Origin of the sequence: Nocardia abscessus, from assembly GCF_015477775.1 — a bacterium.
Taxonomy (GTDB): domain Bacteria; phylum Actinomycetota; class Actinomycetes; order Mycobacteriales; family Mycobacteriaceae; genus Nocardia; species Nocardia abscessus_A.
In genome coordinates, this window is sequence record NZ_JADLQO010000009.1 from 284153 (window position 1) to 325355 (window position 41203).

27 protein-coding genes (1 of these 27 only partly in view) are annotated in these 41203 nt (G+C 65.7%); 16 read left to right on the plus strand and 11 right to left on the minus strand.

The annotated features are described in order from the left end of the window. From IU450_RS23455 to IU450_RS23475, 5 genes are all read left to right on the plus strand, one after another. Positions 1 to 11608: the 3' portion of a helix-turn-helix domain-containing protein gene (locus IU450_RS23455; protein ID WP_195151886.1), read on the plus strand. 9521 nt of this gene lie to the left of the window's left edge; 11608 of the gene's 21129 nt are visible here — the last part of the coding sequence; its start codon lies beyond the left edge, outside the window; its stop codon occupies positions 11606 to 11608. 538 nt (positions 11609 to 12146) lie between these two features. Beyond that, positions 12147 to 13391 (plus strand): cytochrome P450, encoded by a 1245-nt coding sequence (locus IU450_RS23460; protein WP_195151887.1) that lies wholly within the window; start codon positions 12147 to 12149, stop codon positions 13389 to 13391. A gap of 51 nt (positions 13392 to 13442) precedes the next feature. Continuing rightward, positions 13443 to 14303: a haloalkane dehalogenase gene (locus tag IU450_RS23465; RefSeq protein ID WP_195151888.1), complete on the plus strand. Its 861-nt coding sequence runs from the start codon at positions 13443 to 13445 to the stop codon at positions 14301 to 14303. 185 nt (positions 14304 to 14488) lie between these two features. Beyond that, positions 14489 to 15469: a helix-turn-helix domain-containing protein gene (locus IU450_RS23470; protein ID WP_195151889.1), complete on the plus strand. Its 981-nt coding sequence runs from the start codon at positions 14489 to 14491 to the stop codon at positions 15467 to 15469. 204 nt (positions 15470 to 15673) lie between these two features. Next, complete coding sequence (locus tag IU450_RS23475; RefSeq protein ID WP_195151890.1) at positions 15674 to 16288, plus strand: hypothetical protein; 615 nt, start codon at positions 15674 to 15676, stop codon at positions 16286 to 16288. A 117-nt stretch (positions 16289 to 16405) separates the two neighbouring features. On the opposite strand, the gene IU450_RS23480 is transcribed toward IU450_RS23475, so the two are convergent. Then, positions 16406 to 16819: a DUF7144 family membrane protein gene (locus IU450_RS23480; protein WP_195151891.1), complete on the minus strand. Its 414-nt coding sequence runs from the start codon at positions 16817 to 16819 to the stop codon at positions 16406 to 16408. Positions 16820 to 17632: 813 nt separating this feature from the next. Here IU450_RS23480 and IU450_RS23485 point away from each other — a divergent pair. From IU450_RS23485 to IU450_RS23500, 4 genes are all read left to right on the plus strand, one after another. After that, positions 17633 to 19477: a glycoside hydrolase family 15 protein gene (locus IU450_RS23485; protein ID WP_195151892.1), complete on the plus strand. Its 1845-nt coding sequence runs from the start codon at positions 17633 to 17635 to the stop codon at positions 19475 to 19477. A gap of 13 nt (positions 19478 to 19490) precedes the next feature. Beyond that, entirely contained in the window at positions 19491 to 20900 is a 1410-nt protein-coding gene (locus tag IU450_RS23490) for an MFS transporter (RefSeq protein ID WP_195151893.1), read from the plus strand. A 132-nt stretch (positions 20901 to 21032) separates the two neighbouring features. Then, a complete protein-coding gene (locus IU450_RS23495; RefSeq protein WP_195151894.1) occupies positions 21033 to 21569 on the plus strand; it encodes a hypothetical protein in 537 nt (178 codons plus the stop codon). Positions 21570 to 21707: 138 nt separating this feature from the next. Continuing rightward, a complete protein-coding gene (locus tag IU450_RS23500) occupies positions 21708 to 23423 on the plus strand; it encodes an alpha/beta hydrolase (RefSeq protein ID WP_195151895.1) in 1716 nt (571 codons plus the stop codon). 21 nt (positions 23424 to 23444) lie between these two features. On the opposite strand, the gene IU450_RS23505 is transcribed toward IU450_RS23500, so the two are convergent. The 5 genes from IU450_RS23505 to IU450_RS23525 form a co-directional block, all read right to left on the minus strand. Further along, positions 23445 to 24884 carry a DUF2252 domain-containing protein gene (locus IU450_RS23505; RefSeq protein WP_195151896.1) on the minus strand — a complete coding sequence of 480 codons (1440 nt, stop codon included), beginning with the start codon at positions 24882 to 24884 and terminating at the stop codon, positions 23445 to 23447. 97 nt (positions 24885 to 24981) lie between these two features. Continuing rightward, positions 24982 to 26001 (minus strand): hypothetical protein, encoded by a 1020-nt coding sequence (locus IU450_RS23510; protein WP_195151897.1) that lies wholly within the window; start codon positions 25999 to 26001, stop codon positions 24982 to 24984. After that, positions 25998 to 27332, minus strand: a complete 1335-nt coding sequence (locus tag IU450_RS23515; RefSeq protein ID WP_195151898.1) for a Dyp-type peroxidase — start codon at positions 27330 to 27332, stop codon at positions 25998 to 26000. Before IU450_RS23515 ends, IU450_RS23510 begins: the two co-directional genes overlap by 4 nt. Positions 27333 to 27349: 17 nt before the next feature. Then, entirely contained in the window at positions 27350 to 27910 is a 561-nt protein-coding gene (locus IU450_RS23520) for a hypothetical protein (RefSeq protein WP_195151899.1), read from the minus strand. Between the two features lie 93 nt (positions 27911 to 28003). Beyond that, on the minus strand, positions 28004 to 28222 hold the full coding sequence (locus IU450_RS23525) for a hypothetical protein (RefSeq protein WP_195151900.1): 219 nt from the start codon (positions 28220 to 28222) through the stop codon (positions 28004 to 28006). A 318-nt stretch (positions 28223 to 28540) separates the two neighbouring features. Here IU450_RS23525 and IU450_RS23530 point away from each other — a divergent pair, with 318 nt between their 5' ends. Continuing rightward, positions 28541 to 28954: an SHOCT domain-containing protein gene (locus IU450_RS23530; RefSeq protein WP_195151901.1), complete on the plus strand. Its 414-nt coding sequence runs from the start codon at positions 28541 to 28543 to the stop codon at positions 28952 to 28954. A gap of 311 nt (positions 28955 to 29265) precedes the next feature. Here IU450_RS23530 and IU450_RS23535 read toward each other — a convergent pair whose 3' ends face one another. Continuing rightward, entirely contained in the window at positions 29266 to 30231 is a 966-nt protein-coding gene (locus IU450_RS23535; protein ID WP_228834974.1) for a glycosyl hydrolase family 18 protein, read from the minus strand. A gap of 1756 nt (positions 30232 to 31987) precedes the next feature. Between IU450_RS23535 and IU450_RS23540 the strand changes: the two genes are divergently transcribed. The 6 genes from IU450_RS23540 (at position 31988) to IU450_RS23565 (ending at position 37355) form a co-directional block, all read left to right on the plus strand. Beyond that, complete coding sequence (locus IU450_RS23540) at positions 31988 to 32965, plus strand: glycosyltransferase (RefSeq protein WP_228834975.1); 978 nt, start codon at positions 31988 to 31990, stop codon at positions 32963 to 32965. Positions 32966 to 33059: 94 nt separating this feature from the next. Continuing rightward, positions 33060 to 34064 (plus strand): phytoene/squalene synthase family protein, encoded by a 1005-nt coding sequence (locus IU450_RS23545; protein ID WP_195151904.1) that lies wholly within the window; start codon positions 33060 to 33062, stop codon positions 34062 to 34064. A 9-nt stretch (positions 34065 to 34073) separates the two neighbouring features. Next, the gene (locus IU450_RS23550) at positions 34074 to 34427 is read left to right on the plus strand and encodes a lycopene cyclase domain-containing protein (RefSeq protein ID WP_195151905.1); all 354 of its coding nucleotides are present in this window, start codon (positions 34074 to 34076) and stop codon (positions 34425 to 34427) included. Continuing rightward, positions 34424 to 34756 carry a lycopene cyclase domain-containing protein gene (locus IU450_RS23555; RefSeq protein ID WP_195151906.1) on the plus strand — a complete coding sequence of 111 codons (333 nt, stop codon included), beginning with the start codon at positions 34424 to 34426 and terminating at the stop codon, positions 34754 to 34756. Before IU450_RS23550 ends, IU450_RS23555 begins: the two co-directional genes overlap by 4 nt. Next, the gene (locus IU450_RS23560) at positions 34753 to 36348 is read left to right on the plus strand and encodes an FAD-dependent oxidoreductase (RefSeq protein WP_195151907.1); all 1596 of its coding nucleotides are present in this window, start codon (positions 34753 to 34755) and stop codon (positions 36346 to 36348) included. Before IU450_RS23555 ends, IU450_RS23560 begins: the two co-directional genes overlap by 4 nt. Further along, complete coding sequence (locus tag IU450_RS23565) at positions 36345 to 37355, plus strand: DUF5914 domain-containing protein (protein ID WP_195151930.1); 1011 nt, start codon at positions 36345 to 36347, stop codon at positions 37353 to 37355. The genes IU450_RS23560 and IU450_RS23565 overlap by 4 nt, the downstream gene beginning before the upstream one ends. Positions 37356 to 37539: 184 nt before the next feature. Here the strand turns inward: IU450_RS23565 and IU450_RS23570 are convergent, their stop codons facing one another. The 4 genes from IU450_RS23570 to IU450_RS23585 all read right to left on the minus strand — a co-directional run bounded on the left by IU450_RS23570 (position 37540) and on the right by IU450_RS23585 (position 41013). Further along, positions 37540 to 38430 carry an alpha/beta fold hydrolase gene (locus tag IU450_RS23570; RefSeq protein WP_195151908.1) on the minus strand — a complete coding sequence of 297 codons (891 nt, stop codon included), beginning with the start codon at positions 38428 to 38430 and terminating at the stop codon, positions 37540 to 37542. Continuing rightward, on the minus strand, positions 38427 to 39035 hold the full coding sequence (locus tag IU450_RS23575) for a TetR/AcrR family transcriptional regulator (protein WP_324197781.1): 609 nt from the start codon (positions 39033 to 39035) through the stop codon (positions 38427 to 38429). Before IU450_RS23575 ends, IU450_RS23570 begins: the two co-directional genes overlap by 4 nt. Positions 39036 to 39370: 335 nt before the next feature. Beyond that, positions 39371 to 40339: a DoxX family protein gene (locus IU450_RS23580; RefSeq protein ID WP_195151910.1), complete on the minus strand. Its 969-nt coding sequence runs from the start codon at positions 40337 to 40339 to the stop codon at positions 39371 to 39373. Then, positions 40336 to 41013: a DUF2306 domain-containing protein gene (locus IU450_RS23585; RefSeq protein ID WP_195151911.1), complete on the minus strand. Its 678-nt coding sequence runs from the start codon at positions 41011 to 41013 to the stop codon at positions 40336 to 40338. Before IU450_RS23585 ends, IU450_RS23580 begins: the two co-directional genes overlap by 4 nt. Positions 41014 to 41203 lie beyond the last annotated feature (190 nt).

The following is a 41203-nucleotide window of genomic DNA, read 5'->3' on the forward strand; positions in this document are numbered from 1 at the left end:
CAATGGCACCCGAGTATTCGCGGAGACGTACACCGACCCTGTCGCCGCTCTCGAGCAGGTGCTGCAGCGGAAAGTCGCTGCGATCATGGACGCGCCGGTCGGGCGCACATGCCTGATCCTGGAGGACGACACCGTCTATCGGGAGATCGTTCCCGGACAGCCGGGCAACAGCGCGGCACTGGACCAGGGGATTCTCGGCTCGCGCTCGGCCACGCGGCTCGGCCTTTTCGACGCGGTGACCAGGACGAACCGCGCTGCGCGAGAGTGGAGTCTGGGCCCGGACAACGAGGTGAGAGGTGGTCGCGCACCGTCCGCGATCGACGCGACGCCGACCGGTGCATTCGCCGCGATGTTCGTGCGGCAGATCGACGGCGATGAGGTGTGGCAGCACCACGGCATGCCGAGGTCGGAGCTTTCGACCATTCGGGAGCGGGTGGCGTATCTGCAATCGTGGATTTCGGATCTTCCGATTCCCAAGGAGTACAAGCCCGCGCTGCACCGCATACACGGCCGGTACATGGACGCGTTGGCGGAAATCGAGTGGCGCGCGGTGCGCACGCCGGACGAGATATCGCGGCGCGCCGGGCTCCACGCCGAAGCGCAGGCCAAGGCGCGGCTGGTCGAGGCGTTCAACCTCGACTACCCGCACATCACGATCGCGGGGTTCGAACATCCGGATGTTCCCGCCCACGTCGTCGAGGAGATCCTCGGTGCGCTGGACGAGATGCTCACCAGGTTCCCGGGCCGTTCCAACATCAGGGGACTGTGGATCGATTACCTGGGTGACGAGAACGCCGGCGCCGCCTCCTTCGCCCAACGCGACTCCGAATCGACATTTCGGACCCTGGGGATACAGTTCAGCCTGCGCAATGCGAGCAGGCCGGCATGGACCGTCGAACGCGGAATCGAGATGCGGGAGCGCGGTCTCAATCCGATCGGTGACCGACCGTTCCACCACGACGCCGTCCACGAATTCATCCACGCGATCGATGCCGTGGAACTGCTGTCGGTGACCCTGCGGCAGGTGCTGCACGAGATCTGGTCCGAGCTCGATGAACTGGGCCTGATCCGAGAGACCGAGCAGACCTGGCTCTCGAGGCTGCCCGCGTACGCCTTCGTCGACGGAACCAAGGCGAAGCTCCGTGAACACGAGGCCCTCGCGGTCGGGTTCGCCGAGACGGACCTCCACGGCGCGGCGGTCGGCACGCCGCAATGGGCGATCCACGAGTACGTCACCGCCGGTCGGCCACCGCAGATCACCCCTGACCTCATCGTCGATCTCCCTGCGCAGGGGAATCAACCCCTCTCGGCCCCGTACCCGGAGGGAACGGGCGACGGCGATGTCACCCGGCCGTCTCGTGATCCCGATCCCGACGCGGTGCCGTCCGGGTCGGAAGCTGTCGTTCCGGTTCTCGGCGCCGACCACGGGCCGCCCGGTTTCCTGCAAGAACAGCGGGGGTTGCAGCGGCAGAACGAGGCGGCGGTTGTCCTCGCTCGGGCCGGCTTCCGGGTCGAGCAGCACCCTGTCGAATCGGGTGCGCGTCTGCCCGACTTCCGTATCGAGGGAAAGCTGTTCGACTGCTACTCACCGGCTACCGGCCGGGTCAGCAATATCTGCTTCGAGATCCGCCGCAAGGTGTACGTGAAACGCCAGGCCGAGCGGATCGTGGTGAACCTGGCCGACTCGACCGCAGACCCGGGGGAATTGAGTCTGGCGTTGCATCGGCACCCGATCCCGAACCTGCGCGAGATACTGGCCATCGACCCGCACGGCACCGTGCTGCGACTGTGGCCGGGACCCGTGACTGTCGTGGGGATCCGGCCGGACACGGGCAACCACGGATTCATCGGCAGCAGACCACCGGAGCACACGCCCGAGCCGCTCGACTCGGGGCCGGATTCGGCGTTCACGAGCGATGTACGTCTGCTCAACGAGGCGGTGCGGGACGGGCGGGGACCGCTTCGTGGGGAGCACTTCCCGGTGCCGGGGTTGCGGATGAGGAGCAACGATCCGGGCAGGAACGCGGCCTTGCGGATGTTCTCGCTCTGGCAGGCACATGTGGCCAATCGAGGATTGGGAAAGCTTGTCAGCCGGTGGGATTCGGGGGCGACTCCGGCGGCGCGTCGCAGGGTGCTGGCGGAACTGTACTTCTGGGTATCGCAACAGCGCTACATGCGGCAGGTCTGGGCCGTCGGGCGCGACCCGAGCCTGGTGGGAGAACATGGGGAAAGCCATCCCGACTACTTCCGCACCAGGCTGAGCGACGATGCGCCCAATATGGACAGGGTGGGTCACATGGCCGGTCTGCGAGCCGGGGTTCGCCGCGATCCGCAGACCGGGAAGTGGCACGGCGGCGTCGGGACACCGGCGTTCTGGACCACGCTCGCGATCGGCCGTCTGGTCAGAAACCGGCTGGACGTCGAGGCGCCGGGCAACAGTGAGTTGCAGAACGTCGTGGAGCTGCCCGGTGGCGCCCGTGTCGACGGGAACGTCCTGTACGCACACGAACATGGCAGGTTCGTGATCGAGACCGCGCAGGCCGGTGATCAGCGGACGATCTTCGATGCCGCCGTGGCCGAATTGGCCGCAGCTCTCGACCAGCGGTCGGCGCAACCGTCCGCCGACGTGCTGCGGCGTTTCGCCAACGCGGTCTACCTGCTGTTCCAGGCGCCGCTGATGACGCGGGGCAGCGACGCGACGATCCGGACATTCGCGGCGACAGTGTTCACCTTCGCCTTCGGCCGGCCCCTTCGCCTGCCGCACGACATCGATCTGCAGGCCATGTCGAGGCGGCAGCCGGACTTCGTCGAGTGGTTCACCGGAGCGCTCGAGCGCGGTCTGCGCAGGGCGGGCGAATCGGACGCGGCGGGGCGCCCGGACGCGCTGAGGGAGACGAGCGAGCGGGACCGTCCGCCCGGATTCATCGGCAGCCGTCCCGAGGAGCAATCCGAGCCGTCGTTGGACGCCGCGCGGGGCGCGTGGCTCAAGGCGTTGCGGCTCGAACAGGGGATGAAGCAGAAGGAGGTCGCGCAAGCGGCGGGCCTGACCAATGCGGCACTGTCCAATATCGAGAACGGGCGACGGACCTCGCTCGGCGCCTTTCAACAGGTCTGCCGCGTGCTGGGAGTCGAGGGCGAGGCGCTGACCGAAGCCACACGGCGGTTCTATCCGGGTGTTGAACTCGAAACCGATGCTGCTGCGCATAATTCGCCGAGTGGCTGGGTCACCGCGCATCGCAACAGCCGCGGCATGACCAAAGCGGACCTCGCACGCGCGGTCGGAGTCACGCCGACGCGGATCGGGGAGATCGAGAACGGGGATCGCCCGCCACCGAACTTGTTCTACCGGATTGCTCGAGCATTGGGCGTGGAACAGCAGGCGCTGGCTGAGGCTACGCGAAGCCTCTATCCGGATCTCGTACTCGATCTCGAACCGACAGCGCACGATCCCGCCTCGCCTGGCAACTGGATCATGACACTGCGGCACAGCAAGGACATGACCCAGGCCGAATTGGCGCGAACCGCGGGCACGTCGGCAGGGTACATCGCCGGAATCGAGGGCGGGGAATACACTCCGAGCTCGATCATCTTCCGGCGGATCTGCCGGGCCCTCGAAGTCGCACCGAAACTGCTCGGCGCGGCCACCCACCATTTCTATCCGGATCTCGAACTCGAACTCGGTCCGGGCACACACGATCCCGCGTCACCCGGCAGCTGGATCGTGGCGCTGCGTCACGACCGGGATTTGACCAGGACAGAGCTCGCGAAAGCGATCGGGCCCGGCTGGGGTCATCTAGCCCATATCGAGACCGGAAATTATGTGCCGAGATTCGCGGTCTTCCGGCGAATCTGTGAGGTATTGGGTATCGATGACGAACTGCTGCGAGCGGCGACCCGGCACTTCTATCCGCACATCGATCTCGACCTCGAGCCGGCGGCACACGACCTCGGCAGGTGGATCACCGCACTGCGTCACGACCGGGACATGAGCCGCGCCGAACTCGCTCGGGTCACTGGTCTGTCCACCAAGTACCTGGCACAGGTCGAGACCGAGAATCGACGACCGCGGTTCGGCACGTTCCGGCGAATCTGCCGGGCACTGGGAGTCTCGGGTGGTCTGCTGATCCAGGCGGTGCGGGACTTCTACCCGGACATCACCGCCGATATCGATCCCGCTTCACACGAATCGCTGGGACGTTGGATCGCGGCGCTACGCAACGACGAAGGAATGTCGGTGACCGAGCTCGCTCAGCGAGCGCGGATGCCTCGCAGCACTCTTTCCAGTATCGAGAACAATCGCTATCTGCCGCGGCTGAGGAAATTGCGGCAGCTATGTCGAGCGCAGGGCGTCGGTGGCGATTTATTTCTGGAGATCGTCGAGCGATTCTATGCGGATCGGTACGAGCGGTCCGGCTATGCAGACGAAGAAGAACTGTTCAAACGGTATGTCGTGACTCGGGTGGGTTCGCCCGAGGAAAGAGAGGTGCAGGACGAGATTTTCGAGAGATTCGCGTGGGTTCCGAAGGCGTTGGCGCGTCGCGAATCGCCGGATATTCGTGACGATGCGGTGCAGGCAGCGGCAATCGGAATGCTCAGCGCGATCACCAACCATGTGCCGTCTGCGTCGTTCGCCGCTCATGCGTGGGCCAGTTGCCGCGCAGCGGTGTTCCGGTACCGCCTGGCGCTCCGATTCCCCGATCTAGACAACCGCACACGGAAACTCGTGAGCACGGTGGAAGCGCAGATCCACAGGATGGTCGCCGCGGGTGCGGCGCTCGAGGACACCGAGATCGCTCGGGGAGCGGGATTGAAGGTGGCCGATGTCGCGCTGGCTCGGGAAATCCTGGCCCGGCCCACTCTGCGGTTGGACGCGCCGATCAGCGGCAACGACAGGTCGACGCACCGGGACGTAGCCGATCCGGTGCCCGCGGGGTTCTCCGACACCGACTTCGCGATGACCGTCCGCGCCGCACTGGCCGACATGGCCGACCCCGCAACAGCGGAACGGCTGGTCATGCTTCATCTGGTCGAGGGCATGTCCTTGGCTCGCGCCGCCGAGCGGCTGGGTTTGCCGGCCACGGCCGCGGCAGACGTTCTCGCCGACACGGTCGTCCGATTGCGGGGTGCGTTCGATCATCGTGAACCCGCCGATGTCACCGCGAGTGAGCAGAACCGGCCGACGCCGTGGAGCAAGGCGCGGGCGGAGCAGGAGCAGCCGCCGACACCATCGGTGTCGCACGGCGATTCCGCGCCAGACGAGGGCATGACCAGGCCGGACGGATTCATCGGGAGCAGACCACCCGATCCGGGTGAGTCTTCACATGGGGAGGCCTCGGAGGAGACGCCGCGGACGACGCCATGGTCGCGGCTCTCGGACAGTGATGCACACGATGGTGTCGACGGCGAGGGAGAAACGGCCGAGATGGCCACGGCCGGCACGGTGGAGGCACGGGCGGAGCCCGCGTCGACTCGTGTCGTGGAGACCTTGCTCGGGTACCTCACTCGCAGAGACACGATCTACTGGTGTCAGCTCAAACCGGACAGCCTCTTCCCCGACTGGGGCTGGTCGAGTGATGAACAGCTCCCCGACCTGGCCCCGGACCTGCCGCTCAGCTGTATCGACATGGTGGTGTACGCCGCCGTCGCCGCCGGTGCCCTCGACCGCGAGCAGGTCCGCGCGATCTACAACTGGGACGACCCTGACGACTTCTCCCGGCGCTGGGTGCACGAACTGCCCGGCCTGCTCGTCCCGGCCGGACGGCGACTCCCCTCGGATCGTGACGCGGAGTCACGCCCCCAGCACGGTGACGTGGTGATGTGGTTCGGCACGGACAAGCCGGGCGGAGACGAGCGGTTGATGCATGTCGCGGTGGCCGACGGCAAAGCCGATCGCAGCACGGGTTCCGCCTCCGTGCTTTCGTTCGGCGCCGATTGCTCGTGGCTGCTGTCGCAGCCGCGCCGTGGCGAGACCAGGATGAGCGGGGTCGAACTCACGACGATCGCGGACCTCAGCAACACAATGCTGGCGAACTGGTCGCACACGGTCCGTGTCGAGTTCGGGCCCGGCCCGTGGACACAACCACCCGCGATCGGGGAGCTTCGAGTGCCACCGAGCCGGGAATCGCGGGCCTTGCGGCCGTTCAACAAGAAGAATTGGCGCCGCGAGTTCCCCGGTTTGACCGAATGGGCCGAAAGGCGTTCCGACGCACAGCAATTGATCGCCGTATTCGATGAGTGGGAGCAGGCCGCGGGCGCCGCGGGTGCGCGGACGCGGCTGATCGAGATGGTCGACGCCGCGGTGTCGAGCACGCGAATGGAGGGGGCGCTGCGGTCGTCAGGGGCTTTGCCGATCGACGGGCACCCGCAGGTGGCGGTACAGGTGGACCGGGACGGCAATCCGACCGGCCTGAAAGTCGCGAGCATGGGCGGGCACGGCCGTGTCCTGCGCAAGCTGTTCACCGAACGCCCCGACGTGCTGGACACGATCCCTCGCCCCGGTGGCCGCTTGCGGATCGCCTACGACGACGTGAAACTGCGGAGCGACGGGGAGGTTCGCAGCGAGCACCTCCAGCCGGACGACGCCGATTCGAGCCGGAAATCGATCCCGGGCCGGTTGCTGCACGAGTACCTGCGCCTGTGCAGCGAGGGAGCGCTCGACAAGGCGGGAACCAAACTCGGGAAATCACCGAGACGGCCGAGCTTCCAGCGCTGGATAGAGGCGCTTCCGCCGAGCGTGTTCAAGGGTCCCGACGACACCTCCTACGCGTTGACGTCCAACGGCCACATGCTGACCGACCGCGCGGTCGAAGAGGGGTGCAGGCCACCCCGGGCCGATCAACCCGACGATCCGCACGGCGCCATGGCGGCGCTGCGCCGAATCGTCCTCGAAGGACCCGACGATGTCGCCCGCCCCACACCGTCGACGGAACAACCGGCACCGTTGACGGAACGCGCCAGCGAAGTGTTCGACCTCGGTGTCGTGTCGGCGAATGTCACGGTCGGTAAGGACCCATCGGGCCGGTGGCGTCTGCTCGTGCAGCCCTACGCCCCTGTGTACCCGGGCGAGGTGCTCACCCAGTGGTGTGCGCACCTGCATGCCGGCAGCCGCCGCCGTTTGCTGAACCTCATCCGACGGCAGCTGAGCGGCCGAGTGGTCGACTCACCCACAAACCCCGGGGCCGGACCGGGCGGTTACATCGGCAGCCTCCCGACGGACTCCTCCGATTCGGAGCCCCCGGCCTCGGCCGCCCAGGAGGGATCGGCGCGGCGGGCAGACCCGGCCGCATTCCTGCCGCCGGGTCCGGACGAGGATCGGCGGGCGCCGGTGCACCGCGGCGCGAGCACGGTCCCGGAGCGGTTGCCGACGGAGGAGTTCGCCGCCGATCCGCCCGACGGCTCGGCTCCCTCCGCAGCGTGGCCGACCCCGAACGGCGCCCAGCCGTTCCGGCAGTGGTTGAAGGCAGCTCGCCTGGCTCGCGGACTGACTCAGGCCGGATTGGCCGCTCGCATGGGCATACCGAATTCGGCGACATATATCGGTTCGCTGGAGCGTGGCGTGACGATCACGCGGGATATGGCGGTGCGTCTGCTGGAAGGTCTGGGTGCTCCCGACGAAATAGCCGAGACAGTTCTCCGAGAGTACTTTTCGGACGAAGACGGCGAGTTTCCCGACCCATGGTCCGACCGGTTTCGCCATCCCAAGGACTGGATCATCGCCGCTCGTACGAGCAAGGGACTGTCCCGCACGGAGCTGGCGGCGCGCGCAGGTGTCGGCCTCACCGGGTTGAGTCAGAAAGAGCGCGCGCAGAACCCCCGGGGCGAATTCGGCATCAGCCCGGATTACGCGCTGCGTCTACTCGCCGGACTGGACGCTCCGCCCGATATCGCCACGGCGTTCCTGAGTCGCTTCTATCCCGGCTGGTCAGCTGAAGCGCGGGCCGACGAGCGAGGAAGCACCGGGCCTGAGGGATTCATCGGCAGCCGCCCCGGGGATGACGCGCCGTCGGATCCGGTGCGCGCGGGGCATGCCGGAGTGGATCCGTCCACCGATCTCATCGGGCCTGTCGACGCGCGCGCCGGGCTGCCGACCTACACCCCGCCCGATGCCGAGATGCGCATGCGGGCCGATCGGGTATTGCGGGAGCATTGGGGTGCCGGGGCGAAACCGGACGATCTGGTGTACCGGTGGCGGCGATCGACCACGAAACGCGGGGTGGCCGCTGAGGAATGTGCGGAGCACGCGGCCCAGAACGCGCGTCGGGCGCGGAATCTGAGCGTGGACGAAATGCGAGCGCTGGTCCGGGTGTGGCCCGAATTCGTCGGCAAGGCAGGCGGATTCCCGACCAGTGTGCGCGACCGAGCCAATCGCTGGGCTCTCGCGAAAGCCCGGATCGCACTCGACATCGCGGCAGCGGCGACCCGGCTCAGCGGCCGGGAGCGGGCGCTGCGGGCGTACCTGCTGAATGTCGAGGACCTGTTGATCCGGGCGGGCCAACGGGCCGCGACGGTGGAGACGCCAGGAGTGCCTGCGCCGACCGTGCTGCTCGAGCGGCTCGATACCGACGACCCGGGAGCCGGCTCGATCATGATCTCGTTCGGCAGCCGAGAACCTGTCGCGGAGGCGTGGCACGTGGACGGCACCGACCGGGATCTACGCCGCCTCGATCAACGAATGCAGTTGGCGTGCAACCATTATGAGAGCGCGATGCGGGAGAACCCGAAGCGCCCGGTCAGGGTCGTGGTGTGGTCCGGAACCGACGGTCACCGCCTGGCAGGCGATATGGCGGCGCTGTCTGCCGAGTTGGACACCAGCTCGGCGCCGTATCCGGCGACCCGGCCGGAACGCCAGCTGGTTGTACACGGCAACGGCGGTCGGCCCGCGAAGAAGGCACTGGCGCACGAGCGGGCCGCCCGTACCGTCGACACGGTGGTGGTCTGTGGCAAGTCGAATCTGGGGACGATGAGTGATGCGTTGGCGGGCATCGCCTCGCCCACCGACGTGTACTACGGAATCGCATCGCGGTCGAGCACCCTCGCTATAGCGAAGGATTTGCCGAGCGTGCAATTCGCGTGCCGGTTTCCCACCGGCGATGCGGCATGTACGAACGCCGTGCTGAAGGACGTGCGCGATAGGGCGCAAAGATACGAGAAGGAGCCGTTCGAGGCGGGAAAGCCGATCGATGACGAATTCCTTCTGTATGTCGACGATCGCACCAAGGCGCCGACGGAGTCGCTGGAAAACATGGGCCGCATCCTGGCCGGTTGTCCGGATCGGGTCACCCGCCATGATCCCGCGCAGAATGGGTGGGTCCGGTTCACCGAAGTTATCCAACGCGCCGTCGACGAGCAGACCGAGTCCGTCTATGCCGGCATCCTGCCGCGTAACCCGCACAGCGGCGTGCCCACATTGAGCAAGACCGGCAGTGACGCCGCTATCGCGCGGAGCGCAATCGAGAAGCGCGGCGGCCCGGGTGCGGGGCCGCAAGTCCTGCTGCATCGAGGTCTGCCGGACGACTTCACGAGGGCCGGTCGCCTCGCGGTCGACAACAAACGGTGGTGGCATTCGCTGCACCGAGACGAGCAGCGGGCGGTCGTGGCGTTCTACCCCGGAATCGTCGGCAACGCCCCCGGACTTCCGTCCGACGTGTCGAACTACGCGAACGACTATTCGCGATATGCCACCGCCTCAGCTATCCATGCGAAAGGCAGCAAGAACGCCAGTCGGATCGAGCGCCAAGCTTTCAAAAACCTGTATGCCGTCGGCGAGGCGCTCACCCGTTCGGTCACTGTGCACCGCGACATCCCTCCGCCGGTCGTCGCCACAGTGGCGTTGGACCCGGAGGCGTTCGGCGGCAACGGATCCGGCACATTCGTCATCGGCAACTGCCGGCTCGAGGACGCCGAACACGTGGTCTGGTATGTGGACGGCGTCAATACGCGGCTGCAGTCGGCGCCGGCCCGCCTGGCGAGTGCGCGGAATCTGTACGAAGAGTTGGTGCGGGCGGATCGTTCCACGAAGGTCGCCGTGGTGTGCTGGATCGGCTACGAAGCGCCCGCCAACAACAAGGAAGCGTGGGCCTCCAGGCCCGGGCTGGCAGAGGCCGGTGGCCGGCTGTTCGCACGCGACGTGCTGGCATTGCGTGCGGTGATCAGCGCGAGATTGTCGAAGCTCGGTTACAGCTATGGGACCCCGGTCGTTGCCGAAGGCGGCGTCGGCGGCCGGTTGGACGGCGTCTTCGAACACGGCGTGGTCACGGCCTCGCCCGGACGCGGTCTACGGTTCGACAGTGCCGGGGACGCCAGCTGTCGCAATTCCTGGGTCCTGGCCCAATCCGACGATCCGGTCACCGGTTTCGGCGGGGATGCGCCCGAGGCGCGTGGTCGCTTGCTCGGTGCCGGGCCATTCGGGCTGGGAACCGATCCGGCCACCGACACCAATGCGACGCGAGTGCGTGCCGAACGCGGTTTCCCTCATTCGCTGGCTCCCTTCGATGGACACGGCGAGTACCTGCAGTATTCGTTGGTCGGCGCCGCACAGCCCACGGAGTCGTTGCGGCACGCAGCGTGGTGCCTCGCCGGGCGGGGCGACGAGGTGCCTACGGAGCAGCACCGGCCTACCGTCGGCAATCCGACGGCGATGCACCGCATCCGAGCGAGGGTGGTCGACGCGGCCCGTGATCGCCGTGCTCCGCAATTGGACGCGGCACTCGCCGCACCGGAAGATCACCGCCCCCGGCGCGACCTGCCGGGACCTGTCGCAGTGGCGACCGATCGGGTCGGCAGTCCGCGGTCGAATTCGGTCGAGGCAGCCGGAGCAGCAGTGGGTCCGCCCGACGTAGCCCGGGCGGGGCCGAGGCTCGCAGTGCAAGTCGGAAAAGGCGGGCTCGCGGATGCCGGGCGGGCGTGTGCCGAGGCCCTGACGATCGGGGTGAATGCGATCGTCGTGGAAGTGGGCCGGGCCGCCGGGGATATGGCTGCCCTAGACGCGATGTGCCGGTCGGCAGCCTTCGAGGACGCGGTGCTGTCGGTGGAGGTGCCCGCGGGACCCGCCTGGTCCGAGTCGGTGGTCCGGGCGAAGGTGAGGGAAATCGCGGCCACGTTGGAGCGGCACGGCATACGAGGGGAGTTGCACGCGTTCGATCATCGAGTATTGACGGCAGCCGCGGAGCTGGCCCCGGATCGGCAGCGCGTGGCGATGGTCAACATGCTGACAGTGGTCACCAAGGGGATGCGGGGCGTCGCCGGTTGGATGGCTCGTCCGCTGCGGCCGGGAGCCGAGAAGATCGACGCCATCATCGATGATGCGCGGCGTGCGGGGGCTACGGGTATCGCGATCCCGTACCCGTTGCTGTCCGAGCATTTCGTGCGGCGGACCGTCGAGGCGGAAACAACCCTCGCGGTCTGGGGCGGAACCGGTTCCGCCCGGATACGCGAAATGCTCAGGATGGGCGTCGGCACGATATGGACGAGAAAGACGGAAGAACTCGCACTCCTGCGCGCGGAGGTCGTCGAAAGCGGATTCCGGATTCCCGAGGCGTTCCCACCCTCGACCTCGCCACTGGACGGTCCACCGAGAGCCACGCCGTGGTCCGGGTCCCCGGGGCGATGACAGGTCCGCGACCAGATCGGTCGGAAGGGCCTGAGTTCGCCTCCGCGTCAGTCGAGACGGCAGTCCATGTCGGTGTCGGGCAGGAAACCGTCGAGCAGCTTCAGGCACACGGTACGCGAATCGTTTCGATCCGGCACGATCTCGACTCCACCACTTCGTGAGCCGGTGAAGCAAGATTCCGCCTCGGTTCGCCGCTCTCCCGGCGACGTCGTCGTATGAAGCCCTCATCCACTGGTGCCGGTGCATGTCCTGACAGTCCGCCGCGGAACCGCGCTCCCTCCCACGACCCGTGCCTTACAAGAAATGTCCGCAAACTTACAAGAAAACGGTAGAGACCGGCCCGTACCGGAACCTATTGTGCGAGAGATGCTTTCGCAGTACATCGACGAGAGGAGGTCGACCTGCCCTGGCGCGGGTCAGCCCACGCGCCACTGGTGGGCTCACGTTTGTGAGCTGCCCGGGGCCGACGTGACGGCAACCGCGGCCCGCGGGTTCCCGGCGGTCGTCTTCAACCTCGATAACCCCATAGGAACCAGTGATGATTTCCGACACCGAGACCTTTCCGACAGCGTCGCCCAGCGACTTCGATGGTCCGCGAGTGCGTCTCTACTGTGAAGAATTCGTGGCCGATCCGCACAAGTTCTACCGGGAGATGCGGCGGCGTTTCGGCTCCCTGGCCCCAGTAGAACTGGCGCCAGGTGTTCCGGCCACGCTGGTGATCGGATATCACGCAGCACTGCAAATCCTCCACGACCCGGAGCGTTTCCCCCCTGATCCGCGCGTCCGGGAAGGCGAGATTGCCGCCAACTGTCCGATCCGATCCATGATGGCGTGGCGGCTCAACCCACTTCGCAGCGCAGGCGAAGACCATACGCGGCACCGGTCGGCGGCAGCGAGTGCGCTCGGCAAGGTCGATCTGCACCGGCTGCACACCATCATCGAGCAGATCGCCATCCGGCAGATCAACTCGTTTCGCGAGGACGGACACTGCGATGTGGTAAGCCAGTACGCGCTGCCCGTCGTCTTCGGGACACTCAATGCGCTGCTCGGCAGCCCTTCGGTGATAAGCCAACGCGCGGCAATCGGGATGGCGGCGATTTTCGACACCGTCGACGCCGACCGCGGCAATCAGATGCTGTCCGAGGCGTTGGTGGAACTGACTCGGTTCAAACGCATCCATCCGGGCGCGGATGTCACCAGCTGGCTGATCGAGCATCCGGTAGGGCTGGACGACGACGAGATGCTGCACCAGCTGTCGATGCTGTACGCCGCCGGAATCGAACCGCCGCTGAACCTGATCGCGAACACCATGCTTCTGCTGTTGACCGACGAGCGGTTCGCCGGAGAGGTGCTCGGCCGGAGTAGGTCGACCCGGGATGCGCTGGACGAGGTGTTGTTCAACGATCCGCCGATGTCGAACTACTACATCAGTTATCCGCGGCAGCCGGTTTTCCTCAACGGTTCCTGGTTGCCGGCCCATCAGCCGGTACTGATCAGCATGGCCGCCTGCAACAACGACCCGGCCATCCGGACCGGCGATGTCACCGACAAGCGGTCGCATCTGGCGTTCAGTACGGGTCCGCACGCCTGCCCCGCACGCTCAGCCGCGGAGCTGATCGTGCAGGACGCGATCGACCAGCTGCTGGATGCCCTACCCGAGATCAAGTTGGCAGTGCCGGCGTCCCAGTTGCACTGGCGACGGGGGCCGTTCCACCAGGCGTTGTCCTCGCTCCCGGTCATATTCCCCAAGAGCCCGCCGATCCGTTCGGGCGGCAATCCGTAGGCTGCCGCGCGCTCGGGGGCACCACATGTAGTCTGGCATCGGAGGGGGCCAATGCTGATCGATTTCGTTCCCAACGCGAGTTTGTACCCTTTCGAGTCGCGTTGGTTCGACTCGACCGTCGGCCGGGTTCACTACATCGATGAGGGGACCGGACCGACGATACTGTTCTGTCACGGCGCTCCGGCGTGGAGTTTCCTCTACCGCCACATCGTGAAGGACCTGCGCGACCGGTACCGGTGTATCGCCGTCGACTACCTAGGGTTCGGATTATCCGAACGTCCGGCGGGTTTCGGCTACACCATCGCCGAGCACACCGCAGTCCTCGGTGAGCTGATCGATCACCTGCAGCTCGACGGCTTCGTTCTGATGGGACACGATTGGGGTGGACCCATCGGTCTGGGCGCGGCCACCTCGCGCGCGGACCGGGTGAGCGGGATCGTGCTGGGCAACACGATGTTCTGGCCGATCGAAGCGAGGGCGAATCGGGCTTTCAGCGTGATCATGAGCAGCCGTCCGATGCAGCGGCGGATAGTCGAACAGAACTTCCTCGTCGAGCGTGTCCTGCTCGCAGAACTCGGGCGCAAGCTGACCGCTACCGAGGCCGACCACTACCGCGCGGTACAGCCCACCGCGGAGGCCCGGCGCGGACTCGCCGTGATGCCCAGAGAAATTCGTGCCGCGCGGCCGCTGCTGGACCAACTTGCCCGAGATGTGCCCGCCCTGCTCGGCGACAAGCCGACCCTGTTGGTGTGGGGCATGCGAGACATGGTGTTCCGCCCGAACGCCTGCTTCCCGCGAATGCGTGCCGCCTTCACCGATCTGGACATAGTGGAGCTGCCACACGCGCGGCACTTCATTCAGGAACACGCACCGGACGCGATTACGGAGGCGATCGCGAAGCGATTCCCATAAGGACGATCGAGGAACCCCACACTGAGGCGGTGAAGCTCGACACGCCTTGGATCGACGTGACCGAGAGTCGGGGACATGCCCTCCCGATCGGGTGACAGCATGTCCAGTGTGACTCGGCACCTAGACGATCTTGTAGGTTTGGGGCCGGTCTTGTAGCTTGCGGCGGTGTGCGACAGTGTTTCCGCATGACCGATCCGGAGTACCGGCAAGTTCCTTTCGACATGCGCGAAGACGAGTCGAAGGCCGACCGGACCGCGCGCTGGCACGACTGGCTCCATACTTGGCAAGGGACGGTCGGCCTCGCCTTCCACGACGACGACTTCAGCGCATCAGCGCTCGGCCAGAGCGTCGGCGAATTCCAGATCGTCGGATTCGAGTCCGGCGCCCTCGACTACCAGCGCTCTCAACGGGATGTGCGTGGCGACGGCGACTACGGCTACCGGCTCCTCATCCCGCTGGAAGGGAGTTTTAAATTCGCACAGGGTGATTCCATGGAGATATTCCGCCCGGGCAAAGTCTGCCTTTTCCACTGGGGCAGCCCCATGTACATGACACACGACGAGACAATTCGGGCGTTGATCATGACCGTGCCCGAAAAATCCATCCGCCTCGTCCACCCCGAAGACACCCCGCTCGCGCTGGATGAGACGCGGCCCGTCGTGCGCGCGCTGGACAGAGTGGTCCGTCAGCTCGCCGACAGCGAAGAACAGTGGACCACAGCAGATTTCGCCTACACATTCTCCAGTGCGCTGACGCTGCTCGAGGGGGGACTCACCCCGAATCGAGCCGTCACGCTGCGCGGAACCGAGAAGGATATCGAACGCGCGAAGGACGCTCAACGCGCACGTATCTTGATAGAACAGAAGGCGAGCGACCCCACCGTGACGCCGGAAGCCATCGCCGAGATGTGCGGGATGTCCCTGAAGACGCTGCACACCGTGTTGAAGGCGACCGAAGGCCTCACACCGGGCGCGATGCTGCGCAAGATCCGCCTCGACCTCGCACGTCAGCGATTGTCCACTCCACTGCCCATCGACATGGACAGGATCGCCTCCGAGGTCGGCTTCACTACGACACGCAGATTCCGAGAGGCATTCCAACGGCAGTTCGGGCAAACCCCGGCCCAGCTGCGCGAAGAGTTGTTCGGTATAGGCGCCAAAGGATAGCCCGTAGGGGATTCGGTTTCGCTGTCGCGCGGCGACTGGCCGTCGATGCGCGCTCGGCGTTGCGAGCATTGGCTTTTCGATGCCATGGCTCCACCTCTGCGCCGGTTCAGGTGCTGGATGTCCCGCCAGGCTGCCGCGGTGCCGCCCTTGCGGGGTGGCATTCATGCTGTGCCGCCGGACAGCGCGCGACGGTAGCCTGGCGCCATGATCGTTCGCGGACTGATCGTCGCAGCCCTCGTGGTTGTCGGCATTGCCGGATGCTCACCGGACAAAGAGAAGGTGATCTCGATGCGCGCGGTGCGCACCGCCGCTGCCGACGCCTCACCCTCGTCCTGCCCGATCCAGCTCGATGTGCCCGCGGCACTGAGCGCGGCGAAGGTCGGCGGCGAGGCCCGGTTCGATTCGGCGCGGACGCAGGTCTCGGCGAGCGAGACTCCGGCAGAGGATCCGGTGGCCGCACAGCGGAGCGGGCAGCGCCCGGTCGATGCCGCCGCAGGGGCGTCCATCGAATGCGAGTACCGGCTCGGACAGCACCCGCTGCGAGTCCAAGTGATCGCGACTCATGCAGGACGGTCGGTCAACCTGTTGGCCGCGCGAGTCAGCAGGGAGGCCCACCTGACCCGCGACGAACTCGACCGCTTTTTGTCCGCACCGCCCGGTGCCGGCGAGGTCGAGGTTGTCGGTGGCGCGGTCGCGGTGGGCGGGCTCGCCATCGACTACGGAGATGCCACGATACTGGTCTCCTCGGAGGCTCCCGAAGTGCGCGAAGCCACCCTCGAGCAGGTCACCAGGGCACTCATCGACCAGGTGAAGTTCTGAGGTTCCACCGTCCGTTCGGGGCCGTCCCGGGCAAGCACGGCCCCCGGTCGATTGCGGGGGCGGGATGTGCTGAGACGCCGGAAGCCGCGTGTCCGTGGCTTCCGGCGTGTCCGCACGTCAGGCGCGGTCCGGGTGCCAAGTGGTGACGGCCCAGATGACTACGACATCGAGTGCGATCACAAGGATCGACCACCCCGGGTAATAGGGGAGCCACAGGAAGTTGCCGAGGATGGACAGACCGGCGAGTATCACGGCTATCACCCTGGCCCACGCCGCTCCGGTCATCAGTCCGAGTGCGGAGATCACCAACAGGATGCCGAGGACGAGATGGATCCATCCCCACCCGGTCGTGTTGAACTGGTAGGTGTACTCGGGTCCTGCTACGTAGATTTCGTCTTTGGCTATCGCGGAGATTCCTTGAAGAATCGAGGCGACGCCGGTGATCATCAGGAGGACCGCCGCGCCGATCGACGTGCCGGCCGCGACGGCCTGTCTGGTCGGGGACTGGTCGGGTTCGGTTGTCCTGGCCATGGGTCACACCTCTGCTGGGTGGTCGTGTAATCGGATTTCGCTCAGCACCCGTCGCCGCCGCGCGGTTGATCGGGGTGAGTCGGCTGGTTCCGGGTGAGCCGATCCGGGGCTCGTTTTTCCAAGAGTATGGTTGCCGGATCCGTCACCGGACGGTGCCGCGTTTGCGTGGTCCCATGAAACGTACGCATAGGGTGAACGGAGAGGTATTTCCCGAACTCGTGGACCACGTAAGCCAATGCGCGCGAAATCAAATCCTCGAACAGCCTGGTTGACTGTCCGAGCCGTGAATGTCGAGGACGACTCCCTGGGCCTCGCGACTCCTTCTCGCTTCTTCGCTTATCTGGCTCGAATTGCACTTCGGGGAATCCCACCGGCAACGCGGGCGGGGCAACGTTCAGGATCTGGGACCACACACCACATTGTGTGTGATCTAGACCACGATAACACCTCCCGCTTCGCTTCTTAAGTGTCATGAGGATGTCTGGTTTCACTTGTCAGTCGGTGCCGAAGCCGGTTCAGCAGGCGTGCCACCAGCGCAATCTTGCGGACAGCTGTGCCGATCAGTCGCACTCGACACCTAGGCGGGACGTCCGGATCGGAGCGCTGATCATTGTCGCTTCAGGTGTCCTACAAACGTGTCGGAGAGGGTGGCGAAAGCACTTCATCCAGCTGGTCGTTTTTGTCAGACTCTCCCGTTCTACGCGGCGGGAGCGCACACTGAAGGAGGGTGCTTCCGGACGGCGTGTGCGCGGTTCGGACAAAGCGACTGTTGATTATGCACTGTGTCTAATTCTTATGAGTCGAGGAGTGCTTGTGAACGCATACCCATCGATCGCTGAGCACGGCATTGTCGGTGATCTGCAGACTGCGGCTTTGGTGTCCTCGGCGGGCACGATCGACTGGTGGTGTACTCCGAGATTCGATTCGCCGAGCGTTTTCGCGTCGCTGTTGGACAGCGAGCGCGGTGGTTTCTGCCGATTGGCCATTGATTCCGCGGTGGAGAACGCGGCGGTTCGGCAGCTGTATATGCCCGACACAGCCATTCTCGTCACCAGGTTCATGGCGCCGGACGGGGTCGGTGAGGTCGGAGACTTCATGGACCCGATCCAGGATCCGGTGGCCACCGATCGGCACCGGCTGGTGCGAGTGGTCCGGGTGGTGCGAGGTACTCTGCCGTTCACACTCACCTGCAGGCCGCGGTTCGACTACGGTCGTGCCTCGCACCAACTGGAAATGCGCGACGACCGAGCAGCGGTCTTCCACGGTCCGGGAACGGACCTGCACCTGCAGGTGACCGATCCGATGACGCTGGAGTCCGAGGACGGTGACATCACCGCACGGTTCACCCTCTCCGAAGGCCAAACCGCGGTAGTGGCGTTGACCAGCATGGCGAGCGAGGGCTCGGCGCCTGCGCATCCGGGGTGGGACGATACGGTGGCCGACTTGGAGCGGTGCCGCAGCTTCTGGCAGTCCTGGTTGCGTTCGTCCAAGTATCGCGGCCGGTGGCGGGACATGGTGAATCGTTCGGCCATCACATTGAAACTGCTGACCTACGCACCGAGTGGGGCGCCGATCGCCGCAGCGACCATGGGCCTGCCTGAACAGGTGGGCGGCGAGCGCAACTGGGACTACCGCTATACCTGGATTCGGGATGCTTCTCTGTCGGTGCGCGCGCTGATCGATTTGGGCTTCACCGAAGAGGCGTACGCCTTCCGGCGCTGGCTGCGCGACCGTCTCGATGCCGGCGACACTGCCTCGGGGGAGCCGTTGCAGATCATGTACCGGATCGATGGCGACCCGCGGCTGGACGAGGAGGTACTCGACCACTTGGAGGGCTATCGGGGTTCGGCGCCGGTACGGGTCGGCAATGCGGCGGCGGATCAGGTTCAGCTCGATATCTATGGCGAGGCCGCCGACGCCCTGGCTCAGTCGCCGGACATCGGTGGCATTTGGGGGTGGAGGTCGTTCGCGAACCTCACCGACTGGCTGGCCGAGCACTGGGACCGGCCCGATGAGGGAATCTGGGAGACGCGCGGTGGGCAGCAGGAGTTCACCTACAGCCGTCTGATGACGTGGGTCGCGTTCGATCGCGGTGTCCGGCTGGCCACCGACTTCTCACGTCCGGCGAATATCGCCCGCTGGACGCAGGCGCGTGACGAGGTGTTCGCCCAGATCGTCGAACGCGGATGGAGCTCGAAGCGACAGGCATTCGTGCAGCATTATGCGACCGATGTGCTGGATGCGTCGCTGTTGCTCATGCCGAGAATGGGTTTTCTGTCGCCCAAGGATCCGGCATGGCTGAGCACCCTTGATGCCATGGACGACGAACTGGTCAGCGACAGCCTGGTCTACCGCTACGACCCCGAAGCGTCCCCGGATGGTCTGCGCGGCGTAGAAGGAACCTTCAACCTGTGCAGCTTCCTGTATGTGGAGGCGCTTGCTCGTGCGGGACGGCTGACCCAGGCCCGGTACGCCTTCGACAAGATGCTCACCTACGCCAATCACGTCGGTCTCTTCGCCGAAGAGATCGGCCCTTCCGGTGAGCAGTTGGGCAATTTCCCGCAGGCGTTCACGCACCTGGCCCTGGTCGCGGCCGCCATGGCTCTGGACGAACAACTCGACCGCGCCGAGGCTCGGCCGGCGGCGATGTCCGGATAGGCCGAGCCGCCGGATGGCCGGTACCGGTGTGTCCAGCCCGCCCCGCGGAGCGCTTGTTCCGCTGGCGCTCGCGCAGTTCATCTGCAGCTTCGCCGGTTCGAATATGAACGTGATGATCAACGACATCAGCGCTGATCTGAACACCACCGTGCAGGGTGTGCAGACCGTGATCACGATCTTCCTGTTGGTGATGGCGGCGTTGATGATTCCGGGCGGCAAGATCACCGACCGGTACGGCCGTAAACGCTGTTTCATGGCGGGCCTGATCGTGTACGGCGTAGGCGCGGTGCTCAGCGCCCTCGCACCTGGGCTGGGCGTGCTCATCCTGGGCAACTCGATTCTCGAGGGTGTCGGCACCGCGATGCTGATACCGCCCGTCTACATCATGACGACCTTGCTGTTCACCGAAGCGCCGTCCCGCGCGCGAGCATTCGGCGCGATCATGGCGATGGGCGGGATCGGCGCCGCGGCGGGCCCCCTTCTCGGCGGGCTCATCACCTCGGGACTCAGTTGGCGCGCGGCCTTCGCGTTCCAAGCGTTGGTGGTCGGGTTGATCGTGGTGCTCGGTCGCCGCATCACCGACCCGTTGCCCCCGGACCCGGCCAAGTCGTTGGACATCTCCGGCACGGCGTTGTCTGCGATCGGGCTGGTCTTGCTGGTGATGGGGATTCTGGCCGCCGACAACGACATCCGGCTGATGTTCGGGCTGCTCGCGGCTGGAGCGGTATTCCTGATGTGGTTCTTCCTGTCGATTCGCGCGAAAGAGCGGGCCGGGCACGAGCCTTTGATCTCGACCAGCCTGTTCCGCAACCGCACTTCCAACCTCGGCCTGATCACCCAGAACATTCAATGGCTGATGCTGATGGGGACCTCGTTCGTGGTCGCCGCGTACCTGCAAGTCGTCCGGGGATATGACGCTGTTCAGACCGGCGTGATCTTCACCGCCGCCACGGTAGGGCTGCTGGTGTCGTCGCTCGCCGCCGCACGGCTGGCGCGGCGGCGAGCCCAGCGCACTCTCATCGTCGCCGGGTTTCTCGTGACGGTCGTTGGTATCGCCGCGCTACTCGCTTTGGCGGGCCGCTCCCTCAACCCGTGGGCTTTCGCCCCGGGACTGCTGCTGATCGGGGTGGGGCTGGGCGTGATGCTGACCCCCTCGGTCACGATCGTGCAGTCCAGCTTCGACGAGGAGCAACAGGGTGAGATCTCCGGGTTGTCGCGCAGCGTGTCGAACCTCGGCTCCGCACTCGGCACGGCTGTCGCGGGGACCATCCTCGTCGCGGGCCTGACAAGTCACGCCTACGCGGCCGCGTTGACCACTCTGGCCGCCGTCGGGATCATCGGGTTGCTCGCTGCGGTATCGCTGCCCCGGAACGACTCCCGAGCGCCCGAAGTGCGGGATGACGGCGGCGTGCAGAGCCCATGACACCTCTGGTCCGTCCTGCGCTGCGGCGGCAAGCGAGACGCCCCACGACAGGTTCCATCGAGGAAAGGACCGAGCCCGGTTTCGGGACGCGGTCGGCGCGGCTCGGAGGTTCGACGAAGGAGAGGAGGTCTCGTGGACACCGATCCGCATGCCCTGTTGCACGGCCCATTGTTCTCGCGTACCACGCCGTTGGATGGCGACAATGCGGCCAGCCGCATCAGCGCCTACATCTACGGCAATGTCCTGGTTCTCGCGGCACTGGTGCCGGTCGTCACGGGAGACAAGCACGTAGGAATCCTGGTGGTCCTCGGAACAGCCTTGTCCACGTTCGTCGCTCATGCCTTCGCCGAAGCGGTCGGGCACAGCGTGCGTCGTCGTAGTGCACTGACGAGGGCCGAGAAAATCCGCGATCTGCGCAATTCGGTCCCGATCCTCAGTTCCGCGGTACTACCATGCGCCATTCTCGCGATCGGATGGCTGGGCTGGTTGGAGCCGAGAACCGCGCAGGTAGTCGCGGAACTGACGGTTCTGATCCGGATCGGGGGCATCGTGTTCGTCATCGGCCGGCTCAATGGGCAGCGTCCTACGCGAGAGTCGGTGTTCGGTGCTGTCCTGTTGACGGTGATCGCCGCGACCGTTGTGGTCGTGAAGATCGCGCTCGGCCACTGAGGCACGCAGCCCGGCGGGATCGAGGATCCGTTGATGTGGCGCTCCGGCACGGGACAACGCGCGTTGGGAAACACGTAGTTGCCCGATAGTTGCCATAACCTCCTCGGTGCGCGGTGCGGTGACGGTTACGCTTGCCGCGTGCCAACCAATCTGACCGACAGTGCGCCCGGTCGTGGATCCGGTCCTATCGTCCGGCGTGGGCATGATCGCGAGCGGCCTCACCGCTATTCGTTCGGTGGGCTGCTGGTCGCGGTGATCTTCGTGTGGCTGTCGCTGACGCCGACGTTGCTGCCGCGTGGTCCATTTTTCCAAGGATTGGTTACCGGGATTTCGGCGGCGATCGGCTACGGCATCGGCGTCCTCGGCTCGAAGTTGGTTCGCCATCTCGTGCAGCGGGAGGCGACACCCGGTGTGCAGAAAGTCGTGCGCTGGATAGTTCTGTCGATCGGAATTCTCGGAAGTCTGGCGATGCTCGCGTGGTTCCGAGATTGGCAGTCGGACCTGCGGGTGCTTATGAGTGCCGCGCCGTTCCCTTGGTGGGGATATCTCGTCGTGGTAATTGTGTCGATTGCGCTTTTCGTCGGGTTGGTGGCACTGACCCGGATGCTGTCTCGCGCAGTGTCGTGGGTCGAACGCAAGGTCAGCCGGGTGGTACCGCGACGGATCTCGGCGACGGTCATCGGTGTCGTGGTGGTGGCGCTGCTCGTCGTGTTGATCAACGGGGCGGCGGTGCGCGTGATCATGTCCGGGCTGAACGATTCCTTCGCCGCTCTCAATCAGGAGACCAAGGCCGGGGACGAGCCGCCGACCACGTCGCTGCGTTCGGGCGGACCTGGCTCACTTGTCAGCTGGGACTCGCTGGGCAGGCAGGGCCGCGCGTTCGTCTCGCGTGGTTCCACTGTCGAGGAACTGTCCGCGTTCCATGGGGGACGGCCCGCGCTGGAGCCGATCCGTGCCTACGCCGGGCTCGCCAGCGGTGGGCAGACGATCCAGGAGAACGCTCGGCTGGCAGCGGACGAACTCGAACGCGCAGGCGGTTTCGACCGTGCCGTCGTCGCCGTGGCGACCACCACGGGCACCGGGTGGATCAACGAGAGTCTCGCGTCCGCGCTGGAATACATGTACAACGGCGACACCGCGATCGTCGGGCTGCAGTACTCGTACCTGCCGAGCTGGCTGTCGTTCCTGGTGGACCGAGAGCGTGCTCGCCAGGCTGGGGAGGCGCAATTCGACGCTGTGTACGACAAATGGAAGCGGCTGCCGTCGGAAACTCGTCCGAAGCTCGTCGTCATGGGTGAAAGCCTCGGCTCCTACGGAGGCGAGAGCGCTTTCGGCAACGTCGAGAACGTCGAGCTACGCACCGACGGCGTCCTGTTCACCGGACCGCCGAATGCCAATGAGATATGGACCGACGTTACCGCGAACCGCGATCCGGGTTCACCGGAGTGGCTGCCGATCTATGAACGTGGAGAGACGGTGCGGTTCGGGGCGCGGGCACCGCAGGACCTGCCGCGGCCCGACGCACCGTGGGAGCGGCCCCGGATGGTCTATCTGCAGCATGCCTCGGACCCGATCGTCTGGTGGTCTCCGAAACTCGTTCTGAACGAGCCGGATTGGCTGGACGAGGAGCGTGGGTACGACGTCCTCGACAGCACGCGCTGGTACCCGTTCGTAACGTTTCTGCAAGTAGCTGCCGACATGGCGGTGTCGACCAGCGTGCCCGACGGCCACGGCCACACATACGTTGTCGATATCGCCGACGCGTGGAGCGCGATTCTTCCGCCGGAAGGCTGGACCCCGGCAGACAACGACCGCCTGCGCGCCACACTCGCCGGAATCGGTGGGGACGGCTGAGCGGCAGGCTTCCCCGATCGATTACACCTCCCGCCACGCGGTGACCGTGCCGTCATCGATCGCCTTGCGCAGCGCGGCATGATCGCGGGCGTTCTGGTCGGCGCAACTCTCGGCGAATGCGGCCATGGCTACCTCGAAGTCGTCGTCCGCGTCGAGGTAACCGGTGATCGCAAACCGGTCACCGGCGCGTGCGTGGGCGTAGGCGAGGACACGTGCGCACAAGCGGCCGTAGCGAGTCATCAGTTCAGGGGACATGGTCTGGATGTCGGCGGATCCTTTGCCGTCACGCAGTTGACGGACGTAGAAGTCCCGGATCACTCCGTCTTCGCCCGCGCCTTGCTGCCAGCCCAGGAAGATATCGCTGGCAGCTTGCATCAGCCGCTGCCCGGCCACGACACGCTCGCCCTGGTTGGTGAACGACGGGCCGTCGAGGTGCTTCGCGAGGACCGACGGCTGAGCTTCTTTGACTTGTAGGAACAGTGGGTCGTTGCCCGGCCCGCGCAGGAGGATGATCCATGCCCGGGTGCCGACGCTGCCCACACCGACGACCTTTCGGGCCGCTTGAACGTACTCGAACCGGTCGAACAGGGCTCGCCGGTTGGGCTGCAGGGTGTCGCGGTACTGACCGAGCCGCTGGATCAGCGTCCGGTTCAACTGCTCCGCGTCGGCGCCGGTGAAGATCTCCTCGATAGGGATGATCAGTGGCGGCGTGCTCGTGATCCGCGGTTGCCCGTCCACGACGGTGGTCAGCTTCGACAGCGCCTGGACGCTGTCTCGGCTCCAGGACTTGTCGATCGTCTTCTTCAACCGTTTCCTGGTCGGCGGATCGAGGACTGCGCGCAGTTCGTCGAAACGGGTCACGGCGTCGATATGGGAGTACCAGACCTCGAGCTCTCCGCGTGCGGACTGCTGATTCATGATGTCGCGGTACTCGGCGGCGCAGGCACGGATGTACTTCCCGCGTTGTTTGCCGCTGTGGTTGTTGTCGCGTCCGGCGACCGCGAGGCTCGCGACAAGTCGTTTGACGTCCCATTCGAACGGGCCGGGATAGGTTTCATCGAAGTCGTTGAGGTCGAAGGCAAGGTTGCGTTCCGGTGTCGCGAAGAGTCCGAAGTTGCTCAGATGGGCGTCGCCGCACAGTTGAGTGATCAAGCCGGTGGTCGGAGCGTGCGAAAGATCCTCGGCCATGACCACCGCCGCGCCGCGGTAGAACGCGAACGGCGCGCTGCTCATTCGCCCGTACCGCACCGGAACGAGCTCGGGAATTCGGGTCGCGGCCTGGGCTTCGAGCAGCCCGAGCGGATCCCGATCAGCGCTGGGCCGGAACTCGGCCAACACGCCGGACGGTGCCCGGCGCCATACTGACTTGCCGTATTCGGCACGGTCGGCGCGGGTCGATCGGTCGGCCGCGTCAGTGTGCTCGTCGGGCTCCGCGACGGCGGGATCGTTTCGCTCGGTCATGGTTCGCCCCACAATCGCTAGTCGCGCTCTGATAAGGAAGCTCGTCACGGACGGTCCGGCGGCAGGTGGATATGGGCGGTGCAGGTTTGATGCGGTGTCACTTCATGAGTGCGAGGTTGCGCCAGAAGTTGACGAGGCTTTCGGTTCCCCCGAACAGGGTGGTGAAGTTGGTCGAATCGACTATGACGATGTCGCCGGCGCGTCGGTCGGTGGGCGGCAACCAGATGAGGGTGTTGAATTCGGTATCGCCCTCGGCGGTGAAGGGATGGGGTCGGTCGAGGTCGATGGGTTGGCGGGCGAGCAGACGCACGGATTCGCTTGCGGGCGCGGTGAGGTGATAGTGCGGGAGATGGGGGTGGAAGTTGAACGTGGTGACGTTCTCGAGCAGATTCAGGGCGTCGAGGTCGCGGAATGTGGTCAAAGGCGCGATGGATTTCGTGTCTTCGACGACGGCGGGACGGAGTCCGTACATGTTGTGCACCGGAACGTCGAGGGCTTTCATCAGTGAGCGCGTGTAGGCGCTGAAGCGTTGCTGGCGCGGCACCAGTGGGTCGCCGTGGTGGTCGTATTCGACTTGGCGTTGCTGGAGGTCGTCGGTGCAGCCGACGTCGTGGTGTGGCGCCAGGAGCAGACAGGTGTCTTCGCGGCGTAGCCACTCGTCGATGGCTGCGATCTCCTCGGGCTCGGCTGCTGCCTGACCGAGTACGTGGTCGAGGCCGAAGATCATGAGGGTGTCGGTGTCGGCGAGGATGCGTTCGTCGATGGGTAGTTCGAACCCCGCTTGATCAATGCGCTGGAAGACTGCGACAGGATGGCCGGTGGCTTCTGCGGCGACCTGCTGGAAGGTGAGGGTGGAGCGGTGGAACAGCTCCAGCGTTCCCGCGATTCCCTGCAGGAAGTGGGCGGTGTCGTATTCGGGTGTCTCGTAGGCCGGCCAGGTGGCCTGGCGCACTTCGGTCATGGTGGAGAAGCGGTTGTCCAGCGCGGCGGGGTCGCGCTGGGCTTCCCAGGGATAGCTCCAACTCCAGTAGATGCTCAATCGGCGTCTGCCGGGAGCATAGGTGCGCGGCAGCTGGGATTGGTTGTAGGTGCGTGCTGCCCGGGCGATCGTGCTCATGGTGCTACCTCGTTGTCGGTGAGAGTGCAGAGGTAACGCAGGGCGCTGAGACCGGGCAGGAAGAAGTACGCGCCACCTCTGAGCGTTGTAAACGCCGGTAATCCCTTGATCGTTCTGCGAATCGGGCGCTTGGGGATTTTGTATTCCAGGGTTCCGTCTTGATTGCCGATGATCGGGTCGCGCTCGTTGCCGAGTTCGTGGAAGGTCTTGTCGTTGATCCACACGTTCTGGGCGAACTCGAATTGACGCACCAGGCTTGCGCATAGCACGAATGCCGCGATTCCACGCTCGGCGCCGTCTTCGGGTACGCCCTCCGGGAGGTGCGGTCCGTAGGTAGCGCCGCGGCGGATCAGGCGCCTGTGTTGCATGTTCACCGCGGTGTCGCGGGGATTCAGCCTGCGGATGTGAGAACCCAGAGGCGCCGCATAGCCGTAGGGATCCATCTCTTTGTAGTTGAAATCATTGTTGCGCTGCATATCAGCCCCGAGCTCGGGGTCGTCGCTGTCGGGGGCGAGCACCAGGGGAGCGCCGCTTCGCCAACGACCCATCAGTTTCGCGGCCAGCAACTCTTGCTCCTCAGCGGTGTCGGCGTGCTCGGCCAGGAAATCGCGAAACCGCCCGACGTGTTCCTGCAGGCGCCGGTAGGCCATGTAGCTGCCGTTGCGCGACAACACCTCCGGTTGCGGCAGTCCGGCCGGAGGGCCGTCCTCGTCGGGATATCCCAGGATGAACTCCCCAGCCTTGATGGGGGCGCCCGTGCCCGGCGTCGGCTGTTCACCGGAGCCTTCGATCACCGGCTGTGACAACCGGTCGCGGTAGCCGAAATGGTCGTGCGCGTACTCCAAAGGCGGAACGGCCGCCACGTCCAGCGAGGAGAGCACCGTTACTCCCGCGCAGCCGGCGACCAGCTGGTCGTGCGCTCGGATGCGACGATCGCGTTCGGCATCGTCCTGGGCGAACAGTACGACGATCGCGTGCAGCCCGTCGCGGGCCAATCCACCGACCCAGTGGTCGGGATGATCGAGTCCGATGTCACCGAGGATGTGTGCCCGTGCTGCCATGCCTTGCCGGAACTCCTCGGGAAATGTCGCCAACGACTGATCGGGCACGCCGAGCGCGCGCAGCCCGGTCCAGGTGAACGCGAGTGTCACCCAGCTGCGGTCGGTGCTCACGCGGCGTTGTGCGTCAGCCGCCGAGGCGACCCGGTCGACCATGGCCGACAGCCACGCCCGCCCACCGTCGCCACTGTCGAACGACAGGAACTCGTAGCGCCCGGTCAGCGCGGGGACGCGGGTCAGCACCATGTGCTGGATATCGTCGATTTCGAGCATCAACGAACCTCGTGGTACTACTGCATTTGGTCGAGCATGTCGGAGAACGCCGCCTTCAAACGCAGTGCCTTCTTGATCTCTTCCGCGGTCACGTATGGGTACTCGCCGTACTCCAGGAAGCTCGGGAATTGGTGCTCACGGAAGAACTTGACGACCGCGTCGGTATCGGTCTTCCAGTCCTCGGGGAATCCTTCGAGGTTGACGAAGACGGTCGTGATGCCTGTCGACACGAACAGGGCGATGGCGTCCTCGACGTACTTGTCGAAGTCGGTGTCGAAGATCCCTTGATACTGGAAACACAGCCCGTCACCGATGTCGAACAGCACCCACCGCAAGTAGTGCAACCGCAGTGGCGCCAGCACGGTGGGGTCCTCTTCGACCGCGGTCTCGAGCTGTTTACCGTACTCTCGGATCGCCGCCTCTCGTCCGGGTTTGACCCTCGCGATGATCGAAAAGCCGTAATTGGCCGGTGTGCGGGGGAATATCGGTCCGTACCGACCCTGCTCCAGCTCGAAATATCCTTCCTTCGGAATGGTCATCGCCGTCGGCTTGGACCAATCGCCGTCACCTGTGGTCATGTCCGCCTCCGTCTCCAGTGGTGTGGCTCCAGTGGCACGGTCACGAAGAAGTGGCCCGATAGCGGCCGATCTGTCACGAACGACGCCGAATCATCAATAGCCGATCTCGGCGATCGGCATGAACTCATCGCGGGCACGGGGCCGCCCAGCCAGCTGGCCGGCCAGCCCCTTCGCTTCGGCAGTTACGGACTTCTTCATTCGAATCGCAATCAACGCGGTTTGAACGGGATTCGCGCAGTGGCGCAACGGGTGGTATCGATAGCTGCGCGGACGTAGCCCGGATACCGCAGTCCGCCTCGCGGCGGTGCTCACGCGGTGAGTTTAGCAGGCGAGCCGCTCCGCGATCCTGCTCTTGCCTGTGCTGTCCGTCGCTCGAACAGTTGAACTCCTCGGCGTGGGTTGCTGCTCATGTACTATATGCTCGGTATTTTCACGTCGAGTCTGCCGTCTGGCGCCGAAGACGCTCAGTGCTCATTTCGCACCGAACCTCGATGAATCGATCGAGCGACGAGAAGTGGGCGCCTCACAAAGAAAACAAGAGTCTGCTTTCGATCCAGGCGCCGACCTGCGGTCCGATTTACTCCGCGGTTGGCAACGACACGGGAAAGATCGCCCGAGGAGGTTCACAACATGGATTCGTTTTGGGATTACGTCTGGTACACGATCCTGGTGTTCGCCTTCGTGGCGTATCTGATCGTGCTGTTCCAGATTCTCGTGGATTTGTTCCGCGACCACGCCGTCTCCGGCGTCGCCAAAGCCGTGTGGGTGATTGCCCTGGTGGTGTTCCCCTACCTGACTGCGCTGGTGTACCTGATCGTCCGTGGGCGGGGCATGGCGCTGCGCGGCCAGCGGGCGCAGGCCGAGGCGAAGCTGGCCACCGATCACTACATACAGCAGGTCGCGGGTAAGTCGCCCGCCGAGAACATCGCCGATGCCAAGGCCCTCCGCGACTCCGGTGTCATCACTGACGTGGAATTCGAGCAACTGAAGGCTCAGGCACTAGGGCATCCGGGTTCTGCACACAACGCGCCTACCGGCCAGTGACGCTGCGGCCTTGCCTGCTGTCCGGTGTCGGTTGTCGATAGTCCGACACCGTGGCGGCGGCCTGGCCGGAGCACGCGCCGAATCCGCGGATTGGGAAGCCATCGATGCGGAGGCACCCCGGTCGCGTCCCATGCGCCGAACCGCAACCACCACGAGCGGACGGGGGAGACTCGAAGGCGGAGCCTGGAGTCTGCGACGTGCCCTTCCCTCGCGCGTCGCCGCAGTCGTGTCGGCGTCAGGCAGTGGCGGGGGATTGCAGGCGCCAGGGGGCTCGCCGGATGAGGCCGTCGCCGCGGCCGGAGTCCACGGTGTTACTGCGAAGGCGCGCACCACTCGCGGCGGTAGGTGGCCCAATCTGCCGGTGTCGCAGCGAAATCGACGTACAGCGCTACACCGAAGGCCGGTCGACGGGGGTCCTTTCGGCTCAATGCCAGTCGGATTCCGCGCACCGCGTTGGCGACGGTTTCCGCCGCGCCGTGATGCCCGGGATCGTCGGCCCAGAAAGCGGGCAGCCCCATCAGCAGGTCGACACTCGCCGGGGTGACCTCGAGTGCGAGTGCGGTCTGCTGAGCGACGTACCCGCCATACAGGGAACCCCACGGCATGGAGGTGTCATACGACATCAGCGCTACCTGATCTACGCGGCGCGCCACGTCCGCGAAATACTCTTGCGACCACCACTTTCCGTGATCGAACAGGGTGATTCCGACCGAGTGCAGCCCCGGCAGGGGGTCGATCTGCGGAGCCGACACCGACAGCGGTGCGCCTCGGCTCGCGGTGACGGCGCGTACCTGGTCCAGCAGCGTCAGGTATCCGGACGTACCCGACCGCACCGGCTCCAGATCGAGGTGGACGCCGTCGAAACCGAGGTCGACAACCCTGGTGGCGGAGGTGGTGATCCGGTCGCGGACGGCGGCTTCGTCCAGATGCAGACCGTCGAATTCGGGGGCGACGAGGTCTCCGAGCCAGGACTGCACCCGTATCCCGGGCCGTGCACGATGTACCGCATCGACGAACCACTGTGCCCGCGGATGTAAGTCGTCGCGCAGACTGCCGTCGTGTTCCAGCGGGCCGGTGTGCACGTAGAGGTCCTTGATGCCGGTGCCGGCCAACGTGGTCACCAGTCCAGCCACGTCGGCGTCGGTCTTGCGGCCGTCCACCCAGGCGTGGCCGAGCCACACCGCGTCCCGCCCTCTGGTGCGCGCGTCCGCGCCGGGTTCACCGGCGAACTCGAATCGCAGCGCGACCGCGGCCGCTCCCACCGGAACCAGCAGCATCGCAAGCACTAGCCCCACGGCTACCGCGGCGCGGCGCCACCGCGACCAACCCCGCCACCGAGTCACCACACTCAGCAACCTGCCCCGCACTTTTCGTCCCTCCCGCGCTGAGAGCCGTGACGCGAGCCGCCTCTCTTGCCTGCCGCTCGCCTCGGCCGATCCCAACACTACCAACCCGCGTGCCACGACCTTTGCAGTCCGGACCACAACGACTTCGGGCAGTCGTGGCTGTCTCGGCACCAAATCGCTGTTCCGCCTGCTGTGGGTGGAGGTCGACTACAACCTGGCCCGCTACACGCGCCGCTACAGGCGGCACGGCACGAGACACCACCGAAAACTTGCGTGAGTGAGCCTACGAGGAACTCGCCCACATCGATAACGTCCAGACGGACCTCCAACCACCGGCGTGCCCGCCGCGAGTGGTTCGAGCGCCGCCACATCGATGACGTCCAGACGCCCCGCAACAGGTGCGAATCCCGCGCTTCGAGCAAGAGAGCGCGCCCCGCCTTGGCGTGCGAGCGCGCTCGCGCGGCGTAGTAGCGGTGGAATCATCACCCTGTCGCGTCCTACCAGCAAGCTCATGGCCGACCTCATCGACCAGAACTACGGTGCCCTTGCCTAGTGGGGCGGCACAGCGCCCACGCCACTCGGACAAAAGAGCCGATCATAGGCTGATTCGATACGGCAAGTTCCATACCTGCCCGCCTGCCGCCGGTTGACCGGCGACGGGTGGCCTTCTGTGCACAATCGCCCAGGCATCATCTCGGCCGGATTCTTGCGATATGGGTCCTACTCGATGGCCGCCTTGTCGGAGAAGCCGGAACAGGGGCCGCTCCGCCCTACGCGACGCGCGTGGAGTCCCGATCGCCCATGCGGCAACGGCCACGCTACTTCGCGTGCCTGCGAGGGGCGGATTATGGGACGGATAGATGTCAGCGTGCGCATTCCCGCCGCACGTGGCGCCACGAAGAGGTTATGGGGGAGTGTCGGGCACTGTGGGGTGACATGAGGAGTCGAAGAATGCACCGACTTCGGAGGCGGTGGTGAACCGGCCCTGCGGACACTCTTAGCGACCGCAGATGTCCTCACACCGGCCCCGTAGCGCTGCGTGGCCGGTCGAGAAACATGATCACGGTTGACCACGCCTGTCTGCATCAAATGAGACGCTCGGACCCGGATCGGCGTGTCTTCTGCTCGTTCGGTCCGATGACCTGCCGGTTTTTGAGACAATGAATACGGATCGCATACCAAGTGTGTGCAGCCGATCGGTTTGTGCTCGCGTTAGACCCTTCAACTGCTCCGCCGTGAGCCCACGGTGCGGGAGTCGGCGATTATCGAGCCGACGCCTCGGTACGGCGGGCGCGCTCGAATCCATTGCGATGCGTCATGCGATCAGCGAAGGAATTTCGGCATGGCTCGATACCTGTTGGCAGCGAGTCCGATACCTGGGCATGTGGCGCCGATGCAGGCCGTCGCGGCTGACTTGCGGCGGCGTGGGAATCAGGTGCGCTTGGTTGCTGGCACAGGGTTTTGCGCATCCACTCGAGCGCAGGGTATCGAATCCTCGGCGCTGCCCCGAGATGCCGAGGTGGCGCGTGCCCCGGTGCCACGAGGTCGGGTATCGGATTTACTCAGGCGGTGGCGAACCGGTCGGGCGGAACTGCGGTCTGCTTTTCTGGCCCCGATTCCGGCGCAGTACCGGGCACTGGCCACTGAGCTGGATCGAACGGAATTCGATGCCGTTCTCGTCGACGTGATGTTCACCGGGGCCATTCCGCTGCTGTTGTCGCGGCGGAAACGGCCGCCGGTGATCGTCTGTGGCGTCGTTCCATTGATGCTGTCCAGCGCGGACTGTCCGCCGTTCGGGACCGGCTGGCAGCCGCGCGCGGGTCGTGATTACACGACGATGAACCGGTTTGTGCAGCAGGTGTTGTTTCGTGGTCACCAGGCCGGGCTCAACTCGATTCTGCGCGCGCTCGACCTGGAGCCCGCGCCGGTTTTCCTGCTGGACTGGCCCGTCCTCGCCGATCGAATCCTGCAGTTCACTGTGCCCGGTTTCGAATACCCGCGAGGCGATCTGCCGACGTCGGTGGTCTTCACCGGGCCGATTCCGATCCCCGCTCTCCCGGATATCGCCTTGCCGAGTTGGTGGCCCGCCCTCGGGGGCGCGAAAAGGATCGTTCATGTCACACAGGGCACATGGGACAACCGGTGTTTCGATCAGTTGCTCCGCCCGACCTTGTCCGCGCTGAGCCAACGCTCCGATGTAGTGGTCGTCGCGTGCACCGGTCGCTCGCAAACACCCATCGGGCCCCTGCCCGCGAACGCGTATGCCGCCGATTTCATCCCCTACGCACAGCTGCTGCCGCGCGTGGACGTGATGATCACCAATGGTGGCTATGGCGGCGTCAACCAAGCACTGAGCTACGGGGTGCCATTGATCGTCGCGGGCGATACTGCGGACAAGCCGGAGACCGCCGCCCGGGTGGCATACACCGGAGCAGGCATCGATCTCGGCACCGCATGGCCACGGCCCGCTGCCGTCGCGGCGGCGGTCGACAGGGTACTGAGTTCCGGCAGCATCCGCGTCGCGGCCGGCCGGTTGGCTGCGGAGATGGCGGATCGGTCACCCTTCGACGCAGTCGCGGCGGTACTGGCCGAGGTGGGCTCGGGCCCGCAGCGCGCCGCATCCGCCTTCCGGGCACGGCATCCGAGTGCAAGGAACGGCGAATGACGAGAGACGCGGCATCTTTCGACCCACCGCGGCCACCGGACGCCGGAGGCAGGGCCCGGCGCACGCCTGCCATCGCTGCTGAGAGGAGGTGGAAATGATACGCACGGAGCTCGACGCCGCCGGTATAAGGGAACAGGGACTGCGGCAGTCGTATCGGATGTGCCGCGAGCTCAACGCCCGCCATGGGAAGACCTTCTTTCTCGCCACTCGGTTGCTCGCACCCGATCAACGGCCCGCCGTGCACGCGCTGTACGGATTCGCGCGACGTGCCGACGACATCCTGGACGAATTCGACCCGTATTCGTCCACGGCCGAACGCGCTGCCCGATTGGACAGACTGGCGCGGCAGTTCGAGGCGGGGAATACCGGTGGCGATCCGGTCCTGGCCGCAGTGCTGCACACCGCCGAGGCCTATCGGATACCGAACGATTTGTTCGGCGCGTTCCTGGAATCGATGCGTCTGGATCTCTCTGTCACCGACTACCCGGACCGCGCCGCGTTGGACCGCTACGTCTACGGTTCGGCGGAGGTGATCGGGCTACAGCTGCTGCCGGTGCTCGGCACCACGGACTCGGCGGCGGCCGCGCCGTACGCGGCGGCCCTAGGCAAGGCATTTCAGCTGACCAACTTCCTGCGCGATGTCGACGAGGACCTGGCTCGTAATCGCATCTACCTGCCCGCGGACGAGCTGGCCGCACACGGTGTGGACCGGGAGTTGCTGTCCTGGTGCCGCCGAAATCGCCGAGTCGAGCCGCGGGTGCGTCGCGCGTTGGCGACACAACACGCAATCACCAGGCAGATCTACGATTACGCGCTCGGTGGGATCGAATTGCTGGCGCCCCGCTCGCGGCCATGCGTAACGACCGCAGCGACGCTGTACGCGGAGATACTCGACCGCATCGAAGCCGCGGATTTCGAGGTGTTCGGCCGACGTGCCAGAGTCGGGATCGGTCGGCGACTACAGCTCGGCGCGGCAGGGCAACTGCGAGCGTGGTGGGTACGCCGACCAGCCAGAGCGGAACGCCCGAACACTTCGCGCGCAACGCCGTGCGATTCCGCATTTCCGCTCGATTCCGCCGATTCGCGCGAACACACGTGAGGTGTTGGTATGGACCATTGGCGTTATCTCCTCGTTCTCGTCGTCTGCCTGGCGCTGACCGCTCCGCTGGAGTTCCTCGGTCCCGGTGTCTACCGTCGGCCGCGGCTTCTGCTCGGCGCCCTGCTACCCACCGTCACGTTGTTCGTGGTCTGGGACCTGCTGGCGATTGCCGCCGGCGTGTGGGATTTCAACCCCCGCTATGTCCTCGGTGTGTTCCTGCCCGGCGCGATTCCGCTCGAGGAGCTGCTGTTCTTTTTCGTTGTCCCGCTGTGCGGGCTGCTGACCTATATCGCGGTCGAAACGCTGCTCGACCTGGGCCGCCGCCATGTCGGCCGAAGCGAGTCCAAAGGGCTGCGGCGATGAGTGTTGCTGGTCCGGGGTACACGCTGCCCGCCGTTGTGGCGGTCGTCGTCGTGTGTCTGATCGAGTGCACGCTATTGCGGACCGGGCTGTTCCGGCGACCCGGCTACTGGCTGACGATGCTGATCGTCCTGGGGTTCCAGATTCCGGTCGACGGGTGGTTGACCAGGCTCGACGCACCGATCGTGCTGTACAACCCGGAACACATTCTCGGACTGCGATTTCCATGGGACATCCCGGTGGAGGACTTTTTGTTCGGCTTCGTGTTGGTGACTTCGGCGCTACTCGGCTGGGAGTGGACACGGCAGCGGCAACGGGATGCACGGCAATGAGGTTCGGAGTATCGGCTTCCCGGCGCGGCGGGGATCCCCGGCGAGTGCGCTATCCGGCAGCCCCGGGCGACCTCGACGTCGGCCGTGACGGGCGGCGCCCGCGGGCCGCCGTGGTCGGGGCCGGGATCGCGGGCTTGGCTGCCGCGACAGGTTTGGCCGAACGAGGATTCCACGTCGAGGTGATCGAACGCGAGCGGTACCTGGGTGGGCGTGTCGGCGGCTGGGCCGCACAGCTTCCCGACCGCAGCGCGGTCGGGATGAACCGTGGCTTCCACGCTTTCTTCCGGCAGTACTACAATCTCCGGAAACTTCTGGCCCGCACTGATCCGCAATTGCGCAGGCTGCGGCGGCTCGATGACTACCCGCTCATCGATGCCGAGGGCCGCCGGGACACCTTTCGCCACCTTCCGAGCACCCCGCCTTGGAATGCGCTCGCGTTCGCGCTGCGTAGCCCGACCTTTCGACTGCGTGATCTGATTCGTATGGACCCACGCGCTGCCGCGCCGCTGGCGGCGGTCTCGGTCCCGGACATCTACCACCGGATCGATCACCTGGATGCGGAAACGTTCCTGCGTCGTGTCAACTTCCCCGACGCAGCCCGCCACCTCGCGTTCGAGGTCTTCTCGCGCAGTTTCTTCGTCGCGCCCCAGCAGATGTCCGCCGCCGAGTTGGCGATGATGTTCCACATCTACTTCCTGGGCTCCAGCGAAGGCCTGATTTTCGATGTGGCAGAGGACAATTTCGATGTCAGTCTGTGGACACCGCTCGCGGATTACCTCACCGCGCCCCACGTGCCCGAGCGGCCGGGCACGGTCACCTTCCATATGGGCGTGTCCGTCGACCGAATCGATACCGACGTGTCGACCGGGTTCCGGCTGGTCGATGACACCGACGCCGAGATAATCGCCGACACAGTGGTTCTCGCCGTCGATGTCGCCGGGCTGCGCCGGATCGTCGCCGCGTCACCGACGCTCGGCAACGCACCGTGGCGTGCACAAGTAGCTCAGATGGCTGTCGCGCCGTCCTTCGCCGTGCATCGTCTGTGGCTGAACCAGCCGGTGCGCATCGACCGTCCGAGTTTTCTCGGCATCGGAAATCTCGATCCGCTCGACAACATCAGCGTGGTGGACAGATACGAAAGGCAAGCAGCGGACTGGGCGCGCAGAAACGGTGGAAGCGTCGTCGAGTTGCACGCCTATGCCGTCGCGGACGAGATACCACGCGACGCGGCACGCCACGCGGTGCGCGACCGGTTGCTGGCCCGGCTGTACGAGATCTACCCCGAGACTGCCGAGGCTCGCATCGTGGGGGAGAACATGCTGTGGCGGCAGGATTGCCCTCGGTTTGCGCCAGGAGACTTCGCTCGACGGCCTGGCGTGTCGACTCCGCATCCTCGCTTGGTCCTGGCCGGCGACGGCATACGCGTCGACTTGCCGGTAGCTCTGATGGAACGGGCCGCGACAACCGGATGGATCGCGGCCAACACCCTGCTGCGTCAGTGGGCCGGCGCGGGGCACGATTTGCAGACGGTCCCCGACCATGGCCGATCGGCGATCCTGCGCACGCTCGCCACTCGCCAGAGGGCGTCGTGAGCAAACGCGCCGAGTCCGGCAGGTGGCCGAAAGACATCCCGCTACAGCGATTCTCGCCCGAGAATTGGTCCCGGCAGCGGCCGACCCACGGGGATGCGGACCCCGGTCTGATCGCGGCCGCACTGCGATGGTCACAACAGCGGCCGTCGGGGAACTGGTACACCTTCGCCGCCAGTCGCAGTATCGGTCGCGACCGCCCGTTCAGCACGACCATCGGTGGGGTCGAACTCGTTGCCTGGCGCGACGAGCGAAACGTCCTGCACGTCGGTCCGGGAGCGTGTCCGCACCTGGGAGCACCGCTCGCCGAGGCGCGAGTCGACGACGCCGCACTGATCTGCCGATGGCACGGTCTGCGGGTGGAAGCAGCCGGGTCCGCTCGATGGTGCCCGCTGCCCAGCTACGACGACGGCGTGCTTGCCTGGGTGCGCCTTGACGCGATCGGACAGCAGACACCCACCGACACACCGATCATCGGGCCCCGCCCCGCCGACACCACCGTGCACGCGGTGACGCGCTTGACCGGCATATGCGAGCCCCGCGACATCATCGCGAATCGACTCGACCCCTGGCACGGGTCATGGCTGCATCCGTACGCGTTCACCCATTTGGAGGTGACGCAGGCTCCGCCGCGCCACGACATCACCGAGGAGAATCACCGGATCCTGCTCACCGTCACCTTCCGAGTGACCCGGCGGCTCGGCGTGCCGGTCGAGGCCGAATTCACCTGTCCGGATCCGCGCACGATCGTCATGCGAATCGTCGCCGGGGAAGGAATGGGAAGCGTGGTCGAAACCCACGCGACGCCACTGGGTCCCGGCCCCGACGGCCGAGCGCGTACCGAGGTGATCGAGGCCGTGATCGCGAACTCGGAGCGGCCGGGGTTCCGGTACGCGCGTCGGGTCCTGCCCGTGTTGCGCCCGCTCATGACTCGCACCGCCACCCGGCTGTGGCGTGACGACTTGGCGTACGCCGAGCGCCGCTATCAGCAGCGTTCCCGCCAGCGGTAGGCACCGGCAGCTTGGGACAACACTGGCCGATCGGACCGGCCCGGGAAGGCGGATCCAGTCGAGGCGTACCTCCGGCTGGTCTCAGCCGAAGGCGCATCGCGCAATGCGTGCTGTCCGGATCGGTCACGCACCGCCGTCGACACCGCCAGCGCGGCCGGAGTCACGTGAAATCGGTTGCCACAGTTCACAGGTGGTGCCGGGCGGCGAGCTTGCGGATGAAGCGCGCGATCTCGGTGGGCTTCTCCTCGGCCATGAAGTGCCCCGCCCTGATCGGCTCGTAGGTCAGGTCCGGCGCCCAGGCTCGCCAGAGCGCTGCCGCGTCGAAGCCCAACTGGGCGCCCCAGTCCTGGGAGATCACGCCAACGGGCATGGGAAGCGTCTTTCCGGCCTGGCGGTCCGCACGGTCCATGCTCAGGTCGATGCTCGCGGTGGCACGGTAGTCGGCGACGATCGAGTCGACGGCTCCGACGGAGCTGTCGATGTAGTGCTGCCGCACCTCCGGGGCGAATGTCGAGCCGTCCGTGTCCCAGGCGTCGAGGAATGATGCGAAGAACTCCTCTGCCACGGCCTTGATCATCTTCTCGGGCAGCCCGACGGGCTGCGCCATCAGGTACAGGTGCCAGGCGACCTTCGCGTTCACGCCCTGCAGGACATCCCAAGTGTCGAGAGTCGGGAGGACATCGAGCACCCCGAGGTACTGCACCGTGTCCGGGTGGTCGAGGCCGGCGCGGACACCGACCAGGGCGCCGCGGTCGTGACCGATCAGCCCGAAGCGCTCATGCCCGAGCGCGTCGGCTACCCGCACGATGTCCTCGGCCATGGTGCGCTTGGAATATGTGTGAGGACCGTCCTCTGGCGGCTTCCCACTTTCGCCGTAGCCTCGAAGGTCCGGAACGATGACCGTGTGCTCCCCGGCGAGTTCCTGCGCAACGTCGCGCCACATGTAGTGGGTTTGCGGGAATCCGTGGAGCAGGACAACGGCCGGCCCGGTCCCTCCCACCGCGACGTTGAGTTCGACGCCTTCGTCGCCGGGCAGGGTCTGGTAACGAAATCCGTCGATGGTCGGCGTAGTCATCGGTGTCCTTCACTGGTCGTGGCGGATTGCGCGGAGGGGCGTCCGGAGAAGATTCCGGCGGGTAGCTCTGCCGACCGAGTCGATGTGGCCCGCAGCGCGGGTATGAGGATCGAATCCACGAGCGCTTCGAGATACACATCGTCGGTAGTCAGTCCATTGAGCCGCCGGAGCAGCAGCACTGCCCCGGCCACTTCTTCGAAGGGGAAGGGGTCCACGCCCTCGGGTAGCTCTCCGCGACGGATGGCGGCGTCCACGACCGAGGTGGGCAACCGGGCTCCGGTCGGGCCGACTGCCCGTTCGATCTCCTCGCAGAGTTCGGGGTCTTCAAGGCCTGCCTGAAGGAGTAGTAGTGCGGTCTGGCCGTCGGTCGAACGCATCGTCGTGATGAGCCGTCGACACAAGGCCATCAGGTCACCGCGCAGACTGCCCGTGTCGATGTCATCCGGCCCTTCCCGACTGGCAGGGCCCGCCTTGAGCGCAGCGACGACCATGTCCCTCTTGCACTTCCACCGTCGGTAGAGAGTGGCTTTCGACGCGCCGGCACGACGCGCCACCTCCTCGAAGGTGACACCCTCGTAGCCGCGCTCGGCCAGCAGCGAGGCCACTACTTCGAGGATCTCGCCCTCGCGTTCGTCATCACGAGGACGTCCTCCGCGACGTGTCTCCTGGGCTTCTGAGGTAGGAGCGCTTCCGTCATTAAGATACGCCACGTTCCGTATCGTATCCCAGGACGAGGTGCGGGTCCACCCCGAACGCCGACCCGATGCTGGACTGCTTGCCGATCCCGCTCGTCCGCCAGGGGACATGGACCTCCTAGTCGGCTGGATGAGGACCGCGCGCAACCTCCGGCGGAAGCGGACGCCGACAGGTGGGTCACCGCCGGCTGCCGCGCCCAGCAAAGGGCGTTATCAAACTTTGTTCCCACTCGGGGGAGAGCGGATCAGCGGAAATAGCGCGATTCCGAACGCAGCGGAAGGCGGTGCAGACGCACCTCGACGGCAGTCCCGTCGACCTCGCCGCCGAGGTGCAGCGAATTGTCGTTCGCCAGGTCGTACCGCAGTGTCCAGTCGCCCGCGCGCAGCCTCGATCCACCGGACTCGACATCGAGCGCGAGCGTGCTCGGCTTGCCGGTATCCCGTGCCAGCACGAGCCGGCGGGAGGCGGGGCGATCGTCTATGGCCAGGCGGACCCATCGGGGACTGTCGCCGCGGAACTCGTCCACCGCCCACACACCGTCCAGGGGTGACAGTCGCTCGGTGTAGTCGCGATAGCTTCGAATGCCGCTGACTGCCATGACCGCGATAAGGACTACGGCAGCTGTTGCATGAACAGTTCTACCGGCCAGACGAATTCGCCGTCCATCAGCGGTTGGCTTCGGCACGGCCGCAGAATCCCGATTCAGGAACAGGACATCGATCAGTCGCCGCCACCACGGCGCCGCCACCACCAGCGACATCGCCAGCAGCAGTATCGGAGCGACCAAGACCGGCACTCCGTAGGCGATATTCAGAATGCTGACCTGGAGCATCGCGACCATGCAGACCAGTGCGCCCACCAGGGTGGTGCGCCGGAAGATCAGCAGCAGCCCGCCGGCCAATTCCACCACACCGGTCACGATCGTGTACGGCGTCGAGGTGGCCATGAACTTCCATAGCATCCCGGATGGTGACGATTCGCCGAGCGATATCAGCATCTCTCCCGGAAGGGTAAAAGTGATGAATTGTGTAGGAACCACTTTCACCATTCCGAAGCCGATCATAGCCAGTGATAACACCACCCGGACCAGCGTATGAAGCCATCCCGCCGCCTTTGCCCGACCTGCCCGATTCGCGAACTCTAATGTAATGATCGATTGTGGAGATTTCGTGTGGCCGATCTCGGGTGTCCGACCTCCGAAGTTCATCGTCATCTCGCGGCAGCGCCGGACCGGGGGCTGACGGCATCGGCCGCAGTCCGCGTCTTCCGCACCCGCAGTCCGCGTTCGAGCCACCATTCGGCGGTCAGCAGTGACAACGTCCAGCCGAGCCAAGTGCCGATGCCCGCGATGGTCTGCGCGAGTAGTTCCTCGTCGCCATGAAAGGTGGTGTTCAGTTGTGGACTCAGGATGAGCAGCAGTGCTGCGCCGAGTACCCGGTTGAGCACGATGGACAGGGTGAGCGCGAAGCTGCGGATCATCCAGCGGCGATGCTCGGCGAATCGGCGGCGCCGCGCCATGCGCCAGCCGGTTAGCGTGGTGACGAGCCACAGCGTCGCCAGCATCACGTTGCTGACCCGGGCTACTGGACCGAAGGGGCTGGTCGCACCGATCACCAGTCCGGCGAGCCCGGCGGGCAGCACACCGGCGATGACGTACCAGCGACCCAAATGCCGATGTGCCGCCGGATGCTTGCGCCGAAACCACGGCCACACCTGGAATCCGCAAGCAAGGATGGCGATCGACCCGCACACCACGTGCACGACGAGCAGCGGATAGTGCGGCGCGAACCCGGGGTCGGGAACCCGCGACCGTGTCGGATCCAGCGTCAGATACGGCGGCAGGGAGAACGCGACGAAGGCGAACGTGAGTACCACTAGCGGCCCCACCCAGGGGTGCTGCCACCATGGCCGCCGATGTGGTGTCTGCGCAACAGGATTCGAAGGTCTAGTTGTTGCGGGTCGTGACGTTGGTGACGGCTGGGCAGGGGTGAGTTGAAGGGGGACGGGTCTTCCAGCGGCAGGATGGAAAACGCCAATCCTCCGTCCGTTCGACTGGAAAGACCCGTCCGTGACCCAC

Excerpts from the sequence above, each read along its gene's own strand:
- IU450_RS23530 (WP_195151901.1), top strand. The coding sequence starts at position 28,541 with ATGGATTCGTTTTGGGATTACGTCTGGTACACGATCCTGGTGTTCGCC.
- IU450_RS23570 (WP_195151908.1), bottom strand. The coding sequence starts at position 38,430 with ATGACTACGCCGACCATCGACGGATTTCGTTACCAGACCCTGCCCGGC.
- IU450_RS23475 (WP_195151890.1), top strand. The coding sequence starts at position 15,674 with ATGATCGTTCGCGGACTGATCGTCGCAGCCCTCGTGGTTGTCGGCATT.
- IU450_RS23540 (WP_228834975.1), top strand. The coding sequence starts at position 31,988 with ATGTTCACCGGGGCCATTCCGCTGCTGTTGTCGCGGCGGAAACGGCCG.
- IU450_RS23520 (WP_195151899.1), bottom strand. The coding sequence starts at position 27,910 with ATGACCACAGGTGACGGCGATTGGTCCAAGCCGACGGCGATGACCATT.
- IU450_RS23515 (WP_195151898.1), bottom strand. The coding sequence starts at position 27,332 with ATGCTCGAAATCGACGATATCCAGCACATGGTGCTGACCCGCGTCCCC.
- IU450_RS23580 (WP_195151910.1), bottom strand. The coding sequence starts at position 40,339 with ATGACGATGAACTTCGGAGGTCGGACACCCGAGATCGGCCACACGAAA.
- IU450_RS23510 (WP_195151897.1), bottom strand. The coding sequence starts at position 26,001 with ATGAGCACGATCGCCCGGGCAGCACGCACCTACAACCAATCCCAGCTG.
- IU450_RS23555 (WP_195151906.1), top strand. The coding sequence starts at position 34,424 with ATGAGTGTTGCTGGTCCGGGGTACACGCTGCCCGCCGTTGTGGCGGTC.
- IU450_RS23505 (WP_195151896.1), bottom strand. The coding sequence starts at position 24,884 with ATGACCGAGCGAAACGATCCCGCCGTCGCGGAGCCCGACGAGCACACT.
- IU450_RS23480 (WP_195151891.1), bottom strand. The coding sequence starts at position 16,819 with ATGGCCAGGACAACCGAACCCGACCAGTCCCCGACCAGACAGGCCGTC.
- IU450_RS23560 (WP_195151907.1), top strand. The coding sequence starts at position 34,753 with ATGAGGTTCGGAGTATCGGCTTCCCGGCGCGGCGGGGATCCCCGGCGA.
- IU450_RS23465 (WP_195151888.1), top strand. The coding sequence starts at position 13,443 with ATGCTGATCGATTTCGTTCCCAACGCGAGTTTGTACCCTTTCGAGTCG.
- IU450_RS23550 (WP_195151905.1), top strand. The coding sequence starts at position 34,074 with ATGGACCATTGGCGTTATCTCCTCGTTCTCGTCGTCTGCCTGGCGCTG.
- IU450_RS23460 (WP_195151887.1), top strand. The coding sequence starts at position 12,147 with ATGATTTCCGACACCGAGACCTTTCCGACAGCGTCGCCCAGCGACTTC.
- IU450_RS23535 (WP_228834974.1), bottom strand. The coding sequence starts at position 30,231 with ATGCTGCTGGTTCCGGTGGGAGCGGCCGCGGTCGCGCTGCGATTCGAG.
- IU450_RS23470 (WP_195151889.1), top strand. The coding sequence starts at position 14,489 with ATGACCGATCCGGAGTACCGGCAAGTTCCTTTCGACATGCGCGAAGAC.
- IU450_RS23545 (WP_195151904.1), top strand. The coding sequence starts at position 33,060 with ATGATACGCACGGAGCTCGACGCCGCCGGTATAAGGGAACAGGGACTG.
- IU450_RS23490 (WP_195151893.1), top strand. The coding sequence starts at position 19,491 with ATGGCCGGTACCGGTGTGTCCAGCCCGCCCCGCGGAGCGCTTGTTCCG.